Below are 54946 nucleotides of genomic sequence, written 5' to 3' on the forward strand. Positions count from 1 at the left end.
AGGTCCTGGAGACCCACCTCGGGTGGATCGCCGCCAGAGGCTGGGACATCTCCGGCATCGAGGAGGCGTGGGCCGAGCGGCTGCGCGACAAGGGCTTCGGCCGTGTCGAGCCGCGCACCAACGTCGCCACCCCGGTGTTCGACGGTGCCCACGAGGAGGAGATCGTCGGCCTGCTCAGCAACACCATCGCCAACCGCGACGGTGACCGCATGGTGCAGGAGACCGGCAAGGCCAAGCTGTTCGACGGCCGCTCCGGCGAGCCGTTCCCGTACCCGATCTCGGTCGGCTACATCTACATCCTCAAGCTGCTGCACCTGGTCGACGACAAGATCCACGCGCGGTCGACCGGTCCGTACTCGATGATCACCCAGCAGCCGCTGGGTGGTAAGGCGCAGTTCGGCGGCCAGCGCTTCGGTGAGATGGAGGTGTGGGCCCTCGAGGCCTACGGTGCCGCCTACGCCCTGCAGGAGCTGCTCACCATCAAGTCCGACGACGTCCTGGGCCGCGTCAAGGTCTACGAGGCGATCGTCAAGGGCGAGAACATCCCCGAACCCGGTATCCCCGAATCCTTCAAGGTCCTCATCAAGGAAATGCAGTCACTGTGCCTGAACGTCGAGGTGCTGTCCAGCGACGGCATGTCGATCGAGATGCGCGACACCGACGAGGACGTCTTCAGGGCGGCCGAGGAGCTCGGTATCGATCTGTCCCGGCGCGAGCCGAGCAGCGTGGAAGAAGTCTGAGGGGGAGATAGCACATGCTGGACGTCAACTTCTTCGACGAGCTCCGCATCGGCCTTGCCACGGCCGACGACATCCGCCAGTGGTCGCACGGCGAGGTGAAGAAGCCCGAGACCATCAACTACCGGACTCTCAAGCCGGAAAAGGACGGGCTCTTCTGCGAGAAGATCTTCGGCCCGACCCGCGACTGGGAGTGCTACTGCGGTAAGTACAAGCGCGTCCGCTTCAAGGGCATCATCTGCGAGCGCTGCGGCGTCGAGGTCACTCGCGCCAAGGTGCGTCGTGAGCGGATGGGCCACATCGAGCTGGCCGCGCCGGTCACCCACATCTGGTACTTCAAGGGCGTTCCCTCGCGCCTTGGCTACCTGCTCGACCTGGCCCCGAAGGACCTGGAGAAGGTCATCTACTTCGCGGCCTACATGATCACGCACGTCGAGACCGAGCTGCGTGACCGTGACCTGCCGTCGCTGGAGGCGAAGATCTCCGTCGAGCGGCAGCACATCGAGCAGCGCCGTGACGCCGACATCGAGGCCAGGCAGAAGAAGCTCGAGAGCGACCTGGCCGAGCTCGAGGCCGCCGGCGCCAAGGGCGACCAGCGCCGCAAGGTCCGCGAGGGCGCCGAGCGCGAGATGCGCCAGCTCCGCGACCGGGCCCAGCGCGAGCTCGACCGCCTCGACGAGGTGTGGAGCCGTTTCAAGAACCTCAAGGTCCAGGACCTCGAGGGCGACGAGATGCTCTACCGCGAGATGCGCGACCGCTTCGGCCGCTACTTCAAGGGCGGCATGGGCGCGCAGGCGATCCAGGAGCGGCTGATCAGCTTCGACCTGGACGCCGAGGCCGAGAACCTGCGCGAGACGATCCGCAGCGGCAAGGGCCAGAAGAAGGCCCGTGCCCTCAAGCGGCTCAAGGTCGTGTCGGCGTTCCTCAACACCACCAACTCGCCGCGCGGCATGGTGCTCGACTGCATCCCGGTCATCCCGCCGGACCTGCGCCCGATGGTGCAGCTCGACGGTGGCCGGTTCGCCACCTCCGACCTCAACGACCTCTACCGTCGTGTGATCAACCGGAACAACCGCCTCAAGCGACTTCTCGACCTCGGCGCGCCCGAGATCATCGTGAACAACGAGAAGCGGATGCTCCAGGAGGCCGTCGACGCGCTGTTCGACAACGGCCGCCGCGGTCGCCCGGTCACGGGCCCCGGCAACCGTCCGCTGAAGTCCCTCAGCGACATGCTGAAGGGTAAGCAGGGCCGGTTCCGCCAGAACCTGCTGGGCAAGCGAGTCGACTACTCCGGCCGTTCGGTCATCGTCGTCGGCCCGCAGCTGAAGCTGCACCAGTGCGGCCTGCCCAAGCAGATGGCGCTGGAGCTGTTCAAGCCGTTCGTGATGAAGCGTCTGGTCGACCTCAACCACGCGCAGAACATCAAGTCGGCCAAGCGGATGGTCGAGCGCGCCCGTCCCGTGGTGTGGGACGTGCTCGAAGAGGTCATCACCGAGCACCCCGTGCTGCTCAACCGCGCGCCCACGCTCCACCGTCTGGGCATCCAGGCGTTCGAGCCGCAGCTGGTCGAGGGCAAGGCCATCCAGATCCACCCGCTCGTCTGCACCGCGTTCAACGCGGACTTCGACGGTGACCAGATGGCCGTGCACCTGCCGCTGTCGGCTGAGGCCCAGGCCGAGGCTCGCATCCTGATGCTCTCGACCAACAACATCCTCAAGCCGGCCGACGGCAAGCCCGTGACGATGCCCACCCAGGACATGGTCATCGGCCTGTACTGGCTGACCACGCAGAAGGACGACGCGGTCGGCGAGGGCCGGGTGTTCGGCTCGGTGGCCGAGGCCCAGATGGCCTTCGACCGCCGCGAGCTGGAGATCCAGGCCAAGATCCAGATCCGGCTCGCCGGTGACGTCCAGCCGCCGCGCGGCTGGTCGGCTCCCGAGGGCTGGGAGGCAGGCGACCCGATCCGCCTGGAGACGACGTTCGGCCGGTGCCTGTTCAACCAGACGCTCCCGAACAACTACCCGTTCGTCAACTTCCAGGTGGGCAAGAAGCAGCTGTCCGCGATCGTCAACGAGCTGGCCGAGACCTACCCCAAGGTCGAGGTGGCCGCCTCGCTCGACGCGCTCAAGGACGCGGGCTTCCGCTGGGCGACCCGCTCCGGCGTCACGATCTCGATCGACGACGTCGTCGCGCCGCCGCGCAAGGCCGAGATCATGGAGAACTACGAGCGCCGGGCCGACAAGGTCCAGCGCGAGTACGAGCGCGGTCTGATCACCGACGAGGAGCGCCGCCAGGAGCTCATCGAGATCTGGACCCACGCCACGGCGGACGTCGAGACCGACATGGTCAACGCGTTCCCCGCGACGAACCCGGTCTGGATGATGGTCAACTCCGGCGCCCGCGGTAACAAGATGCAGGTGCGTCAGATCGCCGGTATCCGTGGTCTGGTGTCCAACACCAAGGGTGAGACGATCCCCCGGCCGATCAAGGCCTCCTTCCGCGAGGGCCTGTCGGTTCTGGAGTACTTCATCTCCACCCACGGTCAGCGGAAGGGTCTGGCCGACACCGCCCTGCGTACCGCCGACTCGGGTTACCTGACCCGTCGTCTGGTCGACGTGGCCCAGGACGTCATCGTCCGCGAGATCGACTGCGGCACCGACCGCGCGGTCCCGCTGCACGTCGGCGAGCGCGACTCGGCCGGCAACCTGGTCAAGGCGGAGAACGCCGAGTCCAACGTGCACGGCCGCATCCTCGCCGAGGACGTCGAGGTCGACGGCAAGATCATCGCCGCGACGGGTGTCGACATCAACGACACCCACGTCACGGCGCTGGTCGAGGCCGGCATCGAGACGGTCCGCACCCGCAGCGCGCTGGTGTGCGAGGCGAAGATCGGGGTCTGCGCGACCTGCTACGGCCGCTCGCTGGCCACCGGCAAGCTCGTCGACGTCGGCGAGGCGGTCGGCATCATCGCCGCCCAGTCGATCGGTGAGCCCGGCACCCAGCTGACGATGCGTACCTTCCACACCGGTGGTGTGGCGGGTGCCGACATCACCCACGGTCTGCCCCGTGTCCAGGAGCTGTTCGAGGCGCGCATCCCCAAGGGTGTCGCCCCGATCTCCGAGGCCGAGGGCCGGGTCCGCATCGACGAGACCGACAAGACCCGCAAGGTGGTGATCGTCCCCGACGACGGCTCGGAGGAGGTCGCCTACCCGGTGTCGATGCGCTCGCGTCTGCTCGTCCAGGACGGCCAGCACGTGTCGGTGGGCACCCAGCTCATCGCCGGTGCGGTCAACCCGAACGAGGTCCTGCGCATCCTCGGCCCGCGTGCGGTGCAGCTGCACCTGGTGGCCGAGGTCCAGCAGGTCTACCGCTCGCAGGGTGTGTCGATCCACGACAAGCACATCGAGATCATCGTTCGGCAGATGCTCAAGCGCGTCAACGTGCTCGAGTCCGGTGACACCGACCTGCTGCCCGGCGAGCTCGTCGAGCGTCCGCGCTTCGAGCAGCTCAACCGCGAGACCGTCGCCGAGGGTGGCGGCCCCGCCGCCGGCCGTCCGGTCCTCATGGGCATCACGAAGGCGTCGCTGGCCACCGAGTCGTGGCTGTCGGCGGCCTCCTTCCAGGAGACCACCAGGGTCCTGACGGACGCGGCGATCCACGCCAAGTCCGACTCGCTCCTGGGCCTGAAGGAGAACGTCATCATCGGTAAGCTCATCCCGGCCGGTACGGGTATGCCCCAGTACCGCAACATCCGGGTGGAGCCGACCGAGGAGGCCAAGGCCGCGATGTACACGGTCGGCGGCTACGACGGTTCGGCCGCGGACTACACCTTCGGCACCGGCAGCGGCGAGGCCGTTCCGCTGGAGGAGTACGACTTCGGTCAGTACAACCGCTAGGCGATCAGCTAGCCGGAACGCCCCGTGTCCTGTCCAGGACGCGGGGCGTTCCCGTTTTTTCGCCAGATGTTCCGCTGTCCGTCACCGACGACCGGCTCTTCCCGCACGGCGCGTCCCCTGTCATGACGACCCGTCACCGCCGGATGGGTGTCCCGCAGGGCGGGGTCCTCTTCCCAGGGGACGCCCGGCCGTCGCATCTGCCACCACCCGCCGTCCCGCACGGCGGGGCTCTCTCCCGTGTCGAGGGGGCGGCAGCCGCGCCCCACGGCACGACCAGCCCGCCATCGCCAGGGAACGCCCCGCACGGGGCGGCCGTACGTCACGACCAGCCCGCCATCGCCAGGCCTTGCCACGGGGCGGGTGTCCGCGCGTGGTGGGAACTCTTCCCGGGAGGGCCATGGCCGGCCGCGGCGGATCCGTGTGGCGGGGGTTCTCTTTCGGCGGCCGGTGCGGGCCGCCCGGGTTCCCGCTGGTCCCGGCGGTGCAGGCCGACCTCCGGTACGGCAAGCCGCCCCACGCGCCACCCTCCGCACGGGGCCGGGCTCTGCTGAGGGATACGCGTCACCGAGCGCGCGTGGCCGGGGTGCGTCACGGAAGGCCGGACAGGCGAGACGACGTCGAGGGGGGCGCGCTTGCCGTACAGAAGGGGAAAACGTGTGGTGGAGAAGGGCCGGACAACTCGAGTGTTGCGGGTAAGCTAGACGAGGGTCTGATAAGGCCACGGCACGAATGTACGGTCACACTGGCAGTGACCGGTCGCAGTCGTTTTGACGTGCTGCGCTGGGGTGGGTAGTCTTGCCCTTCGTGCCCGTGGGTTCACGGGCCCTCATGCATGCGCTCCGACAGGCTGCGCGGCATGGTCCCTCTCCGGCGTTCGATGACGCGGGGGCTCGTGGCTCGACAGAGCGCGACACGCCCGACCGCGTGGGTCGGCGGGAGGGGAAAACCAGCAGGTCATGACACCGGCAGTACCTGCGAAACGCTCAACGTACGTATTACCGGCCAAGGCACGAACGGAGTGGCAGTGCCCACTATTCAGCAGTTGGTCCGCAAGGGCCGGCAGGACAAGGTCACCAAGACCAAGACTCCTGCCCTCAAGGGGAGCCCGCAGCGTCGCGGCACGTGCCAGCGCGTCTACACCACGACTCCCAAGAAGCCCAACTCGGCACTGCGCAAGGTGGCCCGTGTTCGGCTCACCAACGGCATCGAGGTCACGGCCTACATCCCCGGTGTGGGTCACAACCTGCAGGAGCACTCGATCGTGCTCGTGCGTGGCGGTCGTGTGAAGGACCTGCCGGGTGTTCGCTACAAGATCATCCGTGGTTCTCTCGACACCCAGGGCGTTCGTAACCGCAAGCAGGCCCGCAGCCGCTACGGCACCAAGAAGGAGAAGTAACCATGCCTCGCAAGGGTTCTCCTGGCCGTCGTCAGCTCATGTCTGACCCGGTGTACAGCTCGCCGCTGGTCACCGCCCTGATCAACAAGGTACTTCTGGACGGCAAGCGCTCCATCGCGCAGTCGATCGTCTACGGAGCCCTCGAGGGCTGCAAGGACAAGACCGGCAACGACCCGGTCGTCACGCTGAAGCGCGCCCTCGACAACGTCAAGCCCACTCTCGAGGTCCGCAGCCGCCGTGTCGGTGGCGCGACCTACCAGGTGCCGGTCGAGGTGCGCGCCGCGCGCAGCACCACCCTGGCCCTGCGTTGGCTGGTGCAGTACTCCCGCGCCCGCCGCGAGAAGACCATGACCGAGCGCCTCATGAACGAGCTCCTGGACGCCAGCAACGGCCTCGGGGCGAGTGTCAAGAAGCGCGAGGACACCCACAAGATGGCCGAGTCCAACAAGGCCTTCGCCCACTACCGCTGGTAACAGCGGGTTCGACGAGACGACGAGGACGCGAGAGAAGTGGCCACCACGACCGCTCTTGACCTGGCCAAGATCCGCAACATCGGGATCATGGCCCACATCGACGCGGGCAAGACCACCACGACCGAGCGCATCCTGTTCTACACCGGCATCAACTACAAGATCGGTGAAGTCCACGAGGGCGCTGCCACGATGGACTGGATGGAGCAGGAGCAGGAGCGCGGCATCACGATCACGTCTGCCGCGACGACCTGCGAGTGGCTCGACCACACCATCAACATCATCGACACTCCGGGTCACGTCGACTTCACCATCGAGGTGGAGCGCTCGCTCCGCGTCCTCGACGGTGCCGTCGCCGTGTTCGACGGTGTCGCCGGTGTCGAGCCGCAGTCGGAGACGGTGTGGCGCCAGGCTGACCGCTATGGCGTGCCGCGCATCTGCTTCGTGAACAAGATGGACCGCGTCGGCGCGGAGTTCCACCGCTGCGTCGACATGATGATCAGCCGTCTGGGTGCGACCCCGGCTGTCATCCAGCTTCCCTGGGGTGTTGAGGCCGGCTTCAAGGGCGTCATCGACCTGGTGAAGATGAAGGGTCTGCTCTGGAGCGAAGAGGCTGCCAAGGGCGAGATGTACGACACCGTCGACATCCCGGCCGAGTACGCCGACACTGCTCGTGAGTGGCGCGAGAAGCTGGTCGAGACCGTCGCCGAGAACGACGACGAGCTGATGGAGCTCTTCCTCGAGGGCAACGAGCCCACCGAGGAGCAGCTGGTCGCGGCCATCCGCCGCGCCACGCTGTCCAGCGCCATCAACCCGGTCCTGACCGGCACCGCGTTCAAGAACAAGGGTGTTCAGCCCCTGCTCGACGCGATCGTGGCCTACCTCCCCGCCCCGACCGACATCCCGGCCTTCAAGGGCCACGCGGTCAACAACGAGGACGAGGTCGTCGAGCGTCACGCGGACACCACGGAGCCCTTCTCCGCGCTGGCCTTCAAGATCATGAGCGACCAGCACCTGGGTCGTCTGACCTACATCCGCATCTACTCGGGCACGCTCGAGACCGGCACCGGTGTCATCAACTCGGTGAAGGGCAAGAAGGAGCGGATCGGCAAGATCTACCAGATGCACGCGAACAAGCGCGAGGAGCGCCCGTCCGCGCACGCTGGTCAGATCGTCGCCGTGATGGGTCTGAAGGACACCACCACAGGTGACACGCTCTCCGACCCGGCCAACCAGGTCGTGCTCGAGTCGATGACGTTCCCGGCCCCGGTCATCAACGTCGCGATCGAGCCCAAGACCAAGGGCGACCAGGAGAAGCTCGGCACCGCCATCCAGCGTCTGGCCGAGGAGGACCCGTCCTTCCAGGTCCGCCGTGACGAGGAGACCGGTCAGACGGTCATCTGGGGCATGGGCGAGCTTCACCTCGAGATCCTCGTCGACCGTATGCGTCGAGAGTTCAAGGTCGAGGCCAACGTCGGCCGTCCGCAGGTCGCCTACCGCGAGACCATCCGCCGCAAGGTGGAGAAGGTCGATTACACCCACAAGAAGCAGACCGGTGGTTCCGGTCAGTTCGCGCGGGTCATCATCGACCTGGAGCCGCTGGGCGACGGCAACGACGGCTACGAGTTCCAGAACAAGGTCTCGGGTGGTCGTGTCCCGAGGGAGTACATCCCCTCGGTCGACGCGGGCGCCCAGGAGGCGGCCGAGTTCGGCGTGCTGGCCGGCTACCCGATGGTGGGCGTGAAGGTGACGCTGACCGACGGTGCGGCGCACGACGTCGACTCCTCCGAAATGGCCTTCAAGATCGCCGGCTCGATGGCCTTCAAGGAGGCCGCTCGCAAGGCCGACGCCGTGCTCCTTGAGCCGATGATGGCCGTCGAGGTCACCACGCCCGAGGACTACATGGGTGACGTCATCGGTGACCTCAACGGTCGCCGCGGGCAGATCCAGTCGATGGACGAGCGCGCCGGCGCCCGTGTCATCGCCGCGCTCGTTCCGCTGTCCGAGATGTTCGGCTACGTGGGTGACCTGCGCAGCCGCACTCAGGGCCGGGCGAGCTACAGCATGCAGTTCGACTCCTACGCGGAGGTGCCTCCGGGCATCGCCAAGGAGATCGTCGCGAAGGCCCGGGGCGAATAAGCTCCCGAGTCCCGATGGCAGAGGTGGGGAGGAGATCGTCGCCCCGCTGCCAAAGGGGCCCGGGGCGAACAGCCCTGGAGGCCCGATGGCAGAGTGGGCGGCGGTCGTCGCCCACCTTGCCGACGGGCCGGGGCGATGAGCCCGGAGACTCGCCGGTGGTCCGCCGCCGGAGAGGTCCGGGACACCCCGGTGTCCCTGGTGGGGTGGCGACGAGCCGCCCCACCGCCCAGGGGCCGGGCTAAACCCCGGGCCCGAGTGTGAAGTAAGTCAGTCAGATTCTCTAAGGAGAGAACCAGTGGCTAAGGCCAAGTTCGAGCGGACTAAGCCGCACGTGAACATCGGCACCATTGGGCACATCGACCACGGCAAGACCACTCTGACCGCGGCGATCACCAAGGTGCTCCACGAGCGTTACCCCGAGCTTAACGAGGCGACCCCGTTCGACAAGATCGACAAGGCGCCCGAGGAGAAGGCTCGTGGTATCACGATCTCCATCGCGCACGTCGAGTACCAGACCGAGAAGCGCCACTACGCTCACGTGGACTGCCCCGGTCACGCCGACTACGTGAAGAACATGATCACCGGTGCCGCTCAGATGGACGGCGCGATCCTCGTGGTCGCCGCCACCGACGGCCCGATGCCGCAGACGAAGGAGCACGTCCTCCTGGCCCGCCAGGTCGGCGTCCCCTACATCGTCGTGGCCCTCAACAAGGCCGACATGGTCGACGACGAGGAGATCCTGGAGCTCGTCGAGCTCGAGGTCCGTGAGCTGCTGTCCGCTCAGGAGTTCCCCGGCGACGACCTGCCCGTCGTTCGCGTCTCCGCTCTGAAGGCCCTCGAGGGCGACCAGAAGTGGGGCGACAGCATCATCGAGCTGATGACCGCTGTCGACGAGAACGTCCCCGAGCCGCAGCGTGACACCGACAAGCCGTTCCTGATGCCGATCGAGGACGTCTTCTCGATCACCGGTCGTGGCACCGTCGTCACCGGCCGTATCGAGCGCGGTGTCGTCAAGGTCAACGAGACGGTCGACATCATCGGCATCCGTCCGGAGAAGACCACCACCACGGTCACCGGCGTCGAGATGTTCCGCAAGCTGCTCGACGAGGGCCAGGCCGGTGACAACGTCGGTCTGCTCCTGCGCGGCATCAAGCGTGAGGACGTCGAGCGCGGCCAGTGCATCATCAAGCCGGGCACGACCACCCCGCACACCGAGTTCGAGGCCCAGGTCTACATCCTGAGCAAGGACGAGGGCGGCCGCCACACGCCGTTCTTCAACAACTACCGCCCGCAGTTCTACTTCCGTACGACGGACGTGACCGGCGTGGTGAACCTCCCCGAGGGCACCGAGATGGTCATGCCGGGCGACAACACCGAGATGCGCGTTGAGCTGATCCAGCCCATCGCCATGGAGGACGGTCTGAAGTTCGCGATCCGTGAGGGTGGCCGCACCGTCGGCGCCGGTCGCGTGACGAAGATCCTCAAGTAGCACGATCGCTGGGGCGGCGGTCGGCCCTCGGAAGGGGCCGGCCGCCGAACCACGAACCGAGCACCAGCGGCTCCACGCACAGCCGTGATCTCGCAGTCACTTCGGGAACGTGACCGAAGTAACTGCCGGATCACGGAAGAAACCAGCAGATCGATTGCGTCTGCTACGTGGGGTCAGCGGGCGGTCTCCGCTCGCACTCATAGCGGCCACAGGCCGCACGATACTTTTTCAGACGACAGCGAAGGACACCGAGGCCACTATGGCGGGACAGAAGATCCGCATCCGGCTTAAGGCCTATGACCACGAGGTCATCGACAGCTCGGCCAAGAAGATCGTCGAGACGGTGACGCGGACTGGCGCGAAGGTCGCGGGCCCGGTGCCGCTGCCGACCGAGAAGAACGTGTACTGCGTCATCCGCTCGCCGCACAAGTACAAGGACAGCCGCGAGCACTTCGAGATGCGCACGCACAAGCGGCTGATTGACATCATCGACCCGACGCCGAAGACGGTCGACTCGCTCATGCGACTCGACCTCCCCGCCGGCGTCGACATTTCGATCAAGCTCTGAGGGAACGCACTGACATGGCTAAGACGATCAAGGGCGTCCTGGGCAAGAAGCTCGGCATGACCCAGGTCTTCGACGCGGACAACCGGATGGTTCCGGTGACCGTGGTCGAGGCCGGTCCGTGCGTGGTGACCAGGGTCCGCACCGCTGACAAGGACGGCTACTCCGCCATCCAGCTCGGCTTCGGGCAGGTCGACCCCCGGAAGGTCAACAAGCCGCTCGGCGACTACCTGCGTAAGCACGACATCACCCCGCGCCGTTACTTCGCGGAGATCCGCACCGACGACGCGAGCGACTACACCCTCGGCCAGGAGCTGCTGGCTGACACCTTCGAGGCCGGCCAGTTCGTCGACGTGACGGGCAAGAGCAAGGGCAAGGGCTTCGCCGGTGTCATGAAGCGGCACGGCTTCGGTGGTCTGGGTGCCTCGCACGGTACGCAGCGCAAGCACCGCTCGCCGGGTTCCATCGGTGGCTGCGCCACCCCGGGCCGCGTTTTCAAGGGTCTCCGCATGGCCGGTCGGATGGGTAACGTCCGCACCACCGTGCAGAGCCTCAAGGTTCACGCCGTGGACGCCGAGAAGGGCCTCATCCTGATCAAGGGTGCGATCCCCGGCGCCAACGGCAGCCTGGTCCTCGTCCGCACCGCTGCAAAGAAGGGGGCTGCCAAGTGACCAGCATTGACGTCCTCGACGCCAGCGGCGCGAAGACCGGCTCCGTCGACCTGCCCGAAGACATCTTCGGCGCCAAGGTCAACATCCCGCTGATCCACCAGGTGGTCGTGGCCCAGCTCGCCGCTCGCCGGCAGGGCACCCACAAGGCCAAGACCCGTGGCGAGGTCAGCGGTGGCGGCAAGAAGCCGTACCGCCAGAAGGGCACCGGTCGCGCCCGTCAGGGTTCGACCCGCGCTCCGCAGTTCGCCGGTGGTGGCACCGTCCACGGTCCGCTCCCGCGTGACTACTCGCAGAAGACGCCCAAGAAGATGAAGGCCGCCGCCCTGCGTGGCGCCCTGTCCGACCGGGCCTCCGGCGGTCGCGTGCACGTGGTCAGCGGCCTGGTCAGCGGCGAGACGCCGAAGACCAAGGCGGCTCTCGAGTCGCTGCGCAAGGTCACCGACGCCAAGACCGTTCTGGTCGTGGTCGGCGAGACCGACGAGCTGACCTGGCTGAGCCTGCGCAACGCGCCGGAGGTCCACCTGCTGGACGCCGGTCAGCTGAACACCTACGACGTGCTCGTCCACGACGACGTGGTCTTCACCCAGGAGGCCTACGACCAGGTTGTCGCGCGGCTGAGCCAGGGCGGGAAGGAAGACGCCTGATGGAGAACCCGCAGAACGTCCAGACGGCCGAGCGTAAGGGCCGCCTGGAGAGGGTTGCCGACCCGCGCGACGTCATCATCAAGCCGGTTGTCTCCGAGAAGAGCTACGGCCTGATCGACGAGAACAACAAGTACACGTTCCTGGTGAAGAAGACCGCGAACAAGACCCAGGTCAAGATCGCCGTCGAGCAGATCTTCGGGGTCAAGGTCACCAGCGTGAACACCATCAACCGGCAGGGCAAGCGCAAGCGCACCCGTACCGGCTTCGGCAAGCGTCCCGACACCAAGCGCGCGATCGTGAGCTTGGCCGAGGGCGACCGGATCGACATCTTCGGTCAGATCGGCTAGCCGATAACCAGCAAGTAAGCGCAGGCCGTACGGCCCGCGGGGGATGAGACCGCCGTGCGAAAGCGCGGCGGGCTCACCCATGTAACCGACGAAGGATGAACGAAAAAGATGGGCATCCGTAAGTACAAGCCGACGACTCCGGGTCGCCGCGGCTCGAGTGTCTCGGACTTCTCCGAGATCACCCGCAGCGAGCCGGAGAAGTCGCTGCTTGCTCCCCTTCACGGCAAGGGTGGCCGTAACGTCCACGGCCGGGTCACCGCCCGCCACCAGGGTGGTGGACACAAGCGCGCCTACCGGATCATCGACTTCCGCAGGCACGACAAGGATGGCATCCCGGCGAAGGTCGCTCACATCGAGTACGACCCCAACCGCACCGCCAACATCGCGCTGCTGCACTACGCCGACGGCGAGAAGCGCTACATCATCGCGCCGACCGGCCTCAAGCAGGGCGACAGGATCGAGAACGGCCCCGCGGCCGACATCAAGCCGGGCAACTGCCTGCCGCTGCGCAACATCCCGACCGGTACCTTCATCCACGCGGTGGAGCTCCGTCCGGGCGGCGGCGCCAAGCTCGGTCGTTCCGCCGGCGCGCAGATCCAGCTCCTCGCCAAGGAGGGCCAGTACGCCACGCTGCGTATGCCGTCCGGTGAGATGCGCATGGTCGACGTCCGTTGCCGCGCGACGGTTGGTCAGGTCGGCAACGCCGAGCAGGCCAACATCAACTGGGGCAAGGCCGGTCGTATGCGGTGGAAGGGCAAGCGCCCGACCGTTCGTGGTGTGGCCATGAACCCCGTCGACCACCCGCACGGTGGTGGTGAGGGCAAGACCTCCGGTGGTCGCCACCCGGTCAACCCCAAGGGCAAGCCCGAGGGCCGTACCCGTCAGGCGAACAAGGCCAGTGACAGGCTGATCATCCGCCGTCGGTCCAAGAAGAAGCGGTAGGAGCAGCCGAAATGCCACGTAGCCTTAAGAAGGGCCCCTTCGTGGACGAGCACCTTCAGAAGAAGGTGGACGTCCAGAACGAGAAGGGCACCAAGAACGTCATCAAGACGTGGTCGCGTCGATCCATGATCGTGCCCGACATGCTCGGCCACACGATCGCCGTTCACGACGGCCGCAAGCACGTCCCGGTGTTCGTCACCGAGTCGATGATCGGTCACAAGCTCGGTGAGTTCGCCCCCACGCGGACCTTCCGCAGCCACGTCAAGGAAGACCGCCGCAGCCGGCGGTAAGCGCCTTTCGAAGCATCAGAGGAGTAAGCGATGGAAGCCAGGGCTCAGGCGCGGTTCGTCCGTGTCACGCCCCAGAAGGCCCGCCGCGTGGTGGACCTTATTCGCGGGCTGCCCGCTTCGGAGGCGCAGGCCGTACTGCAGTTCGCCAGCCAGGCGGCTAGCGAGCCGATCTACAAGGTGCTCTCGAGCGCGATGGCGAACGCTGAGCACAACTTCAAGCTCGACCCGCAGACGCTCGTCGTGAGCCGCGCGTGGGTCGACGAGGGCCCGACGCTGAAGCGGTTTCGTCCGCGTGCCCAGGGTCGCGCCTATCGGATCAACAAGCGGACCAGCCACATCACCGTGATCGTGGAGTCCCGCGAGCCGAAGGGAAGGACCCGATAGTGGGCCAGAAGGTTAACCCGCACGGGTTCCGCCTCGGCATCACGACCGACTTCAAGAGCCGGTGGTACGCCGACAAGCTGTACAAGTCGTACGTCGCTGAGGACGTGGCGATCCGTCGCATGCTGCAGAAGGGCATGGAGCGGGCCGGCATCTCCAAGGTCGAGATCGAGCGTACGACCGACCGCGTCCAGGTCGACATCCACACCGCCCGTCCCGGCATCGTCATCGGTCGCCGTGGCGCCGAGGCCGACCGCATCCGCGGTGACCTGGAGAAGCTGACCAAGAAGCAGGTCCAGCTCAACATCCTCGAGGTCAAGAACCCCGAGATCGACGCCCAGCTCGTCGCGCAGGGCGTGGCCGAGCAGCTCTCCAGCCGTGTCTCCTTCCGCCGCGCCATGCGCAAGGCGATGCAGTCGGCCATGAAGAGCGGCGCCAAGGGCATCAGGGTCGCCTGCTCCGGTCGTCTGGGCGGCGCCGAGATGTCGAGGTCGGAGTTCTACCGCGAGGGTCGTGTGCCGCTGCACACGCTGCGCGCGGACATCGACTTCGGCTTCTACGAGGCCCGCACCACCTTCGGCCGCATCGGCGTGAAGGTGTGGATCTACAAGGGTGAGGCTCCGACCAGCCGCGCCGAGCGTGAGGCGGCTGCCGCCGGTGCTCGCGCCGGCCAGCGTCGCGACCGTGACGACCGTCGCGGTGGCGGCGAGCGTCCGCGTCGTGGCGGCGCCGGCGGCGCTCGCCGTGGCGGTGGCCGCGGAGACCGTGCCCCCAGGAATGAGGCGGCCTCCCAGGCTGCCCCCGAGACCGGCCCGGCTGCGCAGCCGGGTGCTGAAGGGAGCTGACCATGCTGATCCCGCGCAGGGTCAAGCACCGCAAGCAGCACCGGCCTGACCGCAGCGGAGCCGCCAAGGGCGGCACCAGGGTCGTGTTCGGCGAGTTCGGCATCCAGGCGGTTGAGCACGCCTACGTGACCAACCGTCAGATCGAGTCGGCTCGTATCGCCATGACCCGTCACATCCGCCGTGGCGGCAAGGTGTGGATCAACATCTACCCCGACCGTCCGCTCACCAAGAAGCCCGCCGAGACCCGCATGGGTTCCGGTAAGGGTTCGCCGGAGTGGTGGATCGCGAACGTCAAGCCTGGGCGCGTGATGTTCGAGCTGTCCGGCGTCGCCGAGCCCATCGCTCGCGAGGCGCTGCAGCGCGCGATCCACAAGCTTCCGATGAAGTGCAAGATTGTTAAGCGTGAAGTGGGTGAGGCGTGATGGCTAAGGGCCTGACCGCCGGAGAGCTGCGGCTCGAGGACCAGGACACCCTGGTCCAGAAGCTGAAGGAGGCGAAGGAGGAGCTGTTCAACCTCCGCTTCCAGGCGGCGACCGGTCAGCTGGAGAGCCACGGGCGGCTGCGCGCCGTCCGCCGCGAGATCGCCCGTATCTACACCGTGATGCGCGAGCGGGAGCTCGGCATTGTCACGGTCGAGAAGGAGACGAGCGATGTCTGAGGCAACCGAGAAGACCGCGCGGAACTACCGCAAGACCCGTGAGGGCCTGGTCGTCAGCGACAAGATGGACAAGACCGTCGTCGTCGCCGTCGAGGACCGCGTGAAGCACCCGCTGTACGGCAAGGTCATCCGCCGTACGACCAAGTACAAGGCGCACGACGAGGCCAACGCCTGCGGCGTCGGCGACCGCGTCCTCCTCATGGAGACCCGGCCGCTGTCCGCCACCAAGCGCTGGCGGGTCGTCGAGGTGCTTGAGAAGGCCAAGTAAGGTCTTCCACATAGATGCGCGCCTCGTGGGGGGTGGAGACACCCCCCATGACGGCGTCCAAGGACGCGGGGGCTCCGCGCGGTGGCCGTGCCTGAGGGTACGGCGCCCGTCCGGGACAAGCCCTCGCGTCGCCTGCGGTGCGGCCCCTTCGGGGTTGTGGCCGGAGGACCAAGACCATACAGAGTTCCGCCAGGCTCAGCGATGAGAACCGGCGGAGACCAACAGGAGTTGACGTGATCCAGCAGGAGTCGCGACTCAAGGTCGCCGACAACACGGGTGCCAAGGAGATCCTCTGCATCCGTGTTCTCGGTGGCTCGGGTCGACGCTACGCGGGAATCGGCGACGTCATCGTCGCCACGGTGAAGGACGCTCTTCCCGGCAGCACTGGTGTGAAGAAGGGCGACGTCGTCAAGGCCGTCGTCGTCCGTACGGTGAAGGAGCGTCGTCGTCCTGACGGCTCCTACATCCGTTTCGACGAGAACGCCGCCGTCATCATCAAGGACAGCGGTGACCCTCGCGGCACTCGTATCTTCGGCCCGGTGGGCCGCGAGCTGCGCGACAAGAAGTTCATGCGCATCATCTCGCTCGCCCCGGAGGTGCTGTGATGGCGAAGCTGCACGTGAAGAAGGGTGACCTGGTTCAGGTCATCGCCGGCAAGGACAAGGGTGCCAAGGGTCGGGTCATCTCGGCGAACCCGCGCGAGGACCGCGTGGTCGTCGAGGGCGTCAACATGATCAAGAAGCACTCGAAGGAGAACCTCAACGGTCCTCGCGGCGCCAAGCAGGGCGGCGTGGAGACCATGGAGGCTCCCATCCACGTGAGCAACGTCAAGAAGCTCAAGGATGACAGCAAGCCTGCCAAGAAGGCCGAGGCGAAGGCCGACGAGTCGGGTGAGGACAACTGATGACTGCCACGACTACTGAGACCGAGCGTCCCACGCCGCGCCTCAAGACGAAGTACCGCGAGGAGATCCTCGCGAAGCTTCGTGAGGAGTTCGGCATCGAGAACGTCATGCTCGTGCCCGGCCTGACCAAGATCAAGGTCAACATGGGTGTCGGCGAGGCGGCTCGTGACTCGAAGCTCATCGAGGGCGCTGTTCGCGACCTGACCGTCATCACCGGTCAGAAGCCGGCCGTCGTCCGCGCCCGCAAGTCCATCGCGCAGTTCAAGCTGCGTGAGGGCATGCCGATCGGCGCGCACGTCACGCTGCGCGGCGACCGCATGTGGGAGTTCCTCGACCGGCTGCTCTCGCTGGCGCTGCCCCGCATCAGGGACTTCCGCGGCCTTTCGCCCAAGCAGTTCGACGGCAACGGCAACTACACCTTCGGTCTGACCGAGCAGGTCATGTTCCACGAGGTCGACCCGGACAAGGTCGACCGGCCGCGTGGCATGGACATCACGATCGTGACCACAGCGAAGAACGACGACCAGGGCCGGGCGCTGCTGAAGCTCCTCGGGTTCCCCTTCAAGGAGGCCTGATCATGGCGAAGAAGTCGCTGATCGCCAAGGCGGGGCGGAAGCAGAAGTTCGAGGTTCGCGCCTACACGCGTTGCTCGCGTTGCGGCCGTCCGCGCGCCGTCTACAAGAAGTTCGGCCTGTGCCGCGTGTGCTTCCGCGAGATGGCGCACCGGGGCGAGCTGCCGGGCATCACCAAGTCCAGCTGGTGACATCTTTCCGCTAGGGTGCTCCCTCTCCTGGAGGGAGCACCGAGTGGAGGATGGCATCCTTCTGTAGGGCGTTTCGCACGCCCTGTCAGGGGCTTCGGGGTTCGTCCCCGCCGAGCCGTACGAGAAATATCAACCGGGCGCTGTTCCAAGCGCCCATGACCGCGCCGAAGGTCCACCGGTAGAGCTCTGCTTCACCGACTGGAAACCGCGGCGAGGAAGGCCGTTGGCCATGACGATGACCGACCCGATCGCAGACATGTTGACACGTCTGCGCAACGCGAACTCGGCATATCACGACTCCGTGACGATGCCGTATTCGAAGATCAAGGCGCACATCGCCGAGATCCTCCAGCAGGAGGGTTACATCCAGTCTTGGACCGTCGAGGACGCCAAGGTCGGAAAGAACCTCGTGGTGGAGCTCAAGTTCGGGCCGAGCCGTGAGCGTTCGCTCGCGGGGCTGCGCCGGGTTTCCAAGCCCGGGCTGCGTGTTTACGCGAAGAAGGACAACCTGCCTCGAGTCCTGGGTGGACTGGGTGTCGCGATCATCTCGACGTCCGGTGGCCTCATGACCGACAAGCAGGCCGGCAAGCGTGGTGTGGGCGGGGAAGTCCTCGCCTACGTTTGGTAACGAGGGGAGGACTACAGCATGTCGCGAATCGGACGGCTGCCCATCCCTGTACCGAGCGGCGTCGACATCACGATCGACGGCCAGGATGTCCAGGTCAAGGGCCCGAAGGGCACGCTTTCGCACACGGTCGCTGAGCCCATCACGGTGGCTCGCGACGAGGACGGCGCCATCGCCGTCTCCCGGCCCAACGACGAGAACAAGGTCCGCGCTCTGCACGGCCTGTCTCGGACGCTGATCGCCAACATGGTGGCCGGTGTCACCCAGGGTTACTCCAAGACCCTGGAGATCGTCGGTGTCGGTTACCGCGTCGCGGCCAAGGGCCCGACGCAGCTCGAGTTCGCTCTGGGCTTCAGCCACCCGGTGATCGTGGACGCCCCCGAGGGCATCTCCTTCCGCGTCGAGAAGCCGACCCTGTTCCACGTGGACGGCATCGACAAGCAGAAGGTCGGCGAGGTCGCCGCCAACATCCGCAAGCTGCGCAAGCCCGACCCCTACAAGGGCAAGGGTGTGCGTTACCAGGGCGAAGTGATCCGCCGCAAGGTCGGAAAGGCTGGTAAGTAGGCATGGCTCCCAAGACTGCGTACAGCAAGCACACGGCTGCTCGCACCGTCTCGCGGGCCCGCCGTCACGGCCGCGTCCGCAAGAAGGTCGTCGGTACGGCCGAGCGTCCCCGCCTGGTCGTCAACCGCTCGACCCGTCACATGTTCGTGCAGATCGTGGACGACAACCTCGGCCACACGCTGGTCAGCGCCTCCACCATGGACGCCAGCCTGCGCACGCTCGAGGCTGACAAGACCGAGAAGGCCAAGAAGGTCGGCGAGCTCCTCGCTCAGCGGGCCAAGGAAGCCGGGATCACCAAGGTCGTCTTCGACCGCGGTGGCAACCGCTACGCGGGTCGCATCGCGGCTCTCGCGGACAGCGCTCGCGAAGGCGGGCTCGAGTTCTGATGAGGGCGCGAGGATCTGAACTAATGGCTACTGAGAAGAGGAACCACTGATGGCTGCAGCTCCGCGTCGCGGTGGCGGCACCGGTGGCGAGCGGCGGGACCGTCGTGACGATCGCCGCGGCGGCGCCGCCGACAAGGGCGTCTCGTACATCGAGCGCGTCGTAAAGATCAACCGAGTGGCCAAGGTCGTGAAGGGTGGTCGTCGCTTCAGCTTCACCGCCCTGGTTGTCGTCGGTGACGGCAACGGCCTGGTCGGCGTCGGTTACGGCAAGGCCAAGGAAGTCCCCGCGGCCATCGCCAAGGGTGTCGAGGAGGCGAAGAAGCACTTCTTCCGCGTTCCCCGCATCCAGGGCACCATCCCGCACACCGTGCAGGGTGAGGAGGCGGCCGGTGTCGTCTTCCTGCGTCCGGCTTCCGCCGGTACCGGTGTCATCGCCGGTGGCCCGGTGCGCGCCGTTCTCGAGTGCGCCGGCATCCACGACGTCCTGTCCAAGTCGCTCGGCTCGGACAACCCGATCAACATCGTGCACGCCACCGTGGCTGCGCTGAAGGGCCTGTCCACGCCCGAGGCGATCGCCGCCCGTCGTGGCCTGGCGATCGAGGACGTCGCTCCCACGGCGATGCTGAAGGCTCGGGCCGAGGGCCTGGCCGAGGCTGCCGCGGCGGCGAAGGCGGTGAGCTAGTCATGGCACGCCTGAAGATCACTCAGGTTCGCTCGAAGATCGGTGGCAAGCAGAACCAGCGTGACTCGCTGCGTTCGCTTGGCCTGAAGCGAATCGGCGATGTCGTCGTCAAGGAGGACCGCCCCGAGATCCGTGGGATGGTCGCCGTGGTGACGCACCTCGTCGAGGTGGAAGAGGTCGACTAGTCATGACTGACAAGGCTCCGCTGAAGATCCACGACCTGCGTCCCGCCAAGGGCGCCAACAAGGCCAAGATCCGTAAGGGTCGCGGCGAGGCGTCCAAGGGTAAGACGGCCGGTCGTGGTACCAAGGGCACGACGGCGCGGACCACGGTTCCCCTCGGTTTCGAGGGTGGCCAGATCCCGCTGCAGCGTCGTCTGCCGAAGTTCAAGGGCTTCTCCAACGCCCTGTTCAAGACGACCTACCAGGTCGTCAACCTGGACAAGATCGGTGAGCTGTTCCCCGAGGGTGGCGAGGTCACCGTCGACTCGCTGGTCGCCAAGGGCGCTGTCCGCAAGAACCAGCCGGTCAAGGTCCTCGGCACCGGTGAGATCTCCGTCGCGGTGAACGTGCAGGCGCACGCCTTCTCGGGTTCCGCCAAGGAGAAGATCGCCGCTGCCGGTGGGTCCGTTACCGAGCTGTAAGTGCCATTACGAGGCACGGGGGTCCTGACAATGGGCTCCCGTGCCTGTAGTGCGTTAGAGTTCGCGAGACGGCAGGGTTCTGTCCTGCTCGACGCCTGACCTTGAGACTCAGATGGCTGATCCCCGCACCATCGCAGACCCATACCGCCATCACGGCGTGCTGGAGGGACCGTGCTGACCGCGTTTACCCGGGCGTTCCGGACGCCGGACCTGCGCAAGAAGTTGCTCTTCACTCTGGGCATCATCGCGCTGTTCCGCCTCGGCTCGGTTCTTCCGACACCGGGTGTTCACACCGAGAACATTCGCACCTGTCTCGCGCAGGCTCAAGCCGGCGAGTCCGGCAACATCTACGGCATGGTGCAGCTGTTCAGCGGCGGCGCCTTGCTGAAGCTGTCGGTGTTCGCGCTCGGCATCATGCCGTACATCACCGCGAGCATCATCCTGCAGCTGCTGGTCGTGGTCATCCCGCGCCTGGAAGCCCTCAAGAAGGAGGGCCAGGCCGGTCAGACGAAGATCACACAGTACACCCGTTATCTCACCATCGGCCTCGGCGTCCTGCAGTCGACCGCCTTCATCGCGCTGGCGCGCTCCGGGCAGCTGTTCGACTGCAACCTGCCGATCCTGCTGGAGCCCGACAACGTCTTCCACATCGTGACGATGGTCATCGTCATGACGGCCGGCACCTCGGTCATCATGTGGCTCGGTGAGCTCATCACCGACCGCGGTGTCGGCAACGGCATGTCGATCCTCATCTTCACGCAGGTCGTCGCGGTCTTCCCGGCCGAGCTCCTGAACATCTTCCGCGCCAACCCGTTCACCTTCGCCGTGGTGATGGTGGTCGGCATCTTCATGATCGCCGCGGTCGTCTTCGTGGAGCAGGCCCAGCGCCGGATCCCCGTGCAGTACGCCAAGCGCATGGTCGGCCGCCGGATGTACGGCGGCACCTCGACCTACATCCCGCTGAAGGTGAACCAGGCCGGCATCATCCCGGTCATCTTCGCCTCCTCGCTGCTGTACCTGCCGAACCTGCTGGTGAACCTCTTCGCGCGCACCAGCGAGAACCCGAACCCCGTGGTCGAGTGGATCCAGCGCAACATGGTCACCGGCGACACACCGATCTACATGGTCACCTTCTTCGTGCTGATCGTTTTCTTCACGTACTTCTACGTGTCGATTACGTTCAACCCCGCTGAAGTCGCCGACAACATGAAGAAGTACGGTGGGTTCATCCCGGGCATCCGTCCGGGTCGGCCTACGGCCGAGTACCTGAACTTCGTTCTGACTCGTCTCACCGCACCCGGTGCGCTCTACCTCGGCCTCATCGCGATGGTGCCGATCATCGCACTGGCGATCTCGGGAGCAAGCCAGAACTTCCCGTTCGGAGGGACGAGCATCCTGATCATGGTTGGTGTCGGCCTTGACACGGTGAAGCAGATCGAGAGCCAGCTGCAGCAGCGCAACTACGAAGGTTTCCTGCGGTAGTGCGTCTCGTTCTGGTCGGGCCCCCCGGAGCGGGTAAGGGGACACAGGCCCAGTTCATCGCATCGAACCTGTCCATCCCGAAGATCTCGACAGGTGACATCTTCCGTGCCAACGTCTCGGGCGGCACGGAGCTCGGCAAGCTCGCCAAGACCTACATGGACCGCGGCGACCTCGTGCCCGACGAGGTCACCATCGCCATGGTCCGCGACCGCCTGTCGGAGGAGGACGCCCAGGACGGCTTCCTGCTCGACGGCTTCCCTCGCAACGTCCCTCAGGCGGAGATCCTCCGCGACATGCTGAAGGACTGGGGGCAGAAGCTCGACCTGGTCCTGGAGCTCGTGGTCGACGACGAGGAGGTCGTCCGCCGTCTGGCGGGCCGGCGCACCTGCAGCCAGTGCGGTCGCATCTGGCACGTCGAGTTCGACGACAAGAGGGACGACATCTGCGACGTCTGCGGCGGCACGCTGTTCCAGCGTGACGACGACAAGGAGGAGACCGTCAGGCACCGCCTGGAGGTCTACCAGCAGCAGACCTCCCCGCTGATCCGCTTCTACGCCGAAGAGGACATCCTGGTCGGCGTCGACGCGACGGGACCTGTCGAAGAGGTCACCCAGCGGGCGATGAAGGCGATCCGGCCCTACGCCGGTTAGGACGACCGCCCCGATAACGCCGACCCTGCCGATCAGGGTCGGCGTTATTCATGTGAGGCGACCTGCGTGAGCTGCCCGAACGAGAGGGACGCGGTTCTCGCGAGTATTGCGTGATCAGCCCCGCTGTGGGGGAATTGGGCTTCAGTGTTCGCCCGTTGAACCACCCTGGGGGGTGTCGAACTTGTTCAGAAAGAACAGACATGGAATCCAGATCAAGTCGCCGGAGCAGCTGGAGAAGATGCGGGCGGCCGGTCTGGTGGTCGGGCGGACGCTGGATCTGCTGAGGCGGTCGGTCGAGCCGGGCATGACGCCGCTCGACCTGGACGCGATCGCCGAGAAGGCGATCAGGGGCGAGGGCGCGATCCCGTCGTTCAAGGGTTACCAGGGCTTTCCCGCGACGATCTGCGCGTCCGTCAACCACGAGGTGGTGCACGGCATCCCGTCCAACGAGCGCAAGCTGCGCGAGGGCGACATCATCTCCATCGACTGTGGCGCCATCCTCGACGGGTGGCACGGCGACTCGGCGGTGACCGTACCGGTGGGGGAGGTCTCGCCGGCGCTCACGGAGCTGATGCGGGTGACGGAGGAGGCCATGTGGCGCGGCATCGCCGCGCTCGGCGTCGGCCGCCACCTGTCGGACATCGGGTACGAGGTGGAGAAGTACGTCAGGTCGCAGGGCAGGTACGGCATCCCGCAGGAGTACGGCGGCCACGGCATCGGCACCGAGATGCACATGGACCCCTGGGTGGCCAACCACGGGCGCCCGGGCCGCGGCCCCGCCCTCGAGGCCGGGATGTGCCTGGCGATCGAGCCCATGGTGAACCTGGGTACGGCCCGCACCCGCGTGCTGGACGACGACTGGACCGTCGTCACGATCGACGGTAAGGCGTCCGCACACTTCGAACACAGCGTCGCTGTGACACATAATGGACCTTGGGTGCTTACCGCTCTCGATGGGGGCAAGGAGCGCCTTTCACAACTGCTGAGCTGAGGCGGGAAGTGGTGGGGATGGCGCAGAGCCCCGAAATGCGTGCATCGGACGTCGACCGCGATCGGGTGGCGGCCATCCTCCGCGAACACACCGCGCAGGGCCGGATCACGGTCGAGGAGTTCAACGAGCGGCTGGAGCAGGTCTACCAGAGCAAGACCTACGGCGAGCTCGCGCGGGTCACCGCCGATCTGCCGGAGGTCGACCTGCGGGCGCAGGCCGCCCGTCTTCCCGCCACTCCCGCGCAGTCGGGGATGCACTCCGGCATGAAGGGCGCCTGGGCCGCCTGGGCGTCGGCGGTGGCGGTCACGTCGGTGATCTGGCTGCTGACCGACTTCGGCGGCTACTTCTGGCCGATGTGGGTGGCCGGCCCCTGGGGCGCGCTGCTCCTGGTAAGCAGCATTTTCGGCAATCATCGGAAATGACCCGATCTGTGCACTAGTGCACTGTGTGGATTTGTGCGCGGAAGGCCCGGCGGCTGCTTCCTAACGTGAGTGTCACATCGCTCACAGGAGGAAGAACATGCGAAAGATTCTCATTGCAGCGGCCATTACCGGCTCCGCCCTGACGGGTCTGGCCGTCGCCCCCGCCGCACAGGCGGCGACCACACAGGCCGGCGGCTGGGGGAAGTACTTCTCCAGCGACGGCAGCGCCTACACCTACGGCACGTCCTTCTCGTCGCACGGCAAGGTCTACACCAAGTGGTACGGCCAGGAGAAGCCCGGCGGCAAACACGGCTACGTGTGGTTCGAGTACTACAAGGGCGGCAGCTGGCACAAGTTCGCCCAGGGCTGGGACGGCAAGCACTCCAGTGCCTGGAGCGACCAGGGGATCAAGAAGGTCTACACCTACACGTGCTACGGCGCCTCCAAGTTCGACAACTGCGGCAGCAAGCACCGCATCTACTGAGAAACACCGCGCGCACGACGCGCATCTCTGGGGGCTCTGGACGTGAGGAGGCCCGCCGGTGACACCGTCACCGGCGGGCCTTCGCCGTTTCCTCTGTCCTGTTCCTCTGTCCTGGTACGGCAGGCAAGACCCACTCTTTACCGCTGGTCGTATTTGGCGGTGATCACGCCGGGTAGATGCTCTTTGACGATGGATCTGTCGCCGCCCGGCGCGGTGAGATCACCGGTCACGGTCAATGCCTGCGACCCGGCCGGTGGCATCCCACCGCGATCCGCACACGGGCGGGGGCGGCCCGCCGACGGCGGGCTCCGCCCTCCCGGTGGTGACCGGCCGTGCTGCTCGCGGTGGACACCTTCGACCGTCGTCACCTGGAGAAGCGTCCTCGACATGACGACGCTCCATGAGCACGTGCCCGCCCGGTTTCGCGTGTCGGCGGCTGCTGGGGCCGGGCGGGCACGTCTGCGGGGGACCTGCGCCTCGGCTCGCGTGGCGGCGGATCCACCGTGGATCTGGGGTAACCTTGGGCATGGTTGTGTCAGGACACCTGGCACGGGCGTTTCGCATTTTCCCGCTAGGTGTCGTACACTCCTTAGTCGGCTCACTATGGCCATCCTGTGTTGGCGGTCTCGCAGACCGCCGCTCTCATCCGATACAGGTGGTCGCGGCTGCTTAGTGACCGATACCTCAGACGACCGATCAGTGAAACGCGAGGGACATGGCCAAGAAAGACGGCGCCATCGAGATCGAGGGCACTGTGGTTGAGTCGCTCCCGAACGCGATGTTCAGGGTGCAACTCGACAACGGCCATAAGGTCCTGGCCCACATCAGCGGACGGATGCGGATGCACTACATCCGGATCCTGCCCGACGACCGGGTAGTCGTAGAACTGAGCCCTTACGACCTGAGTCGTGGGCGGATCGTCTACCGATACAAGTAAAACGTCTGAGGATCACGAAGGACTATGAAGGTTAAGCCGAGCGTCAAGAAGATCTGCGACAAGTGCAAGGTGATCCGCCGGCACGGTCGCGTCATGGTGATCTGCGACAACCTGCGCCACAAGCAGCGCCAGGGCTAGTCGCGAAGGCTTCTCCGAGTCCGCCCCTTGATCGGGTGCGGGCTCGACGCATGAGAAGCCTGAGTCAGTAAGCGCGTTTCACACCCACGCGAGTGGGACACCCCCGGTCGGAGGCCGGGGCCCTCACCCCGGGCATGGGGAGGGGAGTGAGGCGCAAGACCTCCGCCACAGTGAAGGAGAATGCCCGACCATGGCTCGCCTGGTTGGCGTCGACCTCCCCCGCGAGAAGCGGCTGGAGATCGCTCTCACCTACATCTACGGAATCGGCCGCACCCGCGCCCTGGAGATCCTCCAGGCCACCGGCGTCAGCGGCGACCTGCGTGTGCACCAGCTCACCGACGCTGAGCTCGTCCCGATGCGTGACTACATCGAGGCGAACTTCAAGATCGAGGGTGACCTGCGCCGCGAGGTCCAGGCCGACATCCGCCGCAAGATCGAAATCGGCTGCTACCAGGGCATCCGTCACCGCAAGGGTCTGCCCGTCCACGGCCAGCGCACCCAGACCAACGCGCGCACCCGTAAGGGCAAGAAGAAGACCGTCGCCGGTAAGAAGAAGCCCGGTAAGAAGTAGTCCGCGCAGCTGTCGGACCGAAGACCTCAGGAGTGAAGGCAAGGAATGCCTCCTAAGAGCCGCCAGGGTGCGCCGAAGAAGGTGCGCCGCAAGGAAAAGAAGAACGTCGCTCACGGCCACGCGCACATCAAGAGCACGTTCAACAACACGATCGTTTCGATCACCGACCCGAACGGGAACGTGATCTCCTGGGCCAGCGCCGGCCACGTGGGTTTCAAGGGCTCCCGTAAGTCCACCCCGTTCGCCGCTCAGATGGCCGCGGAGAACGCCGCTCGCCGCGCCATGGAGCACGGCATGCGCAAGGTCGACGTCTTCGTCAAGGGCCCCGGCTCCGGCCGTGAGACCGCGATCCGTTCGCTGCAGGCGACCGGCCTCGAGGTCGGCTCGATCCAGGACGTGACCCCGGTTCCGCACAACGGCTGCCGTCCGCCGAAGCGCCGCCGCGTCTGACACCCAGGAGATAGAGAGAAATGGCTCGTTACACGGGTGCGGACTGCAAGCTCTGCCGTCGCGAGAAGACCAAGCTCTTCCTCAAGGGCAGCAAGTGCGAGTCCGCGAAGTGCCCCATCGAGATCCGTCCTTACCCGCCGGGTGAGCACGGTCGCGGCCGTCCCAAGGAGTCTGAGTACCAGCTCCAGCTTCGTGAGAAGCAGAAGACCCGCCGCATCTACGGCGTCCTCGAGAAGCAGTTCCGCAACTACTACGAGGAAGCCAACAAGAAGGGCGGCAAGACCGGCGAGAACCTTCTCCAGATCCTGGAGAGCCGTCTCGACAACGTGGTCTACCGCGCCGGTTTCGCCCAGTCGCGCGACGCCGCTCGCCAGCAGGTCCGTCACGGCCACATCCTGGTGAACGGCAAGAAGGTCGACATCCCGTCGTACCGCGTCCGCGAGCACGACATCGTCGAGGTCCGCGAGAAGGCCGTCAACCTGATGCCGTACGAGGTCGCCAAGGCGACCGCGGGCGACAGGACGGTCCCGGCGTGGCTCGGCGTCGTGCCGGAGAAGCTCCGCGTCCTGGTTCACCAGCTGCCGGTTCGCCAGCAGATCGACACCCAGGTCCAGGAGCAGCTGATCGTCGAGCTCTACTCCAAGTAGGCCGTACGGGCGGCGTGCCCCTCGCGGGCGCGCCGCCACTGCTCGCTTCGGCGGGCGTCTTCCCTCGTGGATGGGATTCCCTGTCCGCGAGGGTTAAATGGGGTACGGCATGCCGTACCCCATTTAGGCTGTTCATCGGAGTGGTGTCATATAGCGGGCGCCACACGACAAGGGGAGATCCCGAAACATGCTGATCGCTCAGCGTCCGACTCTTCTCGAAGAGTCGATCGACGAGACCCGGTCCAAGTTCGTCATCGAGCCGCTGGAGCCGGGCTTCGGCTACACCATCGGCAACTCGCTGCGCCGCACGCTGCTGTCGTCCATCCCGGGCGCGGCCGTGACGAGCATCCGCATCGAGGGCGTCCTGCACGAGTTCTCGACCGTTCCCGGTGTGAAGGAAGACGTCACCGACATCATCCTCAACCTCAAGGAACTGGTCGTCTCCTCGGAGCACGACGAGCCCGTCGTGATGTACCTGCGCAAGCAGGGCCCCGGCGAGGTCACCGCCGCCGACATCGCGCCGCCGGCCGGTGTCGAGGTGCACAACCCCGACCTGCGCATCGCCACGCTGAACGGCAAGGCGAAGCTGGAGATGGAGCTGACCGTCGAGCGCGGTCGCGGCTACGTCTCCGCCGCGCAGAACAAGCAGCCGGGCCAGGAGATCGGTCGCATCCCGATCGACTCCATCTACTCCCCGGTGCTCAAGGTCACCTACAAGGTCGAGGCCACCCGTGTCGAGCAGCGCACCGACTTCGACCGGCTGATCCTCGACGTCGAGACCAAGGCCGCGATGAAGCCCCGCGACGCGGTGGCCTCCGCGGGCAAGACCCTCGTCGAGCTGTTCGGCCTGGCCCGCGAGCTCAACGTCGAGGCCGAGGGCATCGACATCGGCCCGTCGCCGACGGACGCGGCGCTCGCCGCCGACCTGGCGCTGCCGATCGAGGAGCTCAACCTCACGGTCCGCTCCTACAACTGCCTCAAGCGCGAGGGCATCCACACCGTGGGTGAGCTCGTGGCCCGCAGCGAGCAGGACCTGCTCGACATCAGGAACTTCGGCGCCAAGTCGATCGAAGAGGTCAAGCAGAAGCTGCACGAGATGTCGCTGGCGCTCAAGGACTCCCCGCCCGGGTTCGACCCGAGCGCGGTGGCCGGCGGCGGCTACGACGACGACGACAGCGCGTACGTCGAGACCGAGCAGTACTAGCAGGCCCAGGGCGAGGGACCAGGTCCCTCGCCCGAACCGCGGGGGCGCCGCCCCCGCGGCCCCGGCGATCCGGGCTCCTGGAAGCGGGAGCTCCGGATGGGGCGGGAGTCTGGACGACCAGACGTCGCCACGGCCGGGGACCATGCGGCCCGGAACCTTCCGGGCCGGCGCAGCTGGATATCGCGGGCCTCCTGCGGGAGGCCTGGCGGCTCGACTCCGGTACCTGACACGGCCGGGGCGGGTTCACTCTCAAGGAGAACGCAATGCCCAAGCCCACCAAGGGTGCACGTCTTGGCGGCAGCCCGGCTCACGAGCGGCTGATCCTGGCGAACCTCGCCACGGACCTGTTCCGCCACGGCCGCATCACCACCACCGTGGCCAAGGCCAAGCGCGTCCGCCCGCTGGCGGAGCGCCTCATCACCAAGGCCAAGAAGGGCGACATCCACAACCGTCGCCAGGTGCTGACCGTCGTCAAGGACAAGGGCGTCGTCCACCACCTCTTCACCGAGATCGCGACGACTTTCGCCGAGCGTCCCGGTGGCTACACCCGCATCACCAAGATCGGCAACCGTAAGGGCGACAACGCGCCCATGGCGGTCATCGAACTGGTGGGCGAGGCGCTGAACCAGGTCGCCACCCGCCGCACGGCTCCGGCCGCCGCCGCCCCGGCCGCCGAGGCCGTGGAGGAGACCACCGAGGCCGTCGCGGAGGCCGCCGAGGAGAGCACCGAGGCCAAGGCCGAGGAGAGCGCCGAGGCTCCGGCCGACGAGGCGAAGAAGGACGAGGCCTGATCTTTCAGGCTCACGGGCCCGGCACCCTTCGGGGTGCCGGGCCTTCCCCGTTTCACGCAGGAGGATGATCGTGGTTCGGCTCCGCCTCGACCTCGGCTACGACGGCACCGGCTTCTCCGGCTGGGCCCGCCAGCCGGGACGGCGCACGGTGCAGGGCGAGCTCGAGGACGCGCTCTGCAAGATCCTCAGACTGGGCGAGGTCGCGCTCACCGTGGCCGGCCGTACGGACGCCGGCGTCCACGCGCGCGGCCAGGTCGCCCACGTCGACCTGCCCGTGGCGGCGCTCGGGGAACTGGAGCGCAACCGCCGCAAGGGCGAGCCCGTCGTCGAGGAGAGCGTCGATGAGCGGCTCTCCACGCTCCTGCGGCGGCTTGCCGGGGTCCTGCCGCCGGATGTGCGGGTTCATCGCGTCAGCGTGGCTCCTGAGGGCTTCGACGCGCGTTTCTCCGCGCTTTCCCGGCGTTACGTCTACCGCGTGCACGACGCGCCCGGCGGCGGCGACCCGCTGCGCCGCGACGAGATCGTCTGGCACGCGCGTCCGCTCGACCTCGACGCGATGAAGGCCGGGGCCGCGCAACTGCTCGGCGAGCACGACTTCGCCGCCTTCTGCAAGAAGCGGGAAGGCGCCACCACGATCAGGGAACTGCAGCGGCTCGACTGGGTGCGCACGGAGTCCGGCGTGCTCGAGGCGACCGTCGTGGCCGACGCGTTCTGCCACTCGATGGTCAGGGCCCTCGTCGGGTGCCTGCTGGCTGTGGGAGACGGCAGGCGACCCGTGGAGTGGCCGTCGAGGGTGCTGGCGGGAGCCGTACGGGACTCGGGGGTGCACGTCGCGCCCGCCCACGGTCTGTGCCTCGAAGAGGTCAGCTACCCGCCGGACGAGGAACTGGCCGCCAGGGCGGCCGCCACCCGCAGGGTCCGCACGCTCGCCGGGTGACGCGGTGCTCGCCGGGTGATGCCGTGCTTGCCGGGTGATGCCGTGTTCGCCGGGTGATGCCGTGCTTGCCGGGTGACGCGGCGCTTGCCGGGTGATGCCGCGTGTCGGGCTGGTGCCGTCCGGGTTGTGGCTGTGCCGCCGCCCCTGAACCGGCGACGGCGGCCCGCCTCACGCGCGCGTCACTCGGTGATCCTGCGTTCCAGCACCAGCGAGGTGTGGTCGCGGAAGGCGCCGCTGACGTCGCCCAGGCTCTTCTCCTTGGCGGTCGGGGTGTGGCCGTCGGCGAACGTCGCGTAGCTGAAGACGATGTAGCGACCCCACAGCAGCCCCGCCGCGTACCCGCCCGCGATGTGGACCCGGTCGGCGCCGCTGGACGCCGCGCCGGGCAGCGGCTTGAACCACAGGTTCTTGTCGAGGTCCTTCGCCTGGTCGGCCGAGACGGCCGCCTCCTTGGTCGGCAGGACGGCGATGCCGGTGGTGACGGCGTAGCGCTTCTTGTCGTCGACGTAGGTCGCCCTCAGCACGCGGCTGCACTTCTGGTCGCGCAGCGCCGTGGCGAACGGCCCCGCGGCCGCCTTCTGGCAGTCGTCGGACAGGTCGACCTTGACCCGCGTGTAGACGCGACCGCCCAGGTCGACCTTCTGGTCGGGGAACGCCTCGTTGATCGACATCTTCTCTGGGTCGGTGCCCTCGGAGTTGAGCAGCGAGCTGGCCAGCGGGTCGTCACCGGTGGACGGCCCGGCGCTGGGGGCGGCGGAGGCGCTGTCGGCCGGCTGTGCTGTGCTCATCGAGCGGTAGGCGAAGAAGCCGCCGGTGGCGACCCCGGCCACGATGAGCACACCGAGCGTCGCCATCAGCGCGATCTTGCCCTTGCCCGGCTCGGTGGAGGGCGGCTCGGGCGCGGGCGCGACGCCGCCCTGCGGCATCGGCGCGAACGGATCGAAGGACGCCACCGGCGCGCCGTGCGGCGGCGTCGGCAGGTCCGCGACGCTCGACCCGTCCGGTACGGCGGGCGGCGTGGCCGAGCCGTCGCCGGTCGGGGCGGGCAGCGCGGGAAGGCCGGCTGGGGGCTGGGTCGGGGGCAGCGGGATGGCTCCGAAGGTCGGCGATGGGTCGTCGTGCGGGGCGTCGCCCGCCGCCGTGCCGTTGGCGTGCGGGGCCGTTCCGTCGGTGCCCGACGCCTGCGGATCGGATCGGCCTGCGATGGGCGTGCCGGAGGACGCGTCCGCGGTGGAGGCCTCCGAGCCGGGCCCGGCTGCGTTGGGTCCGTGTGCGTCGGGTCCGGCCGCGTTGGGTCCGGATGTGTCGGGTCCGGATGTGTCGGTTGCGCCTGAGATCGGCTCGGCTGTGTCGGGTGCGGCCGTGGCGGGCCCGGCTGTGCTGGGTGAGCCCGGGTCTGGTGTGCCTCCGGTGAGTGTGCCGGAGTGGGGCGGGTCCGCGCTGAGAGCGTCACCGGCGACGGGGTCGCTCGCCGGAGAGGTGCCGGACCGGCCGCTGGCATCGGTCGCCGACGGGACGGAGGAGTGGTGGCCGGGGGCGAGCTCCGACGAGGTGGGACGGTGGCCCGGAGCGGTCGCCGATGGGTCGTCGTCGAGAACGTCGTCGAGCACGTCGGCGGGAGGCTCGGTGCCCCTGGAACGTCCCCAGGTGGAGCTGTCGAACGGGAGGTCAGGGACGCGGTCGCCGGCGCCGTCGGCGGCAGGCTGGTGCGGCGGCCAGACGGGGACGTCGCCGGGCTCGGCGCTGTGCGCGAACGAGACCGTCATCCCGGGGTCGGTGTTGTCGCCGGCGGCCGTCGCGTGACCTCCGTCGAAGGCCGTGGGGGCCGTCGTGCCGTGACCCACGGGGGAGTTGGTGGCGGCCGTCGTGTCGTTGCCGTCGGTGGTGCCTGTCGTGCCGTGACCTCTGTCGGTGGCTGCCGGGTCCGGTGTGCCGGGGTCGGAGGTGGCTGTGGCCGTCGCGTCGCCCGTGTCGGCGGAAGCCGGGTTCGTGGCGCCGGGGTCGGTGTCGGAGGGGTGCGAGGCCGTCCGGTCCGGGCCGGCGTTGGGGGCGAACGGGACCGTCGGGCCCGCGCCGATGGCGTTGCCGTCCGGGAAGCCTTCGTGGTCGCCGATGGGTTCGCCGGTCGCGGCGGGCCACGGTGGCATGCCCGCGACGTCGGCGGTGGCCGACGGCCAGACCTTCATGCCCGCGGCGGCCGCGGTGAAAGCCTGCGGGGGCTGCCAGGTGGATGCGGCCTGATCGGGCTGGATGTACCAGGCCTCGGGAGACGGCGTCCACGGCTCGCCCTGCGGTGCGTGGGGGAGCTGCGCCCCAGTGGTCCCGGGGGCCCCGAGTGTCCCAGGGGCCCCGAATGTCCCGGGGGTGGGCTGCCCGCCGTGCGGGGGTGCCCACGGGGTCTGCGCCTGCCCGGCGGGCGCAGCCCAGGGGGCGTGCGGGGTGCCGGAGTTGGGGGTCTGCGGGATGCCGGGGTGGGAGGCTTGCGGGGTGCCGGGGTTGGGGGGCTGTGCGGAGCCGGGGTTGTCGGCCCGCCAGCCGTTGGGCGCGGGTGGCTGGGGGGCGCCGGGCAGCGGGGTGTACGGGGCTCCGGGTACCGGGGGAAGGGGGGCGCCTGAGGGTGGCTGGGCGGCGCCCGGAGGTGCCCAGGCGGCATGCTGCGGGACGCCGGGGTGCGCGGTGGGCGCGGCCCCGGTTCCGGCGTGTGGCCCGGCAGCGGACTGAGGTTCGGAGGGTGAGGGGACGGCGGGCCGGGGGCCGGCGTGCGGGTCCTGCGCGCCTGGCTCGGGGTCGGCGAACCAGTCGTAGGGCTGGGCGTCGTCGGCCTGCGACCACGGCTGGGCGGCCGTCCAGGTCTCGGCGGGCACGCTGGGGGACGCGGACAGCGGCCGGTTGTCGGGCCTGCGGTGCTCGACCGTCGCGTCCTCGACGCCGTCGGTCCGGCCTGTGTCGTTGCCGCCGTCGGGGTGTCCCGCGCCCTCGGCACCGGCGGGCCGTCCCGCCTGCTCGACGCCGGTGGGCCGGTCTGTGTCCTTCGCGTGGACGGGGCGTCCCGCGCTTCCTGCGGGGTCAAGGGGCCGTCCCGCGTCCTCACCGGCAGACGGGCGCGCGGCCGCGGCGGCGGGCTCGGGCGACCACGGGCCACCCGCGTCGGGAGTCGCCGCGCCAGCCGACCAGGGGCCGTTCGCGTCGGGTGTCGCCAGCTCAGGAGACCACGAGCCGTTCGCGTCGGGAGTCGCCGCGCCAGCCGTCCACGTGCCGTTCGCGTCGGGGGTCGCCGGGGCGGATGGCCAGGGGCCACCGGCGCCGGGCGGCGCGTGTTCGGGGGACCAGGAGGTTCCGGCCGGTGCGGACGTGGACTCGGGTGCCCACGGGCTTCCCGCGTCCGGCGTCACCGGAGGCTCGGCCGTCCAGGGGGATCCCGCGTGCGGGCCGGCCGCGGCCTCCGGGGTCGTCCACGGTCCGTCGGCGCCGCGTGAGGCGGCCGGTCCGGCGGTCCAGGGGCCGGAGGCGTCCGAGGACGGGGTGGGTCCGGTGGTCCACGGGGTGTCCGGGGATGCGGCGGGTCCGGAGGTCTGCGGAGCGTTCGAGGACGCGGCCGGTCCGGCGGGCCAGGGGCCGGAGGCGTCCGAGGACGGGGTGGGTCCGGTGGGCCACGGGGTGTCCGGGGATGCGGCGGGTCCGGAGGTCTGCGGAGCGTTCGAGGACGCGGCCGGTCCGGCGGTCCACGGGCCGGAGGCGTCCGAAGACGGGGTGGGTCCGGTGGGCCACGGGGTGTCCGGGGATGCGGCGGGTCCGGAGGTCTGCGGAGCGTTCGAGGACGCGGCCGGTCCGGCGGTCCACGGGCCGGAGGCGTCCGAAGACGGGGTGGGTCCGGTGGCCCACGGGGCGTCGGGGGAAACGAGGCCGGGGGGCACCGAGGGTGCCGGGGGGCCGGAGGTCCATGGGGTGTCGGTGGGTCCGGTGGGTCCGGAGGTCCAGGGCCCGGGAGTGCCGGAGGAAGCGTGAGGACCGGAGGCCCACGGTGCCGGGGCGTCCGGTGATGTCGCGGGCTCCGGTGGTGCCCACGGGCCGGTGGCGGCGGGGGCGTGACCCTCGTCGGCGGCCATGCCGGACTCGGCGACCGGCAGCCCGGGCGGCGGTCCCTGGTAGACGGGGATCGGCTGGGCCGGTGCCGTACCGGAGCCGGTCACCTGACCGGCGGCGTACGGCGGACCCACCAGCGCGTCTCCGTGCGCCGCGTCGGCGAAGGCCGATCCGTGCGCCGCGTCGGGGGCGCCTTCCTGGAAGGCTGATGGAGCCGGCACCGTCGGCCTGCCGAAACTCGGCGGTGGCGTCGCCGGTGCGGCTGAGCCGTCCGTCTGGCGCTCGTGCTCAGACCCAGATTCCTGGCCACGCATAGGGGGAGCCTAACCATAGTCAGGAGATCGCCATGCCCGTATGGGTGTTCTCGGACGGATCGGTCGGGCGGTTTGTCCCCTTTTGGTGGCGACTGAGTGGTCTCAGCCCCCGCGGCGGCCGGTGAGCGAACGTGAGTCGAGTGCCGGGTACACAGAGGCGTTGGTCACGTCGTCGCCCGCCTGCGCCAGTTGCTTGCTGCCCTTCTTGTCGGGCTTGTGGCCGTCCTTGAACTGGACGTAGAGCATGATCGCGTAGTGGCCGTGCGTGGCCACGTGGACGCTGGCCTCGCCCGCGCCGACGAACTTGGTGATCTCGTCCTTGCCCGCCAGCGGCTTCACGAACTGCTTGCTCTCGCCCTTGGTGCGCACCGAGGCGGCCACCTTCGCCGACGCCTTGCCGTTCAGCAGGTTGGCGACGCCGACAGTGCCGATGATCTTCCCGGACTTGTCCTTGAAGGTCGCCCGGATGAGCTGCGAGCACTTGCCGGACTTGAGTGCCTTGTCGAGCTTGTCGCCCTCGGTGGCGTCGGCGCACTTCTTGTCGGTCTTGAGAATCGTCACGGTGTAGGAGCGGCCGTCGACCGTGAACTTCTTCTTGGGGAAGAGCTCCTTCTGCGTGAGCGTGTCGGGGTCGCTCTCGCGGGCGGCGGCGAAGCCGTACTTGTCGGCGGGTGCGACGGGCTGGTCGGCGGGCGGCGCGCTCACGCGGCCCGCCGGGTCGGCCGTCGGGTCGGGACCTTCGGTGTTCCACATCACCACGAGACCGGCCACGAGCGCCCCGAGGACGAGCAGGCCGCCGAGGGCGAACCAGAGCGGGGTGTACGAGCGGGGGCCCTCGTCGTAGGGGCTCCACATCGCTTTGCGCTGCGGTGCGGGGGCTTCGTCGGTCTTCTTGGTGGAACCCATACGCCGAGATTAGCCGGGGTTTACCTGCGGGGAGGTCACGAAAACCCGAAGTCCTGGGTCCACCACGGCCCGCCGGGCCCTGACACGACGCCGACGCCGACCGCGCGGTAGCCGCAATGCAGGAGGTTGCGGCGGTGTGCGGGACTGCCCATCCAGCCGCGCACGGCCTCCTCGGCCGAGGAGTAGCCGCGGCCGATGTTCTCGGCGGCCCCGTCGCGGTAGCCGGCCCGCTCCATGCGCCGCCACGGCGAGGAGCCGTCGGGGGAGTCGTGGGCGAACCTGCCCGACTCGGCCATCTCCAGCGAGTGGGCGCGCGCCGAACCGGTCAGCCGCCGGTCGACGCGCAGCGGGGCGCAGCCCTTGCGGACGCGTTCGGCGTTGGTCAGCCTGACGACCTGGGCGGCCAGGGCGGGGGAGACCTCCAGCAGCGGCGCGCCCAGGACGGTGGTGGGGTCGCCGGGCACCTCTCCCTGCACCACTCCCGGCTCCACCGTCCCCGTCGGCTTCCTGCGCGCCTGCACGGTGGGCCGCGGCGTGGAGGTGGTCTTCACCGTACGGCGGGCGCGGCTCTCCACGTTCGAGCGCGGCTTCCTCGGCGACCCCGAGGCCGACGGGGTGGGGGCGGCGGCGGACGGCGGTGCGGTGTTGTTGAGGTAGACCTGGTCGGAGGCGTCGAGGCGGTTGACCGAGAGCCTGCCGATGAGCACGCCAGCGAACAGGACGGCCAGCAGGCAGGCCAGCAGGCCCAGGAGGTTCCGGCGCCGTGATCTCGGCTGGGGGTGCCGGGTGTGAGGGGTCTGCCACATACCGCAGTCAACGATAGGGACGCCAGATATTGCCGGAGAAGGGCTTACAGGGAACCGAAACACAACCGTGCCGCAGGTAAGCTGTGCCGCGGTGTCTCCGCTCGTTTTGACCCGTGTCCGCGAGTGGCGGTACCCTAAGCGTTCGTTGTATGCGAGTCGGTCCGTCTGTGACCGATGCGCGGCGCGTCCGGCGTCATCTCCCATCTGCTGGAGACGGAAGGTCCGGGCTGTCGTGCGCCCGCACCGACCGACCATAGAGCTGTCGCATCCGACAGCGCCGAAGACGCGATTAAAGAAGGCTACGACCGTGCGCACGTACACACCGAAGCCCGCCGACATCCAGCGTCAGTGGTACGTCATCGACGCCACTGACGTGGTGCTGGGCCGGCTGGCCAGCCACGTCGCGAACCTGCTCCGCGGTAAGCACAAGCCGATCTTCGCCAACCACGTCGACACCGGTGACTTCGTCATCGTCATCAACGCCGACAAGGTTTCGCTGAGCGGCAACAAGCTCGAGCAGAAGAAGGCCTACCGCCACTCGGGCTACCCGGGCGGTCTGCGTTCCGTGACCTACGGCGAGCTGATGGAGAAGCGGCCCGACCGCGCCGTCGAGAAGGCCGTCAAGGGCATGCTCCCGAAGAACGCCCTCGGCCGGAAGATGGCCAAGAAGCTGAAGGTCTACGCCGGGTCCGACCACCCGCACCAGGCCCAGCAGCCCGTGCCGTTCGAGATCACCCAGATCGCCCAGTAGTAGTTCGAAAGATTTGAGGAGAACCGTGGCTGAGCCCACCGGTGTCGAGACGGCCGTCGAGGTCGAGCTGGAGGACTACTCCGGCGAGGACTTCCCGTCCGAGTACACCACCGAGTCCGCTGCCGGCGCCGATGCTCCCGTGCGCAAGCCCGTCACCACGGGCAACTCGTACGGCACCGGCCGGCGCAAGGAGGCGATCGCCCGCGTGCGCATCGTCCCCGGTACCGGCAAGTGGACGATCAACGGTCGTTCGCTTGACACCTACTTCCCCAACAAGGTCCACCAGCAGATCGTCAACGAGCCCTTCGTGGTGCTCGGTGCCGAGGAGGCCTTCGACGTCATCGCCCGCATCGACGGCGGCGGCGTGACCGGCCAGGCCGGTGCCCTCCGCATGGGCCTGTCCCGCGCGCTGGCGATCCTCGACGTCGAGAACAACCGCCCGCCGCTGAAGAAGGCCGGCTTCCTGACCCGTGACGCCCGCGCCACGGAGCGGAAGAAGTACGGCCTCAAGAAGGCCCGTAAGGCTCCGCAGTACAGCAAGCGCTAAGTTGGGGCGCCTTTTCGGCACCGACGGGATACGTGGGGTCGCGGGTCGCGACCTCACGGCCGAGCTCGCCATGGACCTTTCGGTCGCGGCGGCTCACGTTCTCGGCGATGCAGGCGCTTTCACCGCCACCGGCCACAAGCGGCCGGTGGCGGTCGTCGGCCGGGACCCCCGCGCCTCAGGTGAGTTCCTGGAGGCCGCGGTGGTCGCCGGCCTCGCGTCGTCAGGGGTGGACGTGCTGCGTCTCGGCGTCCTGCCCACTCCCGCCGTCGCTCATCTCACGGCCGCGCTCGGCGCCGACCTCGGCGTCATGCTGTCGGCCTCGCACAATCCGGCCCCCGACAACGGCATCAAGTTCCTGGCCCGCGGCGGCTTCAAGCTGTCCGACACGGTCGAGGACGAGATCGAGCGGCGGCTGGGCGAGCGCTGGGACCGCCCGGTGGGCGCGGGCGTCGGCCGGGTGCGCGAGGCGTACGGCGAGGCCGACCGCTACATCTCCCACCTGCTCGACACGCTCGGCGGGCGGCTCGACGGGCTCAACATCGTCGTCGACTGCGCCAACGGCGCGGCCAGCGTGGTGGCGCCCGAGGCGCTGCTGCGGGCCGGCGCCCAGGTGGAGGCGATCGGCGCCCGTCCCGACGGGCTGAACATCAACGCGGGCTGCGGCTCGACCCACCTCGACAAGCTGCAGCAGGTCGTCGTCTCGCGCGGCGCCGACCTCGGCATCGCCTACGACGGCGACGCCGACCGCTGCCTGGCGGTCGACCACACGGGCGCGGTGGTCGACGGCGACCAGATCATGGCGATCCTGGCGCTGGCGATGCACGAGGAGAACCGGCTGGCGCGCAACACCGTCGTCGCGACCGTGATGTCCAACCTGGGTTTCAAGCTCGCCATGCGCGAGGCGGGCATCGAGGTCGTCCAGACCGCGGTCGGCGACCGCTACGTGCTGGAGGCGATGAAGGCCGACGGCTACACCCTCGGCGGCGAGCAGTCGGGTCACGTGATCCTGCTCGACCACGCGACGACCGGCGACGGCCTGCTGACCTCGCTGCACCTGCTGTCGGTGGTGGCCAGGTCGGGCAGGTCGCTGCGTGACCTCGCCGCGGTGATGACCGCGCTGCCGCAGATCCTGATCAACGTCAAGGACGTCGACAGGAGCAAGGCGGCCTCGCCGGAGCTGTCGGAGGCGGTGGCGGCGGCCGAGGCGGAGCTCGGCGAGACGGGGCGCGTCCTCATCAGGCCGAGCGGCACCGAGCCGATGATCAGGGTGATGGTCGAGGCCTCGTCGGAGGAGCAGGCCAGCAGGGTCGCGGGCCGGCTGGCCGACGTGGTCCGCAGCGCCTGCGTCTGACGGCGTTTCTCCCAAGGGGGGTACGGCACGCGCGTGCCGTACCCCCCTTGGTGTTGCCGGACGGTCTCCTACTCGTCGCCGGTCAGGGAGAAGGAGCGCAGCCGCTGGCCCGCCCACACGACCGCGGCGACCGTCACCACGATCAGCGCCGGGATGGCGAAGCCGGGTTTCACGTCCGCCGTCAGGAACGGCGAGGAGCTGATCTGGTCGGCGATCGACTTGGCCCACTGCTGGACCGAGAACTGCCTGACCCCTGACACCAGGTTGCCGATCAGGCCCTCCCACACCAGCGCGTAGATGATCCCGATGGTGACGGCGTGCTTGGTGATGACTCCGAGCAGCAGGAACACCGCCGCGTAGGCGATGCCGCCGCACAGCGCTCCCACCGTGAAGCCGCCGGCGACCCCCGACTCGGTGCCCACCAGCAGCCAGGCCGACACGAAGGTGGGCACCGCGGCGAACAGGGCCAGCAGCGAGGCGGCCACGGCGAACTTGGTCTGGATGATGACGGGCCGCGAGATCGGCTTGGACAGCAGGTGCAGGACGGTGCCGTCGTCGATCTCCGGCGCGATCACGCCGGTGCCGGCGATCAGGCCGAGCAGCGGCAGCATGGTCCCGATGGCGAAGCTCTGCATGAGCGCGACCGCCGACCGCTCGTCCGCGCTGCCGACCATCCGCAGCAGCAGCGCCATGCCGACCAGGGCCAGGGGAAGCAGGACGAGCAGCAGGATGCGGCGGCGGCCGAGGACCGCGCGGTAGGTGATGCCCGCTACGACGCCGTTCACTAGGAACTCCTTGTGATCAGGTAGGCGAAGACGCTCTCCAGGTCCTCGTCGGCGGGGGAGACCTGGTGGAGGTGGACGCCCTCGTGCTGGGCGACGCGCGGCAGCAGCCAGGTGAAGCGGCGGAACTCGGCCGCCTGCACCTCGAGGCCGTTGGGGGTGAGCGTCACGCCCGCCGCCGACCTGTCCGCGATGAGCGCGGCGGCCAGCTTCCTGTCGTCGCTCGAGCGGATCCTGAACAGGTGCGGCCGGTCGGTCATCAGGCGGCGGATCTGGCGGAAGTCTCCCGAGGCGGCGTGCCGTCCGGCGACGACGACCTCGATGTGCTGGGCGACCCGCTCGACCTCCTCCAGGATGTGCGAGCTGAACAGGATCGTCCGGCCCTCGGTGCCCATGGCGGTGATGAGGTCCATCAGCTGGAGGCGCTGGCGCGGGTCCATGCCGTTGAACGGCTCGTCGAGCAGCAGCACCTGCGGCTGGTGGACGAGGGCGGCGGCGACCTTGACGCGCTGCTTCATGCCCTTGGAGTAGGTCTCGACGCGGCGGTCCTTGGCCGCCTCCATCTCGACCATGGCCAGGGCCTTGGTGGCGGCGTCCTCGGGCGAGGGCAGCCCGTGCAGCTTGGCCGCCGACAGCACGAACTGCCAGCCGGTGAGGAAGCCGTAGATCCCCTCACGCTCGGGCACCAGGCCGATGTGGCGGTAGATGTGGTGGTTCTTCCAGGTGGTGGCGCCGTCGACGGTCACCGTGCCGCTCGACGGCGCCAGGAAGCCGGCCATCATGTGCAGGAGCGTGGACTTGCCCGCGCCGTTCGGACCGAGCAGGCCCGTGACGCCGGGGCCGATGGTCATGGTGACGTCGTTGACGGCCACCACGTTGCCGTACCAACGCGAGACCTGGGCGAGCTCGATCTTCACCGGGAGGCCGCCTTCCGGTAGCGGAGGATGAACGCCGCCAGGCTCAGCGCGATGAGCGCGACGACCACGAGGGCGGCCAGGGCGCCGGGCGGGTAGGTGTAGCCGTTGGCGGGCGTGGTGCCGAACAGCCACGACTGCACCGCGTCGACGAGGAAGAACGGGTTGATCAGCCACGACAGCTCGGCCAGGCTGGTACGGCCCAGCCCCTCGAAGGCCGCGAAGAGCGCGCCCTGCACGGCCGCGGCCAGCAGGTACACCGCGATGACGGAGGCGACGCCCAGGCCGCGGCGCGGCGTGAAGGAGGCGAGCGCCAGGCCGAACGTGGACAGCAGCAGCGCCAGCAGCAGCGCCGTGACCACGGCCCCGATGTACTCCTTGGTGTGCGGCGGCCCCGGCGGGTCGACGAGCAGCTCGCCGGCGAACATCACCGTCAGCGGGACGGCGACCAGCGCGAACACCGCGGCGGTCATCGCCGCCACCTTGGCCGCGACGTAGTCGGAGGAGGAGATGGGCCGCGACAGGTACAGCGGCAGCACCTTGTACCGCAGGTCGGGCGCGGTGATCGTGGGCGACTGCGCGGCCAGGAAGATGGCGATGACCGGCTGCATCATGATGGCGTAGTTGGTGTAGCCGATGTCGACGCGGCCGGTCAGCGCCATCAGCGCGATGGAGACCACCGGCAGCACCATCATGGCTCCGGCCAGCAGGAACGGCATGAGCTTGCTGCGCGCCCTGCGCCCGAGCCCGAAGAGGCTGCGCAGGTTCTGGACGATCAGCGCGCGTACGGCGTGGGCCCGGCCGAGCCGTACGCCGTCGTAGTGGCGGTAGCCGATGTCGTAGATCTCAGACACGGAACACGTCCTCGATTCGCTGCCTGCCCTGTTCGAGCCGGATGAGGCACAGGTCGAGCTCGCACACCGCGTCGCGGACGGCGTCGTAGGTCTCGGGGCCGCTGACGTCGACCAGCAGGCCGCGGCCGTGCGGGGCGGCGGAGTGGCCGAGCTCGGCCAGCCTGGCCGCCAGCGGCTCGGCGCCCTCCTCGACCTCGACGGTGAGGGTCTGGGTGGCCTGGGTGAAGTCGGTGATGGCGCTGGAGCGCAGCAGCCGCCCGCCGTCGATGACGATGACGTGGTCGCAGACACGTTCGAGCTCGCCGAGCAGGTGGGAGGTGACCAGGACGCTGATGCCGAACTCGGTGCCGATCCGCCTGATCAGCGTGAGCATCTCGTCGCGGCCCCGCGGGTCGAGCCCGTTGGTCGGCTCGTCCAGGAACACCACCTTGGGGTCGTGGACGAGCGCCTGGGCGAGCTTGACGCGCTGCTTCATGCCGGTGGAGTAGCCGCCGATGGCGCGGTAGCGCTCCTCGTACAGACCGACGTGGCGCAGCACGTCGGCGGCGCGCTCGCGGGCGGCGGTGCGCGGGAGCCCGGAGATCTGCGCGAGGTGGACGACCAGCTCGGTGGCGGACACGTCGGGCGGCAGGCAGTCGTGCTCGGGCATGTAGCCGACGAGTGAGCGGATGCGCGGGCCCTGGGTGACCACGTCCAGGCCCAGGACCTCCGCGCGGCCGGCCGTGGGCGGCAGCAGGCCGAGCAGGATCTTGATCAGCGTCGACTTGCCCGCCCCGTTGGCGCCCACCAGGCCCGTGACGCCGGCTCCGACCGTGATGGACAACTGGTCCAGCGCGGTCACCGTCGGGAAGCGTTCGGTCAGCCCCTCGGTCGCGAGGATGTGCATGATCCGGACCCTACCCGGGCAGACCCTCCGACGGCCTCGTCCCCGTGGACGAACCGAGTCTCATCCCCTGGGGCCAGATGCGGCGCTGGACGTATAGCACCGCTGTGCCGGAGACCACCATGCCCGCGATGTTGACGCCGAGTTGCAGCGCGGACCCGCCGAGCTCGCTCCAGTTGCCGAGGGCCACGGCGACGGCCGCGTAGCCGGCCGCCGGGATGGTGGTGACGGAGATGAAGACGCCCACCAGCGCCGACGACTTGCCCGCGGTGACCGACAGCACGCCTGCCGCGCCCGCCAGCAGGGCGACGATGAACGACCAGCGGTCGGGTTTGACGATGAACTGGACTTCCTCGTGGCCGGTGTTGAGGGCCTGCGCGTCGATCCAGCCGAGGCCGCGCGCGACCAGGGCGCAGGCCATGGTGATGGCGATCGCGATGCCGAAGCCGACGGCCAGCGTGGCCAGGGCCCTGCCCACCAGGTTCCAGCGCCAGGTCAGCAGGCCGAAGCAGATGGCCGCGATCGCGCCGAACTCGGGGCCGAGGACCATCGCGCCGACGATCAGGATGGGGGAGTTGGTGATGACACCGATGCCGGCGAGCATGGTGGCGATCACCATGAAGGCGAGGAAGGCCCAGGTGATCCGCAGGTCCTCGGCGATCCGCTGGGCCAGGGCCGCCCACACCACGGCGTCGTCGCCCTCTCCCGGCGCCTCGGCCTTGGCCTGGTGGGCGACGCGGGAGAGCGCCAGGTCGACCTGCTCGACCGAGATGGAGCCCTCCTGCTCCAGCCAGCCGATCCGGTCGAGGACCTCGTTGGCGGCCTCGCGGGCCACGTCACAGAAGATCAGGTCACCGCGAGGCGTGCGGGCGGTTCCCGGGAGGACGGCGATGTTGGTGACTCCCACACAGCCCTCCAGGGCGTCCAGCACCTCGTCGGTGCGGCCTGGAGGGCTGATGAGTCGCAGATGCAGCACGCGCCCCATTGTCGTCCATCGGATGTTGATAGGGCGTTGACCGGGTTCGGCCAGGCTGCCGGGCATGAGGAACAGTTGTCACGAGGAGGGCGAACCCTGCTGGTTCGCCGACATCGACGATCTCGGGTGTCAGGGCCGGTTCGCGGCCTTCGTGATGGAGCAGGCCGTCAGGTACGGCGCAGCCGTACCCGCGTGATGGAGTGGTCGGGGCCCTTCTTGAGCACCAGGCCCGCGCGGCCCCGGGTGGGCAGGATGTTCTCGACGAGGTTGCGCTCGTTGATGTCGCGCCACACGTTCTTGGCGAACGTGGTGGCCTCATCCTCCGAGAGCTCCGCGATGTGCCTGAAGTACGACTTCGGGTCCTCGAAGGCGGTACGGCGCAGCTGGTGGAAGCGGTGGACGTACCAGGTGCGGATGTCCTCGACCTTGGCGTCGACGTAGATGGAGAAGTCGAAGTAGTCGTTGACGGCCAGCGCCGCCGGAGGGGCGGGCTGCAGCACGTTCAGCCCCTCGATGATGAGGATGTCGGGCTTCTTCACGGCCTGGGTCACGCCGGGCACGATGTCGTACTCCAGGTGGGAGTACACGGGGGCGTGCGCCTCGTCCGAGCCCGCCTTCACCTCGGCGACGAAGCGCACCAGGGCGCGACGGTCGTAGCTCTCGGGGAAGCCCTTGCGGTGCATGATCCCGCGCGACTCCAGCACCTCGTTGGGGTAGAGGAAGCTGTCGGTGGTGATCAGCGCGACCTTGGGGTGCTCGGGCCAGCGGGCCAGCAGCGTCCTGAGCAGCCGTGCCGTGGTCGACTTGCCGACCGCGACGCTTCCCGCGATGCCCAGGATGTACGGCACGCGCTGCTCCTGGTTGCCGAGGAACGCGCTCAGCACGCTGCTGCGCTGCTTGGACCCGGTGAAGTGGAGGTTCAGCAACCGGGTCAGGGGGAGGTAGATGTCGGTGACCTCGCTGAGATCGATCGGGTCGTCGACGCCGCGGAGGTCTTCCAGCTCGTCTGCGGTGAGAGTCAAGGGCGTGTTCTTGCGGAGCTCGCTCCACTGCTCCCTGCTCAGGTCCACGTAGCCGTTGTTCACGCTGAAAGCCTATTGACCGGCGAAGCTTGGTCGGTTCGTGGGTGTCGTGATGCGTTGTGCACAGGCTGTGGACGAACACCTGGGATTACGCGGGCGCCGGACCGGGTAACAGAAGGTGTTCACGCGGCGGAATTGGCGAGATCTGACATAGGGCCCCGCCACGGGCGCGGTTTACGGTGACGGCACCATCGCCAGGGAGGACCGCATGGAACGTCGTCGTTTCCTCGCAGGAGTCGCGGCAGCAGGCGTCGCGGGCCCGTTCACCGGAGTGGCCAGCGCCGGTGTCAACGGCGCCGCCCGCCCGGCGGCCGGGTACGGCCCGCTGAAACCCGTCGCCGACGAGCGGGACGGGCAGGTCAGGCTGCACCTGCCGGAAGGCTTCAGGTACCGGTCGTTCAACGAGGCGGGCGAGCCGTTCAGCGACGGCTCGGTGACACCGTCGCGGCACGACGGGATGGCCGCCTTCAGAGGCCCGAGGGGCACGACGATCCTGGTGCGCAACCACGAGGTCAACGGCCCCGTGGGCGCGTTCGGCGACGTGTCCAGGGCCTACGACCCCGCGGCCGGCGGCGGCACCGCCACCCTTCAGGTGACCAGGTACGGCGAGGTGTTACGCGGCGCGCCCTCCCTCACCGGCACGCAGATGAACTGCTCGGGCGGCCCCATGCCGTGGGGCGCCTGGGTGACCTGCGAGGAGACCGTCAACGGCCCCGACGTGGGCAACGACTTCTCCGGCGGGGACAACACGCGGCTGGAGCAGAAGCACGGCTACATCTTCGAGGTGCCGGTCGACGGCCCGGCCGACGCGCGGCCGATCAGGTCGGCCGGCCGGTTCGCGCACGAGTCGGCGGCCTTCGACCCGCTGAGCGGCGCCGTCTACCTGACCGAGGACAACTTCGGGTTCGCCTCGGGGTTCTACCGGTACCTGCCGCCGCGCAACCCGCTCAGTGCGGGACGGATCCTCGACGGCGGGCGGCTGCAGATGCTCGCCGTCGACGGCGTGCCCAACAAGGACCTGTCGGCCGGGCAGCCGCGCGGCGCGTCCTTCGACGTGACGTGGGTGGACATCGACGATCCCGACCCGACGTTCACCGGCAGGCCCCCCAACGACACGGCGATCCAGGCCGTGGGCAGGCAGGGCCGCGACAAGGGGGCGGCGATCTTCTCCCGCCTGGAGGGCGCGATCCACCACCACGGCGTCGTCTACTTCGTCTCCACGCAGGGCGGCCCGACCGCCTCCGGCGACACGCCGCCGTCCGGCTTCGGCAAGGGCAGGGGCCAGGTGTGGGCGTACGAGACGTGGAGCCGGCGGCTCAGGCTCGTCTACGAGTCGCCGGGATCGATGGTGCTCGACCTGCCCGACAACGTCACGACCAGCGCGAGGGGCACGCTCGTGCTGTGCGAGGACGGCGGCGGCGACAACTACCTGCGCGGCCTGACGCGGCGCGGCGAGATCTTCGACTTCTCCCGGCTCGTGCCCGTCCCCGGCGACGCGGGCGCGGAGTTCGCGGGCTCCACGTTCGGCCCCGGCGGCCACACGCTCTACGTGAACGTCCAGTCGGTCAAGGGGCTGTCGTTCGCGATCTGGGGCCCTTGGCACCGGGGAGGCTTCTGAGGCTGGTTACGCTGGGTGAATGATTCTGGGCATCGGGGTGGACGTGGTCGACGTCGCCCGCTTCGAGGCGACGATGGCGCGCACGCCGGGCCTGCGCTCGCGGCTGTTCACCGACGCGGAGCGGGAGCTCGGCGTGCAGTCGCTGGCGGCCAGGTTCGCCGCCAAGGAGGCCGTCGCGAAGGCGCTCGGCGCGCCGCCGGGCCTCAGCCACCTCGACGCCGAGGTCCGCACCGGCGACAACGGCAAGCCCGAGCTGCACGTCACCGGCCAGGCCGCGCACGTCGCCTACGGCCTCGGGGTCAAGCGCTGGCACGTCTCACTCACCCACGACGCGGGTATCGCCATGGCCTACGTGATCGCCGAGGGTTAGGTTCTGACACGTGCGCACCGCTTACACCGCCGACCAGATCAGAGCAGCCGAGCTGGCGCTGATGGCCACGCTCCCCGAGGGCACGCTGATGCAGCGCGCCGCCGCGGGCCTGGCCTCCGTCTGCGCGGCCCTGCTCGGCCGCGTGTACGGCTCGCGGGTGCTCCTGCTGGTCGGCAGCGGCGACAACGGCGGCGACGCCCTCTACGCGGGCGAGCGGCTGGCCCGCAGGGGCGCGCGGGTGGAGGCGATCCTGGCCGGGGCCAAGACGCACGCCGAAGGGCTGGCCGCCTTCCTCGCGGCGGGCGGCAGGGTCGTCGAGGAGGTGGGCGCCCCCGATCTCGTCATGGACGGGCTGGTGGGCATCGGCGCCTCGGGAGCGTTGCGCGAGCCGTACGCGTCGCTGGTGACGGCGGCCAACGCGCTCGACGCGCTGATGGTCGCGGTCGACGTGCCGAGCGGCGTCGACTCCAGCACCGGGCGTGTCGCGGGCGCCGCCGTCGACGCGCACGTCACCGTGACGATGGGCGCCTGCAAGACGGGGCTGCTCGTCGACCCGGGCGCCGCGCGCGTGGGCACGCTGGAGGTGATCGACATCGGGCTCGGCCCCTACCTGCCCGACCCCGACGTGGCCGCGCTGACCGGCGAGGACGTGGAGGGCCTGCTGCCCAGGCCCGGCGCCGAGTCCGACAAGTACCGCAGGGGCGTCGTCGGCATCGCCGCCGGCAGCGACCGCTACACCGGGGCGGCGGTGCTGTCCGTCGGCGGGGCGCTGCGGGCGGGCGCCGGCATGGTCCGCTACGCCGGTACGGCGCCGCCCGTCCTCCAGGTGCGCGCGCACTGGCCCGAGGCGGTCGTCACCGAGCTGGACCGGCCCTCGATCGCCGACGTCGGCCGGGTCCAGGCATGGGTGGCGGGGCCGGGGCTCGGCACCGGCGACTGGGCGCACGAGCTGCTGGCCGAGGTGCTGGCCGGCGACGTGCCGGTGCTGCTCGACGCCGACGCGCTCACGATCGTGTCGAGGGACCGCGGGCTGCTGCGCCGCAGCGCACCCGTCCTGATCACCCCGCACGCCGGCGAGCTGTCGCGGCTGATCGGCGTGCCGAGCGACAGGGTGGAGGCGGCCAGGCTCGAGCACGCCCGCAGGGCCGCCGCCGAGCTCGGGGTGACCGTGCTGCTCAAGGGTTCGACGACGGTCGTCGCCGAGCAGGACAGACCGGCCAGGATCAACACGACGGGGTCGTCGTGGCTGGCCACGGGCGGCACCGGCGACGTGCTGTCGGGGATCGCCGGGGCGTTGCTGGCGGCCGGGCTCGCGCCGTACGACGCGGGGGCGTGCGCCGCCTACCTGCACGGGCTCGCGGGACGCATCGCCGCCGGCGGCGCGCCGCTGACGGCGGCGGACGTGGCCGCCGCCGTGCCCGCGGCCATCCGATCTCTGAGAGACGAATCACGCTCAGGCGGTCGGCGGAGCTGACAAACTGGGAGCATGAGCTTCCGTGAGGCGACGCCCGCGCATGCGCGGGTCGACCTGGCCGCCATCAGGCGCAACGTCGAGTCCCTCAAGCAGCGGGCGCCCGGGGCGGAGCTGATGGGCGCGGTCAAGGCCGACGCCTACGGACACGGTCTGGTGCCGGTGTCGAAGGCCGTTGTCGAGGGCGGCGCCGGCCGGCTCGGCACCGCCTACGTCAGGGAGGGCCTGGCGCTGCGCGCGGCGGGCATCACCGTGCCCGTGCTGTCGTGGATCCTCACGCCCGGCGAGCCGCTCGACGAGGCGCTGCGGGCCGACATCGAGCTGTCGGCCTCCGACGAGCGGCGGCTGGAGGAGATCGCCGCGGCGGCGCGCCGTACGGGAGTGACGGCGAAGGTCCATCTCGAAGCCGACACCGGCATGACCAGGGGCGGCTCGCCCCTGGCGGCCTGGCCGGGGCTGCTGGCCGCGGCGGCGCGGCTGCGGGCCGAGGGCGCGGTCGAGGTGGTCGGGCTGTGGTCCCACTTCGCCTGCTCCGACATCCCCGGGCACCCCTCCGTCGACCTGCAGATCGACGCCTACGAGACGGCGCTCAAGCTGGCCGACCAGGCCGGGGTCGGCGGCTCCCACGTCATCAGGCACCTGGCCAACTCGGCGGCGATCGTGTCGCTGCCGCACACCCACTACGACATGGTCAGGCCGGGCATCGCGATGTACGGCCTGAGCCCCATCCCCGAGCTCGGCGACTTCGGCCTGCGCCAGGCGATGACGCTGGTGGCGCGGATCGCGCTGGCCAAGCGGGTGCCCGAGGGCTCGGGCGTCTCCTACGGCCACCTCTACACCACGGCGAGCGAGTCGACGCTCGGCCTGGTGCCCCTCGGCTACGCCGACGGCATCCTGCGCCACGCCACCGGGCGGGCCGAGGTCATGGCGGGCGGCAGGCGCAGGCCCATCGTCGGCCGGGTGTGCATGGACCAGTTCATGATCGACATGGGTGACGACCCGCTGTCCGACGGCGACGAGGTCGTCCTGTTCGGTCCGGGCGACGCGGGCGAGCCGACCTGCCAGGAATGGGCCGACAACCTCGGCACGATCACCCATGAGATCGTCACCAGGCTGGGCGCCAGGGTGCCGAGGGTCTACGAGGGAGCGGGCGCATGACGACGGCCACGCGCAAGAAGGTCGGCATCGCGGGCGCGGTCGTCGGCGCCGCCTCCGCCGGCCTGGCGGCCGCCGCGCTCGCCAAGCGCTACGCCGTCGGCCGGATCAGGCTGCGCCCCGACCCCGAGGCCGACGAGCCGTTCGGCGAGCTGCGGGGCAGGGAGCGCACGCTCGTCACCTCCGACGGGGTGGCGCTCCACGTCGAGATCGACGGCCCCGACGAGGCGCCGCTGACCCTCGTGTTCTGCCACGGCTACACCCACAACCTCGACTCCTGGCACTACCAGCGCCGCGACCTGCGCGACAGCAACCGGATCCTGCTGTGGGACCAGCGTTCCCACGGCCTGTCCCAGCGCACGGAGAAGCAGGACAGCACCATCGACCGGCTCGGGGAGGACCTGTACGAGGTGCTCGAGACGTTCGCGCCGGGGCCGTGCGTGCTGGTCGGCCACTCGATGGGCGGCATGACGATCATGGCGCTCGCCGACCGCCACCCCGAGCTGTTCGGCGACCGGATCAAGGCGGCGGCGCTGATCGCCACCAGCGCGGGCAAGCTGGCCGAGATCACCCTCGGCCTGCCCGCCCTCCTGGCCAAGGGGCTGCACAAGGTGGCCCCCACGACGGTCTCGCTGCTCGGCAGGGGCGGCTCGCTGGTCGACAGGACCCGCCACGCCGGCAACGACATCGCCTTCCTGGTGCTGCGCCACTTCGGGTTCGGCGACTCCAAGAACGTCAGCCCCACCCTGGTCGACTTCGTCGAGTCGATGATCCGCTCGACGCCGACCGAGGTGATCGCCGACTTCTACCCGGCGCTGATGAACCACGACAAGCTGTCCGCGCTCGGCGTCCTCGACGACGTGCCGACCGCGATCATGGTCGGGGAGAAAGACTGGCTGACGCCGCCCGAGCACAGCAGGGCGATCGCGGCGGCGCTGCCCAGAGCCCAGCTGACCGAGGTGCCGGAGACCTCCCACCTCATCCAGCTGGAGCGGCCCAGCGTGGTCAACGACGCCCTGCGCGATCTGGTGAAGAGGGTGGAGCTGTGACTGTCGTCGCGACGGCCGAGGAGATGCGCGCACTCGGCGTGCGGCTGGCGACCCGGTTGCGGGGCGGAGACCTGCTCGTCCTGTCGGGGCCGCTCGGCGCCGGCAAGACCACGCTGGTGCAGGGCATCGCCGAGGGTCTCAAGGTGCGCGGGCCGATCACCTCGCCCACCTTCGTCATCGCCCGCGTCCACCCCTCCCTCGCCGACGGGCCGCCGCTGGTCCACGCCGACGCCTACCGGCTCGGCGGCGATCTCGAGGTCGACGACCTCGACCTCGACGCCTCGCTGGAGGAGTCGGTGACGATCGTGGAGTGGGGCGAGGGGCTCGTCGAGGGGCTGTCCGACGAGCGGCTCGAAGTCCATATCGACAGGTCGGGCGATGACGACGCGCGCGTCGTCACCCTCCGGGGCGTCGGCGGGCGCTGGGCCGACACGCCGTCTGATCCCGCCTAACACCAAATCTTCGCCAAGGCTCGGGCAGGGCTGAGATCATTTCTTCATGGGTTCACCCAGATTTTCTGGGTATCAGGTGGGGTGCAGCGTCCTGATCCGGTGGATGCTGGATGAAACGGCGAAGTGGGGTGCGGCGGTGCTCACGGTCAGGCGAGTCGCGTACGCGGGGGCGTTCCTGATGTTAGGTGTGGCGGGGTGCTCGGCTTCGGCGGATACGGCCACGCCGTCCGGCACCGCGACGACAACCGCCACCTCCACCGCCACGGCGACCACCGCCACCCGGCAGAACATCGACGTCCGGCTCAACCCTGACCGGGTGACGGCCGGTGACAACTCCACGGTGTGGATCCTGGCCAACTGCCCCGTGCCGAACGACGGCCCCGAGCACAGCGGCACCGCCACGTCCAAGGCGTTCATGGCCGCGGTCCCGCTCGACCCGGTGCCGCCGCCCACGCCGTCCGCCGCGCCGAGCACGACCGCCACCCCCGCCCCCGTGCCGTGGGTGCGCGGCGACGCCCGCGTCTCCGCCACCGTCAAGCGCGGCAGCTACCCGGTGAACGTCAAGTGCGACGGCACCAACGACACCGGCAAGGCCACGCTGCGCGTGGTCGCCGCCGAACCCACCGACGAACCGACGTCCACCAGGACCGTCGTGCCCACCAAGGCGCCGGGCGCGGGCGGCGGCGGCACCTTCGCCAAGGACGTCGAGGACGAGTCGGGCATCCCGCTCGGCCCCGCGGGCGTGCTGCTCGGGCTGGCGCTGGCCGGAGGCGTGGGCCTGGCGCTGCGCCGCCGCCGCGGCTGAGCCGTGGCCCGGATGTCACGGGTGATCATCGCGGGGGCCGCCACCGGCCTCGTGCTGGTCGCCTTCGGCAGGACCCTCCAGGTACGGCAGGAGGCCACGCCCGCGTCCGTCGTGCCCGAGAGCATCGAGGTTCCCGCCATCGACCTCGACGCGCCGCTGATGAAGCTCGGGCTGACCGAGAGCGGCGAGGTGGAGCTGCCGCCGTACGAGAAGCCGAAGGTCGCCGGGTGGTTCAAGCACAGCGCGGTGCCCGGCGAGAAGGGCGCGTCCGTGATCATCGGGCACGTCGACACCAAGACGGCGCCGGCGGTCTTCTACAAGCTCAGGCAGCTGCGCAAGGGCCAGATCGTCAAGGTGCCGCGCAGCGACGGGAAGGTCGCCGAGTACAGGGTCGAGTCGGTGGAGCAGGTCGACAAGGACCGCTTCCCCGCCGAACGCGTCTACACCGAGGCGGGGCTGCGCCTGGTGACCTGCGGTGGCAACTTCGACTACGCCAGGCACGAGTACGAGGACAACATCATCGTCTACGCCTCTCCGGTGAAGCTCGCCTGAACGAAATCCGGTTGCGGGCCTCTGGACGATGAAGGCATGAGCGACGAGCCCCATCCCCCAGCCTCGGGCGTACGCGTGCCGTGGGAGCAGGTGCCGGCGGCGCTGCGCGAGCAGGTCGCCGGCTTCCTCGGCGGGCGCGTGGTCGAGGCGGTCACCCAGACGGGCGGCTTCTCTCCCGCCGCGGCCGTACGGCTGCGCCTCGACAACGGCAGGCGTGCCTTCGTCAAGGCCTGCGGCTCCGCCCCGAACCCCGACTCGATCGGCATCTACCGCTGGGAGGCCAGGATCGCGGGCGCGCTGCCCGACCGGGTGCCCGCGCCCAGGCTGCTGGCCTCATTCGACACCGGCGACTGGGTGGCGCTGGTCTTCGAGGACGTCGAGGGCCGCCACCCGGCCATGCCATGGCGCGCCGGCGAGCTGCGGCGGGTGCTCGACGCGGTGGGCGAGCTGTCGGCCGGGCTCACCCCGGCGCCGATCGAGGCGCGGACCTTCGCCGAGACGCGCGAGACGAACTTCACCGGCTGGCGCAGGCTCCAGAAGGAGGACACCACCGGCCTGGACCCGTGGGCGTTGCGCCACCTGGACACGCTGGCCGCGATGGAGGAGGGCTGGGCGGCCGCGGCCGAGGGCGACTCGCTCCTGCACGCCGACCTGAGGGCCGACAACCTCCTGCTCACCGACGACCGGGTGTACGTCGTGGACTGGCCGTGGGCGTCGGTCGGCGCGCCGTGGATCGACCTGGTGTGCATGCTGCCGTCGGTGCGCATGCAGGGCGGGCCGCCGCCGCAGGAGCTGTTCGACGACCCGGACCCCGCCGTGACCACGGTGCTCGCGGCGCATACCGGCTACCTCGTACGGCAGGGCCGCCAGCCCGACCCGCCGGGGCTGCCGACGCTCAGGGCCTTCCAGCGCGCGCAGGGCGTCGCGGCGCTCGCCTGGCTGCGGGCCAGGACCGGGTGGGACTGAGCACGGCCGGGTGAGCCACAGGGCCGGTCGGGTGTGGCGCCGGGGGTGGGCGGGTGGCGTGCCGGGCCGGTCCGGCGGTGGCGAGCTGGGCCGTGCGTCGGGCAGCACTCGCGGGGACGCACTAGGCTAAACATTCGTGCTGGTCCTGGCCTTCGATACCGCAACCCCCGCCGTCACCGCCGCACTGCACGACGGCACGAGGGTGCTCGCCGAATCCACCGTGGTCGACGCTCGTCGCCACGGTGAGCTGCTCGTTCCCACGATCGAGCGGGTGCTCGACGAGGCGGGCGCCGCGCTCCACGACGTCACCGCGATCGTCGCGGGCTCCGGCCCCGGCCCCTACACCGGCCTCCGAGTGGGCCTGATGACCGCCCAGGCGCTGTCCACGGCGCTCGGCACGCCCGCGTACGGCATCTGCAGCCTCGACGCCGTCGCCTACGGCAGCGGGCTCGCCACCGAGTTCCTCGCGGCCACCGACGCGCGGCGCAAGGAGGTCTTCTGGGCCCGCTACACCGACGCGCGCACCCGGGTGGCAGGGCCCTTCGTCGACCGCCCCGCCGACGTGCCGCGCGCCGACGGGGTTCCCGTCGTGGGGGCGGGCGCCGCGCTCTATCCGCAGGTTCTCGGCGAGACGGACGCTCCGCCGTACCCTTATGGGCGGTTCATGGCCGCGCTGGCCGCCGAACGGCTCGCGGCGGGCGTCCCGCTGGAGCAGCCGCGGCCCATCTACCTGCGCAGGCCCGACGCGACGATCCCGAAGCCGCCGAAAAAGGTGACGGCGTGAAGCTCAGGCAGATGACCGAGGCCGACCTGCCCGCGGTCATGGCGCTGGAGCGGGAGACGTTCCCCCTCGACGCGTGGAGCGAGGGCATGCTGCGCGGCGAGCTCGCCGACCAGCCGCGTACCAGGCACTACGTCGTCGCCGTCGACGGCGGCGAGATCATCGGCTACGCGGGGCTGGCCGTCGCCGCCGACCAGGCCGACGTGCAGACGATCGCGGTGCGGTCCGCACGCCAGGGCGAGGGCGTCGGCAGCGCGATGCTCACCGACCTGCTCGACGAGGCACGACGGCGGGCCGCCCAGGAGATCTTCCTGGAGGTCCGCGCCGACAACCCGCGGGCCAGGTCGGTCTACGAACGGTTCGGATTCGAGGAGATCGGCGTGCGCCGCCGCTACTACGACGACGGCACCGACGCGATCATGATGAAGAGGAAGCTGGATGGCTGACGAACCCCTGGTCCTTGGCATCGAGACCTCCTGCGACGAGACCGGCATCGGCATCGTCCGAGGCCACACGCTGCTGGCCAACACCATCGCCTCCAGCATGGAAGAACACGCCCGCTTCGGCGGCGTCGTGCCGGAGGTCGCCTCCCGGGCGCACCTGGAGGCGATGACGCCCACCATCGAGTCGGCCCTGGCGACGGCGGGCGTGAAGCTCACCGACATCGACGCCATCGCCGTCACCGCCGGCCCCGGGCTGGCCGGAGCGCTGCTGGTGGGCGTCGCCGCGGCCAAGGCCTACTCCCTCGGCCTCGGCGTGCCGCTCTACGGCGTGAACCATCTGGCCGCGCACGTCGCCGTCGACCAGCTCGAACACGGGCCGCTGCCCAAGCCGTGCATCGCGCTGCTCGTCTCCGGCGGGCACTCGTCGCTGCTGCTGGTGCCCGACGTGGCCGAAGACGTCATCTCGCTCGGCTCCACCGTCGACGACGCGGCCGGCGAGGCGTTCGACAAGGTCGCCCGCGTGCTCGGCCTGCCGTTCCCCGGCGGACCGCACATCGACAAGGCGGCGGTGGCGGGCGACGGCGCGGCCATCACCTTCCCTCGGGGGAAGATCGACGACGGCACCTTCGACTTCTCCTTCTCCGGGCTCAAGACCGCGGTCGCGCGCTGGGTGGAGGCGAAGGAGGCGGCGGGCCAGTCGATCCACGTGCCGGACGTGGCGGCCTCCTTCCAGGAGGCGGTCGTCGACGTGCTGACGCGCAAGGCGCTGCAGGCCTGCAAGAAGTACGACGTGCACGACCTGCTCATCGGCGGCGGCGTCGCGGCCAACTCGCGGCTGCGGGCGCTGGCGCAGGAGCGGTGCGACAAGGCGGGGGTACGGCTGCGCGTGCCCCGTCCCGGGCTGTGCACCGACAACGGGGCGATGGTGGCGACGCTGGGCTCCGACCTGGTGTCGGCGGGGATCACGCCGTCGACGCTGGAGCTGCCTGCCGACTCCTCGCTCCCGATCACGACGGTGCACGTGTA

At 69.2% G+C, this 54946-nt stretch carries 65 protein-coding genes (1 of these 65 cut by a window edge); 56 read left to right on the forward strand and 9 right to left on the reverse strand.

All coding sequences use genetic code 11. The features are described from left to right. From ACWDLG_RS14185 to truA, 40 genes are all read left to right on the forward strand, one after another. The coding region (locus tag ACWDLG_RS14185; protein ID WP_449919748.1) for a DNA-directed RNA polymerase subunit beta at window positions 1-740 on the forward strand (740 nt) is incomplete at its 5' end. 14 nt (window positions 741-754) lie between these two features. Next, window positions 755-4633, forward strand: coding sequence for a DNA-directed RNA polymerase subunit beta' (locus ACWDLG_RS14190; RefSeq protein ID WP_449919751.1), 3879 nt, complete (start codon window positions 755-757; stop codon window positions 4631-4633). Window positions 4634-5657: 1024 nt separating this feature from the next. After that, window positions 5658-6029 carry a 30S ribosomal protein S12 gene (gene rpsL / locus ACWDLG_RS14195; protein WP_354906488.1) on the forward strand — a complete coding sequence of 124 codons (372 nt, stop codon included), beginning with the start codon at window positions 5658-5660 and terminating at the stop codon, window positions 6027-6029. Window positions 6030-6031: 2 nt separating this feature from the next. Beyond that, the gene (gene rpsG, locus ACWDLG_RS14200) at window positions 6032-6502 is read left to right on the forward strand and encodes a 30S ribosomal protein S7 (protein WP_183650905.1); all 471 of its coding nucleotides are present in this window, start codon (window positions 6032-6034) and stop codon (window positions 6500-6502) included. Window positions 6503-6589: 87 nt separating this feature from the next. Further along, window positions 6590-8638, forward strand: coding sequence for an elongation factor G (fusA, locus tag ACWDLG_RS14205; RefSeq protein ID WP_449920559.1), 2049 nt, complete (start codon window positions 6590-6592; stop codon window positions 8636-8638). A 295-nt stretch (window positions 8639-8933) separates the two neighbouring features. After that, on the forward strand, window positions 8934-10127 hold the full coding sequence (gene tuf, locus ACWDLG_RS14210; protein ID WP_354906486.1) for an elongation factor Tu: 1194 nt from the start codon (window positions 8934-8936) through the stop codon (window positions 10125-10127). A 259-nt stretch (window positions 10128-10386) separates the two neighbouring features. Next, a complete protein-coding gene (gene rpsJ / locus ACWDLG_RS14215) occupies window positions 10387-10695 on the forward strand; it encodes a 30S ribosomal protein S10 (protein ID WP_012887830.1) in 309 nt (102 codons plus the stop codon). Window positions 10696-10709: 14 nt separating this feature from the next. Then, entirely contained in the window at window positions 10710-11363 is a 654-nt protein-coding gene (gene rplC, locus ACWDLG_RS14220) for a 50S ribosomal protein L3 (protein ID WP_354906485.1), read from the forward strand. Beyond that, on the forward strand, window positions 11360-12007 hold the full coding sequence (gene rplD / locus ACWDLG_RS14225) for a 50S ribosomal protein L4 (protein WP_354906484.1): 648 nt from the start codon (window positions 11360-11362) through the stop codon (window positions 12005-12007). Before rplC ends, rplD begins: the two co-directional genes overlap by 4 nt. Continuing rightward, window positions 12007-12354, forward strand: a complete 348-nt coding sequence (rplW, locus tag ACWDLG_RS14230) for a 50S ribosomal protein L23 (protein WP_354906483.1) — start codon at window positions 12007-12009, stop codon at window positions 12352-12354. The genes rplD and rplW overlap by 1 nt, the downstream gene beginning before the upstream one ends. 108 nt (window positions 12355-12462) lie before the next feature. After that, window positions 12463-13296 carry a 50S ribosomal protein L2 gene (gene rplB / locus ACWDLG_RS14235; RefSeq protein WP_354906482.1) on the forward strand — a complete coding sequence of 278 codons (834 nt, stop codon included), beginning with the start codon at window positions 12463-12465 and terminating at the stop codon, window positions 13294-13296. Window positions 13297-13307: 11 nt separating this feature from the next. Continuing rightward, window positions 13308-13586 (forward strand): 30S ribosomal protein S19, encoded by a 279-nt coding sequence (rpsS, locus tag ACWDLG_RS14240; protein WP_049572698.1) that lies wholly within the window; start codon window positions 13308-13310, stop codon window positions 13584-13586. A gap of 30 nt (window positions 13587-13616) precedes the next feature. After that, window positions 13617-13970: a 50S ribosomal protein L22 gene (rplV, locus tag ACWDLG_RS14245; RefSeq protein WP_192779597.1), complete on the forward strand. Its 354-nt coding sequence runs from the start codon at window positions 13617-13619 to the stop codon at window positions 13968-13970. Further along, window positions 13970-14812: a 30S ribosomal protein S3 gene (gene rpsC, locus ACWDLG_RS14250; RefSeq protein ID WP_354906481.1), complete on the forward strand. Its 843-nt coding sequence runs from the start codon at window positions 13970-13972 to the stop codon at window positions 14810-14812. The genes rplV and rpsC overlap by 1 nt, the downstream gene beginning before the upstream one ends. Window positions 14813-14814: 2 nt before the next feature. Continuing rightward, entirely contained in the window at window positions 14815-15234 is a 420-nt protein-coding gene (gene rplP, locus ACWDLG_RS14255; RefSeq protein ID WP_354906480.1) for a 50S ribosomal protein L16, read from the forward strand. Further along, complete coding sequence (rpmC, locus tag ACWDLG_RS14260) at window positions 15234-15470, forward strand: 50S ribosomal protein L29 (RefSeq protein WP_192779600.1); 237 nt, start codon at window positions 15234-15236, stop codon at window positions 15468-15470. Before rplP ends, rpmC begins: the two co-directional genes overlap by 1 nt. Continuing rightward, window positions 15463-15738, forward strand: a complete 276-nt coding sequence (gene rpsQ / locus ACWDLG_RS14265) for a 30S ribosomal protein S17 (RefSeq protein WP_354906479.1) — start codon at window positions 15463-15465, stop codon at window positions 15736-15738. Before rpmC ends, rpsQ begins: the two co-directional genes overlap by 8 nt. A 233-nt stretch (window positions 15739-15971) precedes the next feature. After that, window positions 15972-16343, forward strand: coding sequence for a 50S ribosomal protein L14 (gene rplN / locus ACWDLG_RS14270; protein ID WP_043623452.1), 372 nt, complete (start codon window positions 15972-15974; stop codon window positions 16341-16343). An 8-nt stretch (window positions 16344-16351) separates the two neighbouring features. After that, window positions 16352-16642 carry a 50S ribosomal protein L24 gene (gene rplX, locus ACWDLG_RS14275; protein ID WP_354906506.1) on the forward strand — a complete coding sequence of 97 codons (291 nt, stop codon included), beginning with the start codon at window positions 16352-16354 and terminating at the stop codon, window positions 16640-16642. Further along, window positions 16642-17217 (forward strand): 50S ribosomal protein L5, encoded by a 576-nt coding sequence (gene rplE / locus ACWDLG_RS14280; protein WP_354906478.1) that lies wholly within the window; start codon window positions 16642-16644, stop codon window positions 17215-17217. Before rplX ends, rplE begins: the two co-directional genes overlap by 1 nt. A 2-nt stretch (window positions 17218-17219) precedes the next feature. Continuing rightward, complete coding sequence (locus ACWDLG_RS14285; protein ID WP_192779603.1) at window positions 17220-17405, forward strand: type Z 30S ribosomal protein S14; 186 nt, start codon at window positions 17220-17222, stop codon at window positions 17403-17405. 229 nt (window positions 17406-17634) lie between these two features. After that, a complete protein-coding gene (gene rpsH, locus ACWDLG_RS14290; protein ID WP_157252527.1) occupies window positions 17635-18033 on the forward strand; it encodes a 30S ribosomal protein S8 in 399 nt (132 codons plus the stop codon). 18 nt (window positions 18034-18051) lie between these two features. After that, window positions 18052-18594, forward strand: a complete 543-nt coding sequence (rplF, locus tag ACWDLG_RS14295; RefSeq protein ID WP_354906477.1) for a 50S ribosomal protein L6 — start codon at window positions 18052-18054, stop codon at window positions 18592-18594. 2 nt (window positions 18595-18596) lie between these two features. After that, window positions 18597-18980 carry a 50S ribosomal protein L18 gene (gene rplR / locus ACWDLG_RS14300; protein WP_354906475.1) on the forward strand — a complete coding sequence of 128 codons (384 nt, stop codon included), beginning with the start codon at window positions 18597-18599 and terminating at the stop codon, window positions 18978-18980. 49 nt (window positions 18981-19029) lie between these two features. After that, complete coding sequence (rpsE, locus tag ACWDLG_RS14305) at window positions 19030-19662, forward strand: 30S ribosomal protein S5 (RefSeq protein ID WP_354906473.1); 633 nt, start codon at window positions 19030-19032, stop codon at window positions 19660-19662. A 2-nt stretch (window positions 19663-19664) separates the two neighbouring features. Then, window positions 19665-19847 carry a 50S ribosomal protein L30 gene (rpmD, locus tag ACWDLG_RS14310; protein WP_020542293.1) on the forward strand — a complete coding sequence of 61 codons (183 nt, stop codon included), beginning with the start codon at window positions 19665-19667 and terminating at the stop codon, window positions 19845-19847. Between the two features lie 2 nt (window positions 19848-19849). Next, window positions 19850-20305 carry a 50S ribosomal protein L15 gene (gene rplO / locus ACWDLG_RS14315; protein ID WP_354906472.1) on the forward strand — a complete coding sequence of 152 codons (456 nt, stop codon included), beginning with the start codon at window positions 19850-19852 and terminating at the stop codon, window positions 20303-20305. A 171-nt stretch (window positions 20306-20476) separates the two neighbouring features. Then, window positions 20477-21787: a preprotein translocase subunit SecY gene (gene secY, locus ACWDLG_RS14320; protein WP_449919766.1), complete on the forward strand. Its 1311-nt coding sequence runs from the start codon at window positions 20477-20479 to the stop codon at window positions 21785-21787. After that, on the forward strand, window positions 21787-22437 hold the full coding sequence (locus tag ACWDLG_RS14325) for an adenylate kinase (RefSeq protein WP_449919770.1): 651 nt from the start codon (window positions 21787-21789) through the stop codon (window positions 22435-22437). The genes secY and ACWDLG_RS14325 overlap by 1 nt, the downstream gene beginning before the upstream one ends. Before the next feature lie 181 nt (window positions 22438-22618). Next, a complete protein-coding gene (gene map / locus ACWDLG_RS14330) occupies window positions 22619-23428 on the forward strand; it encodes a type I methionyl aminopeptidase (protein WP_449919772.1) in 810 nt (269 codons plus the stop codon). Between the two features lie 35 nt (window positions 23429-23463). Continuing rightward, window positions 23464-23850 (forward strand): DUF1707 SHOCT-like domain-containing protein, encoded by a 387-nt coding sequence (locus ACWDLG_RS14335; RefSeq protein WP_354906466.1) that lies wholly within the window; start codon window positions 23464-23466, stop codon window positions 23848-23850. A gap of 97 nt (window positions 23851-23947) precedes the next feature. After that, complete coding sequence (locus ACWDLG_RS14340; RefSeq protein WP_449919774.1) at window positions 23948-24334, forward strand: hypothetical protein; 387 nt, start codon at window positions 23948-23950, stop codon at window positions 24332-24334. A gap of 715 nt (window positions 24335-25049) precedes the next feature. After that, window positions 25050-25271 carry a translation initiation factor IF-1 gene (infA, locus tag ACWDLG_RS14345; protein ID WP_012887858.1) on the forward strand — a complete coding sequence of 74 codons (222 nt, stop codon included), beginning with the start codon at window positions 25050-25052 and terminating at the stop codon, window positions 25269-25271. A gap of 24 nt (window positions 25272-25295) precedes the next feature. Next, the gene (gene rpmJ, locus ACWDLG_RS14350; RefSeq protein ID WP_003956441.1) at window positions 25296-25409 is read left to right on the forward strand and encodes a 50S ribosomal protein L36; all 114 of its coding nucleotides are present in this window, start codon (window positions 25296-25298) and stop codon (window positions 25407-25409) included. Window positions 25410-25599: 190 nt separating this feature from the next. After that, entirely contained in the window at window positions 25600-25980 is a 381-nt protein-coding gene (gene rpsM, locus ACWDLG_RS14355) for a 30S ribosomal protein S13 (RefSeq protein ID WP_354906462.1), read from the forward strand. Window positions 25981-26025: 45 nt separating this feature from the next. Continuing rightward, window positions 26026-26430, forward strand: coding sequence for a 30S ribosomal protein S11 (rpsK, locus tag ACWDLG_RS14360; protein ID WP_020542285.1), 405 nt, complete (start codon window positions 26026-26028; stop codon window positions 26428-26430). 20 nt (window positions 26431-26450) lie between these two features. After that, entirely contained in the window at window positions 26451-27077 is a 627-nt protein-coding gene (gene rpsD, locus ACWDLG_RS14365; RefSeq protein ID WP_354906460.1) for a 30S ribosomal protein S4, read from the forward strand. A 187-nt stretch (window positions 27078-27264) separates the two neighbouring features. Then, entirely contained in the window at window positions 27265-28281 is a 1017-nt protein-coding gene (locus ACWDLG_RS14370) for a DNA-directed RNA polymerase subunit alpha (protein ID WP_354906459.1), read from the forward strand. A gap of 263 nt (window positions 28282-28544) precedes the next feature. Further along, window positions 28545-29072 carry a 50S ribosomal protein L17 gene (gene rplQ, locus ACWDLG_RS14375; RefSeq protein ID WP_449919778.1) on the forward strand — a complete coding sequence of 176 codons (528 nt, stop codon included), beginning with the start codon at window positions 28545-28547 and terminating at the stop codon, window positions 29070-29072. Window positions 29073-29136: 64 nt separating this feature from the next. Then, window positions 29137-30009: a tRNA pseudouridine(38-40) synthase TruA gene (gene truA, locus ACWDLG_RS14380; RefSeq protein WP_449919780.1), complete on the forward strand. Its 873-nt coding sequence runs from the start codon at window positions 29137-29139 to the stop codon at window positions 30007-30009. Between the two features lie 179 nt (window positions 30010-30188). Here the strand turns inward: truA and ACWDLG_RS14385 are convergent, their stop codons facing one another. From ACWDLG_RS14385 to ACWDLG_RS14395, 3 genes are all read right to left on the reverse strand, one after another. Next, window positions 30189-33401: a hypothetical protein gene (locus ACWDLG_RS14385; protein WP_449919783.1), complete on the reverse strand. Its 3213-nt coding sequence runs from the start codon at window positions 33399-33401 to the stop codon at window positions 30189-30191. A gap of 1107 nt (window positions 33402-34508) precedes the next feature. Then, the gene (locus tag ACWDLG_RS14390; protein ID WP_449919786.1) at window positions 34509-35312 is read right to left on the reverse strand and encodes a hypothetical protein; all 804 of its coding nucleotides are present in this window, start codon (window positions 35310-35312) and stop codon (window positions 34509-34511) included. A gap of 35 nt (window positions 35313-35347) precedes the next feature. After that, window positions 35348-36118 carry a CAP domain-containing protein gene (locus ACWDLG_RS14395; protein ID WP_449919788.1) on the reverse strand — a complete coding sequence of 257 codons (771 nt, stop codon included), beginning with the start codon at window positions 36116-36118 and terminating at the stop codon, window positions 35348-35350. Window positions 36119-36425: 307 nt separating this feature from the next. On the opposite strand from ACWDLG_RS14395, the gene rplM reads away from it, so the two are divergent. From rplM to glmM, 3 genes are read left to right on the forward strand one after another with little or no spacing between them, the layout of a single operon-like run. Next, a complete protein-coding gene (gene rplM, locus ACWDLG_RS14400) occupies window positions 36426-36869 on the forward strand; it encodes a 50S ribosomal protein L13 (protein WP_354906450.1) in 444 nt (147 codons plus the stop codon). Between the two features lie 25 nt (window positions 36870-36894). Further along, window positions 36895-37416 carry a 30S ribosomal protein S9 gene (gene rpsI / locus ACWDLG_RS14405; protein ID WP_354906448.1) on the forward strand — a complete coding sequence of 174 codons (522 nt, stop codon included), beginning with the start codon at window positions 36895-36897 and terminating at the stop codon, window positions 37414-37416. 1 nt (window position 37417) lies between these two features. Beyond that, window positions 37418-38767, forward strand: a complete 1350-nt coding sequence (gene glmM, locus ACWDLG_RS14410) for a phosphoglucosamine mutase (RefSeq protein WP_449919791.1) — start codon at window positions 37418-37420, stop codon at window positions 38765-38767. Between the two features lie 68 nt (window positions 38768-38835). On the opposite strand, the gene ACWDLG_RS14415 is transcribed toward glmM, so the two are convergent. Genes ACWDLG_RS14415 through ACWDLG_RS14435 form a run of 5 tightly spaced genes read right to left on the reverse strand, consistent with a single transcriptional unit; the run spans window position 38836 to window position 43176 of the window. After that, window positions 38836-39552, reverse strand: a complete 717-nt coding sequence (locus ACWDLG_RS14415) for an ABC transporter permease subunit (protein ID WP_449919793.1) — start codon at window positions 39550-39552, stop codon at window positions 38836-38838. Next, on the reverse strand, window positions 39552-40466 hold the full coding sequence (locus tag ACWDLG_RS14420; protein ID WP_354906443.1) for an ABC transporter ATP-binding protein: 915 nt from the start codon (window positions 40464-40466) through the stop codon (window positions 39552-39554). Before ACWDLG_RS14420 ends, ACWDLG_RS14415 begins: the two co-directional genes overlap by 1 nt. After that, window positions 40463-41317 carry an ABC transporter permease subunit gene (locus tag ACWDLG_RS14425; RefSeq protein WP_354906442.1) on the reverse strand — a complete coding sequence of 285 codons (855 nt, stop codon included), beginning with the start codon at window positions 41315-41317 and terminating at the stop codon, window positions 40463-40465. Before ACWDLG_RS14425 ends, ACWDLG_RS14420 begins: the two co-directional genes overlap by 4 nt. Next, the gene (locus ACWDLG_RS14430; protein ID WP_449919798.1) at window positions 41310-42203 is read right to left on the reverse strand and encodes an ABC transporter ATP-binding protein; all 894 of its coding nucleotides are present in this window, start codon (window positions 42201-42203) and stop codon (window positions 41310-41312) included. Before ACWDLG_RS14430 ends, ACWDLG_RS14425 begins: the two co-directional genes overlap by 8 nt. Window positions 42204-42213: 10 nt before the next feature. Next, window positions 42214-43176 (reverse strand): DUF389 domain-containing protein, encoded by a 963-nt coding sequence (locus ACWDLG_RS14435; RefSeq protein ID WP_449919802.1) that lies wholly within the window; start codon window positions 43174-43176, stop codon window positions 42214-42216. A gap of 64 nt (window positions 43177-43240) precedes the next feature. Here ACWDLG_RS14435 and ACWDLG_RS14440 point away from each other — a divergent pair, with 64 nt between their 5' ends. Then, complete coding sequence (locus ACWDLG_RS14440) at window positions 43241-43372, forward strand: hypothetical protein (protein ID WP_354906437.1); 132 nt, start codon at window positions 43241-43243, stop codon at window positions 43370-43372. Here the strand turns inward: ACWDLG_RS14440 and coaA are convergent. Beyond that, the gene (gene coaA, locus ACWDLG_RS14445; RefSeq protein WP_449920562.1) at window positions 43344-44246 is read right to left on the reverse strand and encodes a type I pantothenate kinase; all 903 of its coding nucleotides are present in this window, start codon (window positions 44244-44246) and stop codon (window positions 43344-43346) included. The two genes, ACWDLG_RS14440 and coaA, sit on opposite strands and share 29 nt — an antisense overlap. Before the next feature lie 220 nt (window positions 44247-44466). Here coaA and ACWDLG_RS14450 point away from each other — a divergent pair, with 220 nt between their 5' ends. The 12 genes from ACWDLG_RS14450 to tsaD all read left to right on the forward strand — a co-directional run. Beyond that, a complete protein-coding gene (locus ACWDLG_RS14450) occupies window positions 44467-45876 on the forward strand; it encodes an alkaline phosphatase PhoX (protein ID WP_449919805.1) in 1410 nt (469 codons plus the stop codon). A 19-nt stretch (window positions 45877-45895) separates the two neighbouring features. Next, complete coding sequence (locus ACWDLG_RS14455; RefSeq protein ID WP_449919807.1) at window positions 45896-46246, forward strand: holo-ACP synthase; 351 nt, start codon at window positions 45896-45898, stop codon at window positions 46244-46246. Between the two features lie 10 nt (window positions 46247-46256). Continuing rightward, window positions 46257-47720 carry an NAD(P)H-hydrate dehydratase gene (locus ACWDLG_RS14460; RefSeq protein WP_449919808.1) on the forward strand — a complete coding sequence of 488 codons (1464 nt, stop codon included), beginning with the start codon at window positions 46257-46259 and terminating at the stop codon, window positions 47718-47720. A gap of 12 nt (window positions 47721-47732) precedes the next feature. Continuing rightward, complete coding sequence (gene alr / locus ACWDLG_RS14465) at window positions 47733-48875, forward strand: alanine racemase (protein WP_449919810.1); 1143 nt, start codon at window positions 47733-47735, stop codon at window positions 48873-48875. Beyond that, window positions 48872-49921, forward strand: a complete 1050-nt coding sequence (locus ACWDLG_RS14470; RefSeq protein ID WP_449919812.1) for an alpha/beta fold hydrolase — start codon at window positions 48872-48874, stop codon at window positions 49919-49921. The genes alr and ACWDLG_RS14470 overlap by 4 nt, the downstream gene beginning before the upstream one ends. Next, window positions 49918-50373 carry a tRNA (adenosine(37)-N6)-threonylcarbamoyltransferase complex ATPase subunit type 1 TsaE gene (gene tsaE, locus ACWDLG_RS14475; protein WP_449919815.1) on the forward strand — a complete coding sequence of 152 codons (456 nt, stop codon included), beginning with the start codon at window positions 49918-49920 and terminating at the stop codon, window positions 50371-50373. Before ACWDLG_RS14470 ends, tsaE begins: the two co-directional genes overlap by 4 nt. A 103-nt stretch (window positions 50374-50476) precedes the next feature. Then, window positions 50477-51178, forward strand: coding sequence for a hypothetical protein (locus ACWDLG_RS14480; RefSeq protein ID WP_449919816.1), 702 nt, complete (start codon window positions 50477-50479; stop codon window positions 51176-51178). Window positions 51179-51190: 12 nt separating this feature from the next. Next, a complete protein-coding gene (locus ACWDLG_RS14485; protein ID WP_354906428.1) occupies window positions 51191-51730 on the forward strand; it encodes a class F sortase in 540 nt (179 codons plus the stop codon). A 36-nt stretch (window positions 51731-51766) separates the two neighbouring features. Further along, the gene (locus tag ACWDLG_RS14490; protein ID WP_449919819.1) at window positions 51767-52696 is read left to right on the forward strand and encodes an aminoglycoside phosphotransferase family protein; all 930 of its coding nucleotides are present in this window, start codon (window positions 51767-51769) and stop codon (window positions 52694-52696) included. A gap of 136 nt (window positions 52697-52832) precedes the next feature. After that, window positions 52833-53480 carry a tRNA (adenosine(37)-N6)-threonylcarbamoyltransferase complex dimerization subunit type 1 TsaB gene (gene tsaB, locus ACWDLG_RS14495; protein WP_449919822.1) on the forward strand — a complete coding sequence of 216 codons (648 nt, stop codon included), beginning with the start codon at window positions 52833-52835 and terminating at the stop codon, window positions 53478-53480. Window positions 53481-53491: 11 nt separating this feature from the next. After that, window positions 53492-53923 (forward strand): ribosomal protein S18-alanine N-acetyltransferase, encoded by a 432-nt coding sequence (rimI, locus tag ACWDLG_RS14500; protein WP_354906503.1) that lies wholly within the window; start codon window positions 53492-53494, stop codon window positions 53921-53923. Then, window positions 53916-54946: the 5' portion of a tRNA (adenosine(37)-N6)-threonylcarbamoyltransferase complex transferase subunit TsaD gene (gene tsaD, locus ACWDLG_RS14505; RefSeq protein ID WP_449919825.1), read on the forward strand. The gene runs 1 nt beyond the window's last position; 1031 of the gene's 1032 nt are visible here — the first part of the coding sequence; it begins with the start codon at window positions 53916-53918; only part of the stop codon is in view: it crosses the right edge, with 2 bases visible at window positions 54945-54946. The genes rimI and tsaD overlap by 8 nt, the downstream gene beginning before the upstream one ends.

The organism is Nonomuraea sp. NPDC003727 (assembly GCF_053586935.1).

Bases quoted from the DNA above. Each gene is read 5' to 3' on its own strand.
- rpsJ (WP_012887830.1), top strand. From the start codon at position 10,387: ATGGCGGGACAGAAGATCCGCATCCGGCTTAAGGCCTATGACCACGAG.
- rpsM (WP_354906462.1), top strand. From the start codon at position 25,600: ATGGCTCGCCTGGTTGGCGTCGACCTCCCCCGCGAGAAGCGGCTGGAG.
- rplC (WP_354906485.1), top strand. From the start codon at position 10,710: ATGGCTAAGACGATCAAGGGCGTCCTGGGCAAGAAGCTCGGCATGACC.
- rplP (WP_354906480.1), top strand. From the start codon at position 14,815: ATGCTGATCCCGCGCAGGGTCAAGCACCGCAAGCAGCACCGGCCTGAC.
- ACWDLG_RS14430 (WP_449919798.1), bottom strand. From the start codon at position 42,203: ATGCACATCCTCGCGACCGAGGGGCTGACCGAACGCTTCCCGACGGTG.
- ACWDLG_RS14335 (WP_354906466.1), top strand. From the start codon at position 23,464: ATGCGTGCATCGGACGTCGACCGCGATCGGGTGGCGGCCATCCTCCGC.
- rpmJ (WP_003956441.1), top strand. From the start codon at position 25,296: ATGAAGGTTAAGCCGAGCGTCAAGAAGATCTGCGACAAGTGCAAGGTG.
- ACWDLG_RS14455 (WP_449919807.1), top strand. From the start codon at position 45,896: ATGATTCTGGGCATCGGGGTGGACGTGGTCGACGTCGCCCGCTTCGAG.
- infA (WP_012887858.1), top strand. From the start codon at position 25,050: ATGGCCAAGAAAGACGGCGCCATCGAGATCGAGGGCACTGTGGTTGAG.
- rplE (WP_354906478.1), top strand. From the start codon at position 16,642: ATGACTGCCACGACTACTGAGACCGAGCGTCCCACGCCGCGCCTCAAG.
- rpsH (WP_157252527.1), top strand. From the start codon at position 17,635: ATGACGATGACCGACCCGATCGCAGACATGTTGACACGTCTGCGCAAC.
- rplO (WP_354906472.1), top strand. From the start codon at position 19,850: ATGACTGACAAGGCTCCGCTGAAGATCCACGACCTGCGTCCCGCCAAG.
- rplR (WP_354906475.1), top strand. From the start codon at position 18,597: ATGGCTCCCAAGACTGCGTACAGCAAGCACACGGCTGCTCGCACCGTC.
- rpsG (WP_183650905.1), top strand. From the start codon at position 6,032: ATGCCTCGCAAGGGTTCTCCTGGCCGTCGTCAGCTCATGTCTGACCCG.
- fusA (WP_449920559.1), top strand. From the start codon at position 6,590: ATGGCCCACATCGACGCGGGCAAGACCACCACGACCGAGCGCATCCTG.
- rplB (WP_354906482.1), top strand. From the start codon at position 12,463: ATGGGCATCCGTAAGTACAAGCCGACGACTCCGGGTCGCCGCGGCTCG.
- rpmD (WP_020542293.1), top strand. From the start codon at position 19,665: ATGGCACGCCTGAAGATCACTCAGGTTCGCTCGAAGATCGGTGGCAAG.
- truA (WP_449919780.1), top strand. From the start codon at position 29,137: ATGATCGTGGTTCGGCTCCGCCTCGACCTCGGCTACGACGGCACCGGC.
- ACWDLG_RS14340 (WP_449919774.1), top strand. From the start codon at position 23,948: ATGCGAAAGATTCTCATTGCAGCGGCCATTACCGGCTCCGCCCTGACG.
- ACWDLG_RS14285 (WP_192779603.1), top strand. From the start codon at position 17,220: ATGGCGAAGAAGTCGCTGATCGCCAAGGCGGGGCGGAAGCAGAAGTTC.
- rpsK (WP_020542285.1), top strand. From the start codon at position 26,026: ATGCCTCCTAAGAGCCGCCAGGGTGCGCCGAAGAAGGTGCGCCGCAAG.
- rplQ (WP_449919778.1), top strand. From the start codon at position 28,545: ATGCCCAAGCCCACCAAGGGTGCACGTCTTGGCGGCAGCCCGGCTCAC.
- ACWDLG_RS14395 (WP_449919788.1), bottom strand. From the start codon at position 36,118: ATGTGGCAGACCCCTCACACCCGGCACCCCCAGCCGAGATCACGGCGC.
- rpsQ (WP_354906479.1), top strand. From the start codon at position 15,463: ATGTCTGAGGCAACCGAGAAGACCGCGCGGAACTACCGCAAGACCCGT.
- ACWDLG_RS14490 (WP_449919819.1), top strand. From the start codon at position 51,767: ATGAGCGACGAGCCCCATCCCCCAGCCTCGGGCGTACGCGTGCCGTGG.
- rpmC (WP_192779600.1), top strand. From the start codon at position 15,234: ATGGCTAAGGGCCTGACCGCCGGAGAGCTGCGGCTCGAGGACCAGGAC.
- ACWDLG_RS14190 (WP_449919751.1), top strand. From the start codon at position 755: ATGCTGGACGTCAACTTCTTCGACGAGCTCCGCATCGGCCTTGCCACG.
- rimI (WP_354906503.1), top strand. From the start codon at position 53,492: ATGACCGAGGCCGACCTGCCCGCGGTCATGGCGCTGGAGCGGGAGACG.
- rplV (WP_192779597.1), top strand. From the start codon at position 13,617: ATGGAAGCCAGGGCTCAGGCGCGGTTCGTCCGTGTCACGCCCCAGAAG.
- rpsS (WP_049572698.1), top strand. From the start codon at position 13,308: ATGCCACGTAGCCTTAAGAAGGGCCCCTTCGTGGACGAGCACCTTCAG.
- ACWDLG_RS14470 (WP_449919812.1), top strand. From the start codon at position 48,872: ATGACGACGGCCACGCGCAAGAAGGTCGGCATCGCGGGCGCGGTCGTC.
- rpsD (WP_354906460.1), top strand. From the start codon at position 26,451: ATGGCTCGTTACACGGGTGCGGACTGCAAGCTCTGCCGTCGCGAGAAG.
- ACWDLG_RS14480 (WP_449919816.1), top strand. From the start codon at position 50,477: ATGCTGGATGAAACGGCGAAGTGGGGTGCGGCGGTGCTCACGGTCAGG.
- alr (WP_449919810.1), top strand. From the start codon at position 47,733: ATGAGCTTCCGTGAGGCGACGCCCGCGCATGCGCGGGTCGACCTGGCC.
- ACWDLG_RS14370 (WP_354906459.1), top strand. From the start codon at position 27,265: ATGCTGATCGCTCAGCGTCCGACTCTTCTCGAAGAGTCGATCGACGAG.
- ACWDLG_RS14440 (WP_354906437.1), top strand. From the start codon at position 43,241: ATGAGGAACAGTTGTCACGAGGAGGGCGAACCCTGCTGGTTCGCCGAC.
- rplF (WP_354906477.1), top strand. From the start codon at position 18,052: ATGTCGCGAATCGGACGGCTGCCCATCCCTGTACCGAGCGGCGTCGAC.
- rpsE (WP_354906473.1), top strand. From the start codon at position 19,030: ATGGCTGCAGCTCCGCGTCGCGGTGGCGGCACCGGTGGCGAGCGGCGG.
- ACWDLG_RS14485 (WP_354906428.1), top strand. From the start codon at position 51,191: ATGTCACGGGTGATCATCGCGGGGGCCGCCACCGGCCTCGTGCTGGTC.
- ACWDLG_RS14390 (WP_449919786.1), bottom strand. From the start codon at position 35,312: ATGGGTTCCACCAAGAAGACCGACGAAGCCCCCGCACCGCAGCGCAAA.
- ACWDLG_RS14450 (WP_449919805.1), top strand. From the start codon at position 44,467: ATGGAACGTCGTCGTTTCCTCGCAGGAGTCGCGGCAGCAGGCGTCGCG.
- rplW (WP_354906483.1), top strand. From the start codon at position 12,007: ATGGAGAACCCGCAGAACGTCCAGACGGCCGAGCGTAAGGGCCGCCTG.